Genomic DNA, 57,671 nt, shown 5'->3' with positions numbered 1-57,671 from the left:
GTCCAGCAGGCTCAGGTAGCTGATGGCGCCCAGCTTGAATTGCTGCGTACTCAGCGCCAGCGATTCGCTGGCCAGCGCCTCCACCTCGGCTTGCTGCTGCAAGGCGGCGGCATCGGCCTCGAGGGCGCGCAAGCTGTCCGCCACATTCTGGAAGGCGGCCAGCACGGTGGCGCGGTAATCGGCCGCCGCGCCCTCGTAGGCGGCGATGGCGGCACGCCGCTGGGCGCGCAATGCGCCCCCATTGAAAATAGGCTGTGCCAGCCCGGCCGCCACGCCCCACACGGCAGAACTGGCGTGCAGCAGCGCGGGAACGCTGGTGGCCAGCACGCCGGCATTGCCCGTCAGGGTGAACTGGGGATACATGGCTGCCGTGGCGACGCCGATCTGCGCGCTGGCTTGCTGCAGCAGCGCTTCGCTGGCGCGGATGTCGGGACGCTGACGCACCAGGGCCGACGGCAGGGAGACGGGCAAGTCCTGCGGCAGGCGCAGCGACGCCAGATCGAATTCAGGCATGCCGGGCTCGCTGGGCAAGCGGCCCGCATACACGGACAGCTGGTGGCGCGTCAGGGCCAGCGCCTTTTCCAGCGGCGGCACGCTGGCCCGCGTCTGCGCCACCGTGTTGCGCTGGACCAGCACCGTAGCGCGGCCGATGGCGCCGAAGCGCAATTGCTGCTCGATCAGGTCCAGCTGCTTTTGCTGCGCGTCGAGTATTTCGCCGGTGGCCTGCAGCTGGGCGCGCAACGACGCTTCGCGGATGGCCGCCGTCACCAGGTTGGCCGTCAGGGCCAGGTACACGGCTTCGAGCTGATACTGCCGATAGTCGACCAGCGCTTGCAAGCCCTCCAGCTGGCGCTTGTTGCCGCCAAATACATCCAGCGCATACGACACATTCACCGAGGCATTGTACAAATTGAGGACGCCGCCCGCCCCTTCCAGGCTGCTGTTTTTTTCGCGGCTGACGCCCAGCCGGGCGCCCACTTCGGGATACAGCAGGCGGCCGGACAGGGTGCGGTAGTTTTCATCGGCCTGGCGCAGGGCCGCCTGGGCCGACGCCAGGCCCGGACTGCGCGCGAGGGCGCCGCGCACGAGCTGGTCCAGCGCCGGCGACTGGAACAGCGACCACCATTGCGCGGGAATATCCTGGCCCGGCACGAAGCGCTGCGCCTGGCCGGCGGGACCAGGGGCGGCCACGGTGTGCGCCGGCAACGGTGCCGGCGTGTAGCGGTCGCCGCCGGGGGCGGCGGGAGGCCGGAAGTCCGGCCCGACGGCGCAAGCGGCCAGCAGGCATGCCATGAGGATGCCGAGTATGGGCTGCCGGATGCTGAAGAACATGGTGCTGGTCCGTTACGTTGCCGTGCCACATTGCCGTTGAAAAATATCGCAAAAGTATCGCGATACCAGGCTGGCGATACTGCCCACCCGTCCTACGATTGTAGAGCACCGGACGTAAAAAGAGCCTTCCGAAGAAGGCTCTTTGACCTGGCACAAGGATTGCGCAGCCGAGGCTGCCTGACTTACTTTTGCAGGCTGACCGACGCCGCTTTCGGCGCGCGGCGTCCCATCAGGAACAGCACGGCCTTCTTCAGCATGCGGTAGACGAAGCGCACCATCAGCAGGGTCAGCACGCATTCGATCAGCGTCAATATCATGGCCACGACCACGGGCATGCGCGCGGCGCGGCGGTGGAACTTGGCCACGGCGCCATCGCGGGCGATTTCGATGCTGTCATAGAAGGTCGGCACGACCAGCAGGGTCAGAATCGTCGAAGTGATGGTGCCGCCGATGATGGCGATCGCCAATGGACGGTAGAACTCGCCACCCTCGCCCAGGCCCAGCGCGACGGGGAACATGCCGGCGATCAGCGCGAACGTCGTCATCAGGATGGGGCGCAGACGCATGCGGCCCGCATACATCAGCGCATCTTCGCGGCCATGGCCTTCTTCCTCGCGCTTGCGCGCCGCGTCGAGCAGCAGGATGGCGTTCTTGGCGACCAGGCCCATCAGCATGATGATGCCGATAAAGCTCATCAGGTTGAGGGTGTTGTTCGTGATCACCAGCGCCACCACCACGCCGATCAGACTGAGCGGCAAGGACATCATCACGGCCACCGGCGCCGTGAAGGAACCAAACTGCATCACCAGGATCAAATACATCAGGCCGATACCCATCACCAGCGCGATCAGCATTTCCGTGAACAGCTCTTGCTGGTCCTGGCCGGCGCCGCCCAGCGCCAGGCCGTAGCCGGGCGGGAAGTCGATGGAGTTGGCCAGCTTCATGGCGTCGCTCGTCACTTCGCCATTCGAACGGCCCTGCGCATTGGCCGATACGGTGATCGTGCGCTTGCCATTCTTGTGCTCGATACCGGACGGACCCTTGCCCATGGTAATGGTGGCGATCTGGTCGAGCGGCACCATTTGCGAGGTGCCCGTCACGCTGATCGGCAGGCGCTCGATGTTTTCCGATGCCACGCGGTCGTCGGGATGCAGGCGCACGGCCACGTCGCGCGTTTCGCCCGTCGGATCGACCCAGTCGCCCACTTCCACGCCGGCAAAGGCCACGCGCAACGATTGCGCCGCGTCGTTGACGGAAATGCCCATCGAATTGGCCAGGCCGCGGTTGAGCTCGATCTGCAGCTCGTTCTTCGGGTCCTGCTCCGACAAGCCCACGTCGACGGCGCCGGGAATGGCGCGCAGCTTGTCCATGTAGGCGTTGGTAATTTCCATGAGTTTACGCGAATCGGGCCCCGTGAACTCCACCTGGATCGGCTTTTGCGAACCGTTGCTCAAGTCATCCTGCACCACGTATTCGGCGCCCACCAGGCGCGACATCTTCTCGCGCAGCTCGACGGCGATTTCCTTGGCCGAACGCTTGCGGGTGTTGCGCTTGCCGATGTCGACATACACGCGGCCGCCGCCCGCATTGATGGAGCTGTTGGTATCCTTGGTTTCAGGCAAGGTGCGCGCCAGAACCGCCGCCGCCTCCAGTTTCAAACGCGAATACTCGATGCTGCTCGACGATGGCGTGCGCACATTGATCATCAGATTGCCCGAATCGGATGCCGGCAGGAAACTCGTGCCGCCATGCGTAGCGTGCAGAACAATGGCGCCCACCAGGCTGCCGAAGGCGATCACGGCCATCCAGCGGCGGTGATGCAGGGCCCAGGCGATCACGCGGCCATAGCGGTCGGCCTGATGGTCGAACCAGTGGTTGAATTTATCGAGCACACGGCCGATGCCTTTTTTCGGCGCCGAGTGTTCCTCGACGGGGTCGCCCCAGTAGGCCGACAGCATCGGGTCGAGCGTAAACGAAATGCCCAGGCTGACCAGCACCGAGCACGTCACCGTCAAGGCAAACGGACGGAACCATTCGCCCGAGATCCCCGGCATGAAGGCCACGGGAATGAAGACGGCAATGATCGAGAAGGTCGTGGCGGCCACTGCCATGCCGATCTCGGCCGTACCTTCCAGCGCGGCCGTGCGGCGGTCCTTGCCCATCTGCATGTGGCGCACGATGTTTTCGCGCACGACGATGGCATCATCGATCAGCACGCCGATGGCCAGCGACAGGCCCAGCAGGGTCATGAAGTTCAGGGTAAAGCCGCACAGCCACACGGCGATGAAGGCGGCAATCACGGACGTCGGCAGGCTCAGCGCCGTGATCAGGGTCGAACGCCACGAGTTCAGGAAGGCGTAGACGACGAAAATCGTCAGCACGGCGCCCAGCACCAGCGATTCGATCACATTGTTCAAGCTATGCTGGGCGTTTTCGCCGCCATCGCGCGTCACTTGCAGGATCGTGCCTTTTGGCAAGGTCTTGTTGATGTCCGCCACCATGTCGCGGATCTTGTTGGCCACGCTGACGGTGGAAGCGTCGCGCACGCGGGTGATCGAAATGCCCACGTTGGGCTTGCCGCTGCGCATGCTCAGGCTGTTGACTTCGGCAAAGCCGTCCTCGATGGTGGCCACTTGGGCCAGGCGCACGATTTCCTCGCCGCGGCGCTTGATCACTACTTTCTCGAAGTCGCTTGGCGACTCGATGCGGCCCACGAGACGGATGCTTTTCTCGTCCAGGGTGCCGCGCACCTTGCCGACGGGGGCATTCGTGTTCTGGTTGCGCAGGGCGGTGACGACGTCGCTGACGGACACATTGTATTCACGCAATTTTTCCGCCCGCAACAGCACGGACAGTTCGCGCTTGAGCGAGCCTCCCACGTTGACCAGCGCCACGCCATCGACGGTGCGGAAGCGGTCCGACAGCACGTCCTCGGCCAGGCGCGAAATTTCCGCATGGCTTTGCGAGTTCGACGACAGCGCCAGCTGCATGATCGGCTCGGCAGCCGGGTCGATGCGCTGCAGGATAGGCTCGCGCATTTCCGTCGGCAACTTGTAGCGCACGGCGGCAATCGCATTGCGGATATTGTCGGACGCTTCGATCAAATTGGTATTGAAGGAAAACTTCAGGAAGATGCTGGCCGCACCTTCATTTGAATCGCTGTTGACTTCGGTCACGCCGGAAATGCTTTGCAGCGACTTTTCCAGGCGGTTCACTACTTCTCGCTCGACCGTGTCGGGCGATGCGCCAGGGTAAGGAATGCTGACGACGATGAACGGCACTTCGACGTCCGGATTCTGGTTGACGCGCAGTTTCTTGAGCGCCAGCAAGCCGACGCACATCATCGCCAGGATCAGGACAATGGTGGCGGTGGGCCGCTTGATACTGAAATCGGAAAGGAACATGGCTTAGTTTCCTTTACCGGCAACGGCGGCGCTGCTGCTGGCCATGGCGGCTGCCGGTACGGCCTTGGCTGCCGTCAATTCCACTTTCTGCCCATCCTTGAAGGTCGAACCGGGCGTACGCAGCACGGTGTCGCCGCTGGCCAGGCCGCTTTGCACTTCCCACTGGCCCGTGCGCACGTCGCGCGCGCCGATGCGCAGTGTGACTTTATGCAAGGCCTTGTCCTTGACTTTCCACGTGTACGTGACGTCGCCGGCCTTCACCAGAGCCGAATCGGGGATCATCAGCGCGCTGACGGTTTCCGTCTCGATGCGCCCTTCCGCGTACAGGCCGGCCACGCGCGGCTGTTGCTTGTCATTGAAATCGACGAGCACGGCCACCTGGCGCGTGACGGCGTTGGCGGCAGGATCGACGCGGCGCACCTTGCCCGCGAAATCCTGGCCGGGATAGCCATTGATGCGGAACAGCACGGGCTGGCCCACCTTGACGACGCCGATCTTGTCGGCCGATACCAGGCCCTCGAGGCGCATGCTGGTCGGATCGATGACCTTGATCAATTCCTTGCCGATTTGCGCCGTATCGCCATTCGATACCTTGCGCTCGCTCACGATGCCGTCGAACGGCGCGCGCACGAGGGTGCGCTGCAGCTGCTGGCGCGCCTGGGCGGCGCGGCTCTTCGCGGCGGACAAATCGCTTTGCGCATTGTTGCGGCGGATTTCCGCGTCTTCCAGCGCCTGCGTCGACGTCATGCCCGAGGCGCGCAGGGTTTTCATGCGCTGGAACATGCGTTCGGACTGCTCCAGCACCTGGCTCGAGGCGCGGCTGGCTTCCTCGGCCGAATTGAGGCTGTCGCGGATGGCCGTTTCGTCCAGGCGCACCAGCACGTCGCCCCGTTTGACGATTTCGCCGTTTTCCTTCATCACCTGGATCACCACGGCCGACACTTCGGCGCGCAAGTCCGCGTTGCGCTCGGGCTGCACGGAGCCGGTGATGACGGGGCCCGATGCCAGCGCATTGCTCTGGATGGTCAGCAAGTCTTCCGGGGACACCAGCAGATTGACGCTAGCGCCCGCCTGTTCCTTGCCATCCTTGCCGCCCTTGCCGGGATCTTTGGACTCTTTGCCACAGGCGGCCAAGGCAGAAGCAATTGCCAGAACAAACAGGGTTTTGCGCAACATGGGTAATTCTCCGGATAGATAGCGCCACGGCCGTCCCGGCGGCCCGGATAGGGCTGCAGGCGATGGCAGGCATATATTTTTATTAAAACCACAAGCGCCAAAGTATCCATGAGCGCATCCGGGCATGTCAATCGGCCGTTTCCTGTAATGCTTTAATCAGTGGATGAAACGTAGTTTTTGCGCCCTGAAACGCAAAACCCCGCCTTGAAGCGGGGTTTTGACTAGAGGAAACGAGTGCTTAGCGGGCAAACACGTAGTTGATCAGGAAACCGATGGCCACGCCCGTGCACAGGCCGCCGGCGATTTCCACCAGGGTATGGCCCATGCGCTCGCGCAAGGTCTTGTGCGCGGGGCTGGCCGCTTCCCCCGCCAGGCGGTTGATGGCGGCCGCCTGCTTGCCCACGTGCTGGCGCAGGCTGTTGGCGTCGATGATGACGATGAAAGCCAGGGTCACGGCCACGCCGAAGGCGGGATGGCCTATGCCTTCGCGCAAGGCGATCAGGGTGGCCATGCTGGACACGACGGCGCTATGGTTGCTGGGAAAGCCGCCATTGCCGACCAGGCCGAACGCCCATTGCCGCGTGCGGACACTGTTGATCAGGAATTTGATCGGTCCGACCAGGATCCAGGTGATCAGGGGCGTGACGAGGTAAGCGATATCCACGGGGTATTCCTTCTTCTATATATGTCGAGAGTGTGCAAGAGACTGCGGCAGCCGGATGGGCGCGCCGCAATTATCGCAGATCGTCCGCGCCAGCAGAACTGTCTGTCGCCGGTCTATAAAACGCCGCCCCGGGCGGCAACTAATATAAAATCATGGCATATACAACAATTGACGTATATCAACACTGAGCGCGGCGCGCACAGCGGCGCGGATAATCAAACGTCTTTCATACTTGCAACGGGGTACTCATGCGGCATTTCAGAATTTCCTTTTTAGTCACTTTTGTCCTGATGGCGGTGTCGGGCTGGTGGGGTTACAGCCATGGCGGCATGCCCGGCCTGATCAATGCGCTGTGGATCACGGGCGTGCTGGGCGTCATGGAAGTGTCGCTGTCGTTCGACAATGCCGTGGTGAATGCCTCCGTCTTGCGCCACTGGAATGAATTCTGGCAAAAACTGTTCCTCACGGTCGGTATTCTCGTGGCCGTTTTCGGCATGCGGCTGCTGTTCCCGCTCGTCATCGTTTCCGTCGCTACGGGCCTGGGCCTGGTCGACGTGTGGACCATGGCCACCACCACGCCGGACGTGTATGCCAAGCACCTGACGGACAACCATGCGCAAGTGGCTGCCTTCGGCGGCGCTTTCTTGCTGCTGGTGTTCCTGAACTTCCTGTTCGACGACGAGAAGGAATTGCACTGGCTGGGCTGGGCCGAGGAAAAAGTCAACGCGCTGGGCACGGAAAGCCTGGCCGTCCTGATCACCATGGGCGCCGTGGCCGCCTGCGTGGCGATGGGTCCCGCGCAAGCCAAATACAGCGTGCTCGCCTCGGGCATCGTCGGCATCGCCGTCTACATCGGCGTGAACTGGATCAGCGGCTTGCTGGAAGAAGGCGAGCCGGACTTGCAGGATGACGCAGAAGAAAGCGCCGCGCCAGCCAAAAGCGGCAATGGCGACCTGGTAAAAACGGTGGCGCGCGGCAGCATCGGCGGCTTCCTGTACCTGGAAGTGCTGGACGCCTCGTTCAGCTTTGACGGCGTGATCGGCGCGTTCGCCATCACCAACGACGTGGTCATCATCATGCTGGGCCTGGCCATCGGCGCCATGTTCGTGCGCTCGATGACGGTGTACCTGGTGCACAAGGGCACCCTGGACGAATTCGTCTACCTCGAGCACGGCGCCCACTATGCGATCGGCATCCTCGCCTTGATCATGCTGGCGTCCGTCAAGTACCATATTCCGGAGTGGTTCACGGGCCTGTCGGGCGTGGCCTTCATCCTGGTCTCGCTGTGGTCGTCCTTGCGTTACCGCAAACGGCACGCGGCACAAGCTTGAAATCGGGGGTTCCGCCCCCAATTGAGAGAGTGATGGCACGAGCGCCTTGCGCTCATCCCATGAAGGCATGATCAAGTTTAATTATTTAAGGAGCACCACATGGCAATCAGTTTGCAAAAAGGCGGCAACGTCAACCTGAGCAAGGAAGCACCGAACCTGAAGAAGATCATCGTCGGCCTCGGCTGGGATCCTCGTTCGACGGACGGCGCCACCTTCGACCTTGACGGCAGTGCTTTCCTCCTGAAAAACGACGGTAAAGTCCGTGGCGACTCTGACTTCATCTTCTACAACAACCTGAAGTCGACCGACGGTTCCGTCGTGCACACGGGCGACAACACGACCGGTGAAGGCGAAGGCGACGATGAGCGCATCGAAATCGACCTGACCCGCGTACCTGCCGACATCGACCGCATCAGCATCACCGTCACCATTCACGACGCCGACGCGCGCCGCCAGAACTTCGGCATGGTGTCGAAAGCCTTCATCCGCTGCCTGAACGCGGAAGGCGAAAAAGAAATCGCCCGCTACGACCTGTCCGAAGACAGCTCGACGGAAACGGCGATGATCTTTGGCGAAATCTACCGCTACAACGGCGAATGGAAGTTCAAGGCCATCGGCCAGGGCTTCAATGGCGGCCTGGGCCCTCTGGCCCGCTCGTTCGGCGTCAACGCTTAAATTTACGCTCGTTAAACCTGCTGCGCCGCGCATCGAGCGTGCGCGCGACGGTTTTCCGGGGTGAATTGCACTTTTGTCATATCATTACTGCCGCCTGCACAGATCAGGCGGCTTTTTTTTGGAGATTTATCATGCCAGTATTTAGTGTCACGGGCGACGTCGATCCCTTCCTGCACGTCAGCATGAAGCAGGGCGAAACCATCTATTGCGAATCGGATGCGATGGTGATGATGGAAACGGCGCTCGATTTAAAGGGCAAGATGACGGGTGGCCTGGGCAGCGCCATCATGCGCCGCTTCGCCAACGGCGAATCGTTCTTCCAGCAGCACATCGAAGCGGTGCGCGGCAGCGGCGACTGTTTGCTCTCGCCCACCCTGCCGGGCGCCATCGAAGTGGTCGACGTGGGCGCGCGCCAGTACCTGCTCAACGACGGCGCCTTTGTTGCCGCCACCTCGGGCACGGAAATGAAAGTGCGCACGCAAAGCATCGGCAACGCACTGTTCGCGCAGTCGGGCGGCTTCTTCGTCATGGAGACGGCCGGCACGGGACAAGTGGTGGTGTCGGGCTTCGGCTCCATGTTCCAGCTCGACGTCGAGCCGGGCAAGGACGTCGTGATCGACAATTCCCACGTCGTGTGCTGGGACAACAGCCTGAAATACGAAATTTCCGTGACCACGGGCGGCGGCTCGGGCGGCGGCGGCATCGGCGGCTTCCTCGGCAATATCGTCAACAGCGTGACCAGCGGTGAAGGCATCGTGCTGCGCTTTTCCGGCTCGGGCAAGGTGTTCATCTGCTCGCGCAACCGCGACGCCTTCCTCAAGTGGACAGCGAGCGGCAAGGCCGGCTGATTCCCAAACGCCCGCCAAAACCGTCGCGAGCGGATGGGGACGTGGCCGAGAAGCGCAACTGTGCGGAGGCACAGTGAGCATCGCAGGCCGCGTCCACGACGCGCAGCAGGTTTGGGCTGGCGTTTTTCTAAGGCCATGTTAAGTTTTTCTAGCTACACTGCCCGCGCGCGCACCTGCGCGCGGCTTCTCCTATTTCCACCCGGTCCCCGTACATGCAAAGAGTCTGGTTCAACAAAACATTTTCCTCGGTCGGCACGGCGATGCGCCTGATCCGCGAAGCCGATATGGCCGCCACCAGTGGCGCGCCCCGCTATCACATCGTATGCAGCAATACGAACGCCCATGCGGCCGCCTTTTTGTCGGCGCACGAATACGCGGTCGAACCGTCGGGCCTGACGGGCCACAACTATGTCGAGTGGTGCCTGGAATTTTGCCGCGACCGGGGCATCACGATTTTCTGGCCCGGCAAGGAAGCGGGCCTGATCGGCAGCGCCAGCGCGCGCTTCGCCGCCATCGGCACGCGCGTGCTCAGCGTGGCCAGCGAAGACACCCTGACCCTGATGCATGACAAGGCGCGCTTCTGCGAGGGCCTCGACCTGCCCATGGCGCGCCCGGCCGACTACCGCGCCGTCACCACCATTGAAGAATACGACGCCGCCTACGCCGAACTGCGCCCCCGCTACCCTAAGCTGTGCATCAAACCGTCCGAATCCGTGTATGCCCTGGGCTTTGCCATACTCGATGAAGAACGCACCAGCGCCCAGCTGCTGCTGGCCGGCGCCGCCTACCAGATCAATGCGCAGGAGCTGCGCGCCGGCCTGGCGCAGATGGGTACATTTAAAACCCTGCTGCTGATGGAATACCTCGACGGCCACGAATACAGCGCCGACTGCGTCGCCGACCAGGGCACGCTCATTTGCGCCGTGCCGCGCAAGAAGCTGCATGGGGGCGGCAGCGGCCAGCTGATCGAACTGCGCGCCGACCTGCTGGCGGCCTGCGACAAACTGGCGCGCGACTACCGGCTCAATGGCGTGTTCAACATCCAGTTCCGCGAAGGGGCGAACGGCCTGGCGCTGCTGGAGATCAATCCGCGCATGTCGGGCGGCATCGGCATGGCGTGCGCGGCCGGCCCCAACCTGCCCTACCTGGCGCTGGCCGGCTTCGACCAGGGCTTCGACAAGCTCACCGTGCCCGCCATCCGCGATGGCATGCGCGTGGGTGAAGCCGCCTATGCCGTGGAGCTGCCATGAACCTCGTCAAGCAGCAAATGCCCACGGGCGAGCTGACCCTGAAAGTGGACGAGGCGCGCTTTCCGCTGGACTGGCTGATCGGCTTTGCCGCGCGCGCCAACGCCAAGCGGGGCTTTTTGTTCCTCTCGAAGGTGCTGGGCAAGCACTGGCCCGTCACGCCGCGCGCCATGCAAGCCATCCACGACGACCTGGCCGCGCAGATTCCCCCCAGCCTGCCCGGTCCCGTCGTCTTCATCGCCATGGCGGAAACGGCCGTCGGCCTGGGCCAGGGCGTGTTCGAGGCCTGGCTGCGCGCCAACCCGAATGGAAAAGCGCTGTTTTTGCACAGCTCGCGCTACCGCGTCGGCACGGTGCCCTTCTTCGAATTCGAGGAATCGCACAGCCACGCGCCGCGCCAGTTTTTGCATTTGTCGGACGCGGCCAGCGCCCTGTTTTCCAAGGCCCGCAGCCTGGTGCTGATCGACGATGAAGCGTCGACCGGCAACACCTTCGCCAACCTGGTGCAAGTGTGCCGCGCGCGCTATCCGCAGCTGGAAAAGCTGCACCTGGGCGTGATCACCAATTTCATGGGCCAGGCCGCCAACGCGGGCTTGAGTGAGCGTTTCGGCCTGCCCACGACCATCGGCGCGGCGCTCTCCGGCCACTACGCCTTCCAGGCCGGCGCCGCGCCCGCTCCCGTGGCGGCCAGCGCGCAGCGCTTCGAGGCGAACGAAGAACGGGGCGCCAGCCCCGCCTTTGGCCGCATCGGCGTGGGACGCGCCCTGGCGCCGCCGCAAGGCCTGGCCGTGCAGCTGGCGCAGGAAATCGGCGCCGGCGACTCCGTGCTGGTGCTGGGCACGGGCGAATTCATGCACCCGTCGTTTTTGCTGGCGCGCGAATTGGAAAGCCTGGGCAAGAACGTCGTGGTGCAGTCGACCACGCGCTCGCCCATTTTGTCGTGGGGCTCCGTCAGCCATATCGTCCGCTGCGACGACAATTACGGCGAAGGCATCGCCAATTACCTGTACAACGTGGCGCCGGGCCAGTACCAGCACGTATTCATCTGCCATGAAACCCCGGCCAGCCCCGCCCTCATGCAACTCGCCGGCCAGTTGAACGGCCGGCTGTTCCACTTTCAGTCAGAGACCAAAATTGAAGAAATTCCTGTTTGTTGATCTGGACGACACACTGTTCCAGACCCCGAAAAAATGCCCTGGCGAGACCGATTTGCAAGCGGCCGCCTATCTGAAAAATGGCGACGCCTGCTCGTTTACGACGGCGCGCCAGCGCGCCTTCTTTGAATTCGCGCAAAGCGGCATGACATTGATCCCCGCCACGGCGAGAAATGGCGATGCATTCCGCCGCGTCGACCTGCCGTTTACCAGCTACAGCGTGCTCGATTACGGCGGCATCGTGCTGCAGCCGGGCGGCGCGCTCGACGCTGGCTGGCTGTCCCTGATGCAGAACGACATGCAGACGGCCTTGCCAGGCCTGCGGGACGCCATGCGCATCATCGACGATTTCCAGGCCAGGACGGGCATGCCTTCGCGCGCGCGCCTGATCGAAGACTACAACACGCCGTTCTACATCGTCGTCAAGGACCATGAAGCGCGCGGCGAGCGCCTGGCCGACATCGAAGAGCAGGTGCTGCAGCAGTGGATCGCAACCGAAGGTTCGGACTACTTCATCCACCGCAACGGCAACAACCTGGCCGTGCTGCCGAAGACCTTGAACAAGGCGCGCGCCGTGGCTTACCTGCGCGCGGAACTCGAAGCCGAACACGGCCCCATCGTCAGCTTCGGCATGGGCGACAGCCGTTCGGACGCCCGCTTCATGGCCGCCTGCGACTACGCCATCATTCCCAACGGCACCCAGCTGGCGGCACTCACGGTGGCGGCGCTATGAGCGACAGCACGCAGCATTTCAGCGGCAGCTACCGCCAGGAAGATGTGGAGTTTCTGTTGACGCCGATGGCGCTCGAACCCATCCTCGACCTGGCCGAAAAAGAGCGCTTGATCCAGTCGGGCCAGCGCCACTACAGCGAGATGCTGTCGCCGGAGTCCCTGCCCTCGCCCGCCTACCTGGCCCTGTTCCAGAACGCGTTCGCGGCCAACCGCCTGCAGATGGCACGCGACTGCCTGCGCCTGGCCGCCCTGATCGCGGCGCGCCGCACTGGCCCCATCACGCTCGTGTCGCTGGCGCGCGCCGGCACGCCCGTGGGCGTCATCCTCGGGCACTTGCTGCGCCAGGTCTTCCAGCGCGAGTGCAGCCATTATTCCGTCTCCATCATCCGCGACCGCGGCATCGACGCGAACGCCCTGCAGCACATCCTGGCTCAGGGCCATGGCGACGCTTCCCTCGTCTTCGTCGACGGCTGGACGGGCAAGGGCGTGATTTCGCGCGAGCTGCGCCAGACGGTCCACGATTTCAACGCGGCCAATGGCACGGCGATCGATGGCGGCCTGTTCGTGTTGTCCGACCTGGCCGGCACGGCCGCCTGCGCCGCCTCGGCCAGCGACTATTTGATCCCGTCGAGCATCTTGAACGCCACCGTTTCGGGCCTGGTCAGCCGCTCCGTGCTCAATGAAGCCATCGGTCCGGACGACTTCCACGGCTGCGTGTACTACGCGCAGTTCGAGCAGCACGACCAGTCGCGCGCTTTCGCCGACGGTCTGGTGGCCGATGCCATGGCGATTGCCGCCAGCAGCGGCATCCCGCTGGCCGAAGCGAGCGATGCGCCAGCCATGGCGGCCCGCTCGCAAGCCTACATGGCGGCAGCGCAGCAGGAATACGGCATCAGCGACATCAACCTGATCAAGCCAGGCATCGGCGAAGCGACGCGCGTGCTGCTGCGCCGCGTGCCCGAGCGCCTGATCGTGCGCGACACGAATGCGCCGGACGTGGCACATTTGCTGCTTCTGGCGCAGGAAAAAGCCATACCCGTCATAGTAGAACCGGCGCTGCCTTACCAGGCGGTCGCCCTTATCAGGAGCGCAGTCGATGGATAACAACTCCCTACACCCGCAAAGCGAACATAAAGCGGCGCTGGGCGCCTCCATGTACGTGCCGACCACGCACAAGGACTTGCTGGCGATCGCCAATGGCGACAAATTCAGCCATTTGCGCTCGGTCATCCTTTGCACCGAAGACGCCATCGCCGAACGCGACCTCAGTTACGCGCTGTTCAACCTGTCGCTGGCGCTGCAAAACATGGCCGACGAATCGGACACCTTGCGCTTCGTGCGCGTGCGCAATCTCGAGGTGCTGACGCGCGTGCTGGCCATGCCGGGCGCCGACAAATTGAGCGGCTTCGTGCTGCCGAAATCTACGCGCCACAATTTCGCCACGTATTTCGACCTCGTGCGCCACACGCATCATTTGCTGATGCCGACCCTGGAAACGGCGGAAGTGTTCGACGACGAGGAAATGAAGCAGTTCCGCCTCATCCTGTCGGCGCCGGAAGTGCGGCGCCGCATCCTGGCCCTGCGCATCGGCGGCAACGATTTATTGGCCCTGCTGGGCCTGCGCCGCCCCACCAGCGGCACCATCTACCAGACGCCGCTGGGCCAGGTCATCGGCCGCCTGGTCACCATCTTCAAGCCGCACGGCTTCCAGCTGACGGCGCCCGTCTTCGAGCACCTGTCGCAGGGCAGCTGGCTCGATGCCGAAGTGGCGCAGGACATGGCGCACGGCATGATCGCCAAGACGGCCATCCACCCGGACCAGGTGCCGCAGATCGAGCGCCACTACCAGGTGGCGCAGTCGGACATCGAACTGGCGCTGCGCATCATCGACCCGGACAGCCCGGCCGTGTTCCGCATGCAGGAATCGATGTGCGAAGTGGCCACGCACAGCAGCTGGGCCCTGCGCATCATCGAGCAGGCGCGCCTGTTCGGCATCCGCCATGCGGCCGACAACGCCGCCGCGCACCTGCCGACTATCTCATTGACTCAACTCTCAAGCGACGAAGGGATTGCACGACCATGACCAATTTCACACGCGGACAAAAAGGCAAACTGGCTGACCTGGGCTTGAATGGCCCGTTTGCCGTCACGCTCGATATCGTTTCGGGCTCGATGGAAGTGGACGTCAGCTGCTTCGGCGTCGATGCGGCCGGCAAGCTGTCGGACGACCGCTACATGGTGTTCTACAACCAGAAAAGCGCGCCGGACAACGCCGTCACGGTGGAGCTGAACGGTCCCCGCTCCACCTTCCAGGTCGACCTTTCCCGCCTGCCCGCCTCGATCGACAAGCTGGTCTTCACGGCCGCGACGGAACAGGGCAGCATGCGCGCGCTGGGCAACTCCAGCATGGCACTGGGCCAGGCCGCCACGTTTGCCTTCACGGGCAATGACTTCCAGGATGAGAAAGCCGTCATTATCGGCGAACTGTATCGCCGCGACGGCAGCTGGCGCTTCGGCGCCGTGGGCCAGGGTTTCGCGGGCGGCCTGGCGGCGCTGCTGAAGCACTTCGGCGGCAGCGAAGCGGCGCAATCCTCTCCGGCCCCGGCTCCCGTGCCTGCGCCGGCGGCCCCGCCAGCGGCGAATAAAATCTCGCTCTCAAAAATTCGCCTGGAAAAGCGCGGCGACAAGATTTCGCTCGACAAGCGCGACAGCGGCGGCTATGGCCGCATCCGGGTCAATCTGAACTGGAACCAGAACGCGTCGCAAGGCCAGGCGCCCGCCTCAAAACTGGATACGGGCTTCCTCGGCAAGCTGTTCAACAAGCCGGCCGCCCGTTCGGGCGGCATCGACCTCGATATCGGCTGCCTGTTCGAGATGAGCAATGGCAGCAAGAGCGCCGTGCAGGCGCTGGGCAACAGCTGGGGCGCGTATGACAGGCCACCGTACATCCACCTGGAAGGCGACGACCGCACGGGCAGCGTCAGCAGCGGTGAAAACATCTTCATCAACGGCACCCATTTCGACCAGATCAAGCGCGTGCTCGTGTACGCCTTCATCTACGAAGGCGTGCCGAACTGGGCCGCAACGGATGGCGTCGTGACGATCGAGATTCCCGGCCAGCCGACCGTGGAAGTGCGCCTCGACACAGACAGCCCGCACGCCATGTGCGCCATCGCCATGCTGGAAAACCACGGCGGCAACCTGCAGGTGACAAAATTGGTGGAATACTTCGGCGGCCAAGGTAAAATCACGGCGCACCAGGCCATGGACGAGCGATACAATTTTGGCCTCAACTGGAAAGCCGGCCGCAAAGACTGAGGAAACGCTTAAAAAAGTCCATGGCGGCGTTGCATTGCCTTGCCGTACTAGTCGTACTGTCTTCGGCAATGCGCCTTGCCCTGAACATTTTTAAGCATCCCCATTTTTTACCTAGATAACCCTACCATGACCCCTACGACCAAAAAAGTCACCTTCGCCTTCGCCATCTTCCTCGTAGCCGGCTTCCTGCTGCTGGCGGCCTACACGTGGATGGCCCTCAGCTTCTCGTACTCGGAAGGCGAACGGGCGGGTTACCTGCAAAAGTTTTCCAAGCGGGGCTGGATTTGCAAGACCTGGGAGGGTGAATTGCTGCTGACGGCGCTGCCGGGCACCATCCCGGAAAAATTCCAGTTCAGCGTGCGCGACGAGGAAGTGGCGAAGCAGCTGTCGGCCGCCGCCGGCAAGCGCATCCTCGTCACCTACAGCCAGCACAAGGGCGTGCCCACGCAATGCTTCGGCGAGACGGAATATTTTGCCGATAAAGTCGTCCTGAGTCAGTAATACCGACAGCAATACCACCGCAAGTCCAGCAACTTCAGCAGCATCGCGCCGGCCAGCCATACTCGCGCCGGCGCCCCTCCCCGCTCTCCAGCCGCATGGCGCGCCTCACACATTCTCACTTTCTTATACACTCGCAATTAGTTCTGACTGGAACTGTTCATTGCTGTAGTAAAAACACACAATGCTTGCGCTAGCGCAACACGTCCAGCCAGCCCACCATTAGCGTGTATCACCACTATCGGAAATACCATGCGCATATGCCCCGCCGCCCTGGCCTTGCTGGCCGCCTCGCTCGCCCCGTCCGCCCAGGCACAGGATATCTCCGGCATGGCCGGCGCCCTGAAAGTGAACTCGACCAACGAGCATACCTTTGTCGCAGCCATCAGCTACATCCAGCCGGTGGGCGACTACAGCGCCGTCAGCCTGTCGTACATCAATGAAGGCCACCCGCAAGACCATCACCGCGACGGCATGGCGGGCCAGGTCTGGCTGCGCACGAAAAAAGTGGAGCAGGGCCTGATGCTGGGCGCCGGCGCGGGCCGCTACTTTTTCTTCGACACGGCCAAGACCGACGACGGCCTACACAACTTCGACAATGACCACGGCTGGGGCTCCATCGTCAGCCTGCAGGCGCGCTGGCAGTTCGACAACCGCTGGTATGCGCAAGCGCAGCTCAACCGCATCCGGCCCAGCGGCAAGGACAACACCACGCACCTGCTGATCGGCGCCGGCTACCGCTATGACGGCGTGCCGGGTGCCAAGCTGCACTTGCAGAACTGGGCGCACGACGACACCTTGACCTTATCGACCGGCCACACCATCGTCAACAGCTTGCGCTCGGAGTCCTCGCGCCCGTTCGCCCTCGAATACCGGCGCGCGGCAGGAAAATACTTGGACTGGACGGTCACCGCCCTCGACGAAGGCAACACCGACCTGGCGCACCGGCGCGGTATCGCCGCCCAGCTGTGGCTGATCCGCTCACTGAATGAAAAGGTGGAATTCGGCATGGGCGGCGGGCCCTACGTGGCGTGGGACGGCCGCGACACCCAGGGCCACAGCACGCGCCTGACGGGCTTGCTGTCGGCCGTGGCCCGCTACCACGTCGACCGCCGCTGGGTGACGCACGTGGCGTGGAACCGGGTCATCTCCGATTATCACCGCGATGCGGATGTCATTTTGGTGGGAGTAGGACGGAAGTTCTGATGGAAAAACAGATGCAACCCAAACCCGGGACTGGGGTCGGACCCTGAGGGTCCGACCCCGGCTGTTATCGGGTTTTCAGGCTCTCAGCGCGAACGCCAGACGGCGCCAGCGTCGTTAGGCTGCGTCAGCCGCTCGATCACTTCGCGCGTCAGACTGGCCGAGCTCACCTGTTCGGCTTTCGCGCGGGCGGCGGTCAATGAACTGGAAAACGCGCTTTGCGGCTGCTCCAGGCTGGCGCGCAGGGCCGCCAGTTCGCGCTCCTGCTGCTGCGCGCGCTCCGTATCCCGTTCCAGCAACTGCTGCTTGGCCTCGGCCATCGCGCGCGTCGTCTCGGCCGCCTTGCGCTGCAGGGCGGCATGGGCCTGGGCGCTGGCCAGCAAGGCTTGCTGCGCGTCGAGTTTCTCGCTGGCGGCCTGCTGCGCCGCCAGTTCCAGCTGCTCGCGCTGGCGCACGGCTTCCAGCGTTTGCTGTTCCATGGCGGCGCGCGCTTCGGCTGCCGCCGTCGCCTGTTTTTCCGCTTCCAGGCGGCCGGCGATCGCTTGCGAGGCACGCTCTTCGGCGCTGCTGGTCTGGCGCTGCTGCACCAGTTTTTGCGCGATCAGCGCCAGCGACTCGCGTTCGGCCGCGACGAAATCGCGCTCGGACGCCAGCAGCGCTTCGGCAGCTTGCGCCTTGTCTTCCTCCACGCGGGCGCGCTCGCTATGCACTTGTCCCAGTTCCACGGCCAGGCGCGCCTGCGCCTGCACGGCTTGCGCGGCAGCGGCCTTTTTTTCGCCCTCGACCAGCGCCTGGTCCATCAAAATGCGGATGGCATCGGCTTCCTTTTGCGCCGCCTCCCGCAAAGCCTGTTCGGCCGCCTGCTGGCCGCGCAGCAGTTCCGCTTGTGCGCCTTCGGCGACGATGCGCTCCTGCGCCGCGTGGCACGCCAGCGCTTCCGCTTCCAGTTTTTCTTTCAAGGCGGCGATGGCGGCCTGTTCGGCGGCCAGGCGCTCCTGCTCCGCCTGCAGCAGCTGCGCTGCCTGGCGCGCTTTTTCCTGCACCAGCTGCGCTGCCTGCTCCTGCGCGGCCAGTGTCGCCTTGCCGGCATCGACTTCGGCCTGCTCGGCGTCGTTCTGGCTGGCGGCCAGTTCCGCCGCCTGGCGCGCCAGTTCGGCGCGTTCCTGCGCCAGACTGGCGGCGCGCTGCTGCTCTTCCAGTTCGCGGGCCGCTGCCGCAGCGGCAGCCTGCTCGGCCGCTTCGCGGGCCTTGGTTTCTTCGAGGGCCGCCGTTTCCGCTTCCAGCTTGGCGTGGCCGGCGATTTCCGCATCCTGTTCGGCGGTCACGCGGGCCAGGGCCACGGCGCGCAGCTGGCGGTCCACCTCGATGCGCGCCTCGGTGGCGGCCAGGATGCGCACGTCGGCATCGCGGCGCGCCTGCGCGCTGGCCACGGCGACCATTTCCAGGCGCTCGCGGTGGATGGCCGCGTCGCGCAATTCCTTTTCCGTCTGCAGGCGCAAACGCAGCGACTGCGCCGCATGGCGTTCCGATTCGGCCTGCGCCAGCGCGATGGCTTCGCGTTCCTGCTCCAGGTGCGCCAGCGCGCGCGCTTCTTCCAGGGCGCGCACTTCGGCGGCGGCGCGGTTGAAGGCCGATTCCAGCGCGATCTGGTCGGCGCGCTCGCGCTGCACCGTCAGATCCAGCGCTTCGCTTTCCGCTTCGGCCAGCATCTGCGCCGTCTGGCGCGCGCCGTGCGCATGGCGCTCGCGTTCGCGGGCCAGCACGGCGACACGGGCGTCGGCCGAGGCGATGCCCACCATTTCCTCCTTGGCCGCGTGCACGGCGGCCACGCGCTCGACGGCCTGCAAGCGCGCCTGCTCCGTCTGCACCTGCAATTCCTCGGCGGCGCGGGCTGCCTGCTCTGCCAGTTCCGACTGCACCGCCACCTGTTCGCTGGCACGCAAGCGGCTTTCCTGCTCGGCGCGGGCGCGCTGTTCCGCGGCCAGGCGGATTTCATTGTCGGACTCCACGCGGGCGCGCAGTTCGGCCGTCTCCTGCTTGACGGCTTCCAGGCGGGCCACGCTGGCTTGCGCGGCAGCGCGCATGGTTTCCAGGCGTTCGCGGTTGGCGGCGATCGCTTCCTCGGCTGCCTGCGCATTTTGCTGCGCGGCGGCGGCGGCGGCCGCGTCGATGGCGGCGCGGTCCTCGGCCAGTGAGCGCACGCGCGCCTCGGCCAGGGCCCGGCTTTCGGCGGCGCAGGTGGCCTTCGCTTCCGCTTCCACGCGGGCAATCGCCTCGTGGATGGCCTTCAGTTCCATTTTCTGGCGTTCGGCGGCGGGCGCCTTGGTATCGGTTTCCGCTGCCGGCTCGGCTTGCGGCTCGGGCATAGGAGTGGCAGGAGCGGCTGGAACCGGCGCTGGCGCTTCCGCCTTGCGCTCCAGGTCCTTGAAATCATGCAGCGAAACGATGCTGTCCTGGTCGAACTCGTCGTCGGCGGAATACGCGACGGTGAGGGAGGCGGCCTGGCGCTGATTTTGCTGTGCTTGCATGATTTCTCGCTTATTCGGGTGAATTCCGTTGCTTATGGGAATTTATTACCACCATTATCGAACAGGCATGCACAAATCAGCGCGGCAAGAAGAGCCGCTTTTACCTTTCTTTTCGCTATTTAACTCAAATGGGCCACAAAGGCGCCTCGTCCATCAGCGCCACCTGCTCCCTGAGTTCAAGGATGCGGTCCTGCCAGTAGCGCTGCGTGTTGAACCACGGGAAGGCGACGGGGAAGGCGGGATCGTCCCAGCGGCGCGCCAGCCAGGCCGAATAATGGATCAGGCGCAGGGTGCGCAGCGCTTCGACCAGGTACAGCTGGCGCGGGTCGAAATCGCAGAAATCTTCGTAGCCGGCCAGGATGTCGCTCATCTGGCGCACCTGGTCGCCGCGCTCGCCCGACAGCATCATCCACAGGTCCTGGATGGCCGGACCCATGCGGCTGTCGTCGAAATCGACGAAATGGGGGCCGGCGTCCGTCCACAGCACGTTGCCGCCATGGCAATCGCCATGCGTGCGCAGCACGGCCACGTCGCCCGCGCGGTCATAGCAGCGCTTGACGCCGTCGAGCGCCTGCTGCGCCACGCTGGAATACGCGGCCAGCAGCTCGGGCGGCAGGAAGTTACCCTCCAGCAAGAACTCGCGCGGTTCGACGCCAAACGTCTGGTGATCGAGCGCCGGGCGTTCCTTGTACGTGGACAGCGCGCCGACGGCGTGGATGCGGCCAATGAAGCGCCCTATCCATTCCAGGGTCGCCGGGTCGTCCAGCTCGGGCGCGCGGCCGCCGTGGCGGGGAAAGACGGCAAAGCGGAAGCCCTGGTACTGGTGCAGGGTGCTGCCGTTGATCGCCAGCGCCGGCACCACCTGGATTTCGCGCTCGACCAGCTCGGACACGAACGCGTGTTCTTCCAGGATGGCTGCATCGCTCCAGCGCTCAGGGCGGTAAAACTTGGCCACCAGGGGCGCGCTGTCTTCGATGCCCACCTGGTAGACGCGGTTTTCATAGCTGTTCAGCGCCAGCAGGCGGCCATCGCCGCGCAAGCCCACGCTGTCGAGGGCGTCGAGCACGCAATCGGGGCTCAGGGCGGAAAAGGGATGGACGGGCCGGTCGTCCTCGTGCGGCTGGTTTTCATTGTGCATGAGCGACATTGTAAGGCGCGCGCGGGCCGCCGGTGCAAACACTTCGGTGATGAAGCGCCGCAAGGCGTATACTGGCGCCTTACATTTCATCAAAGAGCAAGCCATGTCACTCGAACAGCCATTATCAGAAAAAGAATTTGACGAATTAGACCAATTCCTGTTGTCGGACCGGTGCTCCGAAGACGCCATGACCATGGATATGCTGCACGGCTATCTGACGGCCGTCGCCATCGGTCCGGAACCGATCATGCCGGCCGAGTGGTTGCCGCGCGTGTGGGGCGAAGATGCCGAGGATGCGCCGAAATTCAAGAACAGCAAGGAAGAAGAGCGCATCGTCAACCTGATCATGCGCTTCATGAACGAAGTGCTGGTGACGTTTGAAGTGGCACCCAAGGAATTCGAAGCCCTGTTCGTCGAACACGACTACGAAGGCCAGACCCTGATCGACGCCGAAGCGTGGTGCTGGGGCTTCTGGGACGGCATGGAACTGCGTCCAGGCTCGTGGAACGAAATCTGGGATTCCGAAGTGGCCGCGCTGATGCAGCCGATCTACCTGCTGGGCGCCGACGAAATCAAGGAAGAAGAGCTGAAACTGGTGGAAGACCCGGTCAAGGCGCACAAGCTGGCGCAGGAACTGGAAGCGAACCTGCCGGCCATCCACCGTTTCTGGGTGCCGCGCCGCAAGGCACCGGTGCAAACCCTGAAGCGCGAAGAGCCGAAAGTGGGCCGCAACGACGACTGCCCTTGCGGCAGCGGCAAGAAGTACAAGAAATGCTGCGGCGCCGAGCCGGCAGCCGAGTAATACCGCAATAGCATCCCCTCTGCGCCGGCGTCCTGCCGGCGCAGCGCTGGCGCTGGCCCCCGGGCTATAATCGCCGCATGAAACTCCCAGACCTGAATCTGCTAGTCGCCCTCGACATCCTGCTCGAGGAAGGCAGCGCCGTGGCCGCCGCGCGGCGCATGAATCTGAGCGCGCCGGCCATGAGCCGCACCCTGGCGCGCATCCGCGACGCCATCGGCGACCCCGTCTTCGTGCGCTCCGGGCGCGGCCTGGCGCCCACCCCGCGCGCGCTGGAATTGCGCGAGCAGGTGCGCGGCGTGGTGGAGCAGGCGCACGCCGTCTTCACGTCCGGCCGTGAAATCGACCTGCGCACCCTGGAACGCACCTTCAGCCTGTGCGCCAACGACGTGTTCGTCGGCGCCTACGGCGGCAAGCTGCGCGACCTGCTGGCCAGCCATGCGCCGAACACGGTGCTGCGCTTCGTGCCCGAAGGCGATGGCGCCACGGAAAACGACGCCCTGCACGCGGGCCGCATCGACCTGTACATCAGCGCGCGACGCGCCTTTGCGCCCGACATCAAGCTGCAGCAGCTGTTTAGCAGCGGCTTTGTCGGCATCGCCCGCAGCGACCATCCGATCTTCGACGGCCCCATGAACCTGGACAGCTTCACCGAGTACGAACATATCAGCGTGTCGCGACGCGGCCTGGCGCGCGGCCCGTTCGACACGGCCCTGGCCGAGCGGGGCTACATGCGCCGCGTTTCGCTGATCACGCCCAATTTTCAGTCCGCCATCTTCGCCGTGGCCGATTCGCGCCTGCTGCTGCCGCTGATGCCCACGCCCCTGCTGCCCATCGTCGAGCGCCTGGGATTGAAGCTGCGCACCTTCGCGCTGCCCATTCCCGTCGACAACGTCGACGTGTTCCAGGCCTGGCATCCGCGCCTCGACCACGACCACGCACACCGCTGGCTGCGCGCGACGATCAAGTCGCTGTGCGGCAGCGCGCCGGGCGCGTAGGCGCTGAACCCAATATCATTGCGCCAGACGCAATCGAGACTTCATCAATTATCAATTTTCACAAGATTAACGGCTACCTATACTGCGTGGACTGATTCTCATCCACGGAGTTCCCTGTGTCCGCTGTATTACTTCCTGGCGCCATCCCGACGATGGCGCCGCCTCCCCCTTCACCGCCGGCGCCACCCGTCTTTGGTCCGCGCCTGGCCACCGGCCTGGCCGGCGTGCTGCTGGCCGTGCTGGTATCGGGCCTGAATGAAAACATCACCAAGGTCGCGCTGGCCGACATCCGCGGCGCCATGGGCATCGCGCGCGACGACGCCAGCTGGCTCGTGGCCCTGTATGCGGCCGCCTCGGTGTCGGCCATGGCGTTCGCGCCGTGGTGCTCCGTCACCTTCTCGCTGCGCCGCCTGACGGCCGCCGCCATCGTCGTCTGCATGGCCGCCGGCGTGCTTTGCCCGTTCGCGCCGAACCTGTCCGTGCTGATGTTCCTGCGCGTGGTGCAGGGCGCGGCCGGCGGCGCCTTGCCGCCCATGCTGATGACGGTGGCGCTGCGCTTCCTGCCGCCGAACATCAAGCTGTATGGCCTGGGCGGCTACGCGCTGAGCGCCACCTTCGGTCCCAGCCTGGGCACGCCGCTGGCCGCCTTCTGGACCGAGTACCTGGGCTGGCAATGGGCGTTCTGGCAAGTCATCCCGGGCAGCATCGTCGCCCTCTTGATGGTGTCGTGGGGCTTGCCGCAAGACCCGCTGCGCCTCGAGCGTTTCCGTCAATTCGACTGGCGCGGCCTGCTGCTGGGTCTGCCCGCCATCAGCATGCTGGTGGTGGGCTTGCTGCAGGGCGAGCGTCTGGCGTGGTTCGCCTCGCCGCTGATCTGCGTGCTGCTGGGTGGCGGTCTATTGCTGTTGGTGCTGTTCTTTGTCAATGAGTGGTCGCATCCGCTGCCGTTCTTCAAGCTGCAGCTGCTGTCGCGGCGTAACCTCAGCCACGCCCTGCTGACCCTGGGCGGCGTGCTGTTCGTGCTGCTGGCCGTGATCCTGATTCCCTCGTCCTACCTGGCGCAGGTGCACGCCTACCGTCCGCTGCAAACGGCGCCCGTGATGCTGATGGTGGCGCTGCCGCAGCTGGTCGCCCTGCCGCTGGTGGCCGCCCTGTGCAATATCCGCGCCGTCGACTGCCGCTGGGTGCTGGCCATCGGCCTGGCCCTGCTGGCCCTGTCCTGCGTGCTGGGTGCGCGCATGTCGCCGGACTGGATACGCACGCACTTCTACCTGCTGCAGGCGGTGCAGATCTTCGCGCAACCGATGGCCGTGATTCCCTTGCTGCTGCTGGCCACCACGGGCCTGGCGCCGCAGGATGGCCCCTTCGCCTCGGCCTGGTTCAACACCATCAAGGGCATGTCGGCCGTCGTCGCCACCGGCGTGCTCGACGCGCTGATCACGCGCCGCAACCATTTTCATTCGACGGTGCTCAGCGAGCGCCTGGGCAACCTGCCTGGCGTCGTGGACGTGCCGGGCCTGGCGCAGCGCATGCATGCGCAAGTCGTCACCCTGACCTCGTCCGATCTGTACCTGTGCGTGGCGGCCATCGCGCTGGCCATGATTGTGATCATTCCCATCCTGCCGACGCGCGTCTATCCGCCGCGCGCAGCCTGACTTTTATTTCAAGAAAGAGCATCCCCATGCAAACAACCATACTGCGCTCACGCGCATTTCTTCTCGGCCTGGTCCTGCTGGCCTGCGCCCTGGCCTTTTGCGCCTGGCAACTGCTGTTCGCCCGCGGCGACGAACAAGGCACCGACGACGCCTTCGTCAGCGCCGACTACACCGTGCTCTCCCCCAAGGTGGGCGGCATCGTGCGGGAAGTGCTGGTGGAAGACAACCAGACTGTCAAGGCGGGTCAGCTGCTGGCGCGCATCGACGACCGCGACTACCAGGCCGGCGCCGCCTCGGCCCGCGCCGAGGTCGCCGGCGCCGAAGCGCAGCTGGCCAATGCCCGCGCCACCTTGCAGCGCCAGCAATCGGTGATCGAGCAAGCCACGACCCTGGTCGACGCCAACCAGGCGGAAGACAAGCTGGCGCAACAGGAACTGGCCCGCTCAACGCACCTGGCAGGCCAGGGCGCGGGCAGCGTGCAGAACGCGCAGCAGGCGCAATCGCGCTTCGACGTGAGCCGGGCGCGCCTGGCGCAAAACCGCGCCGCCCTCGTCGCCACCCGCAAGCAGACGGACATTTTACAGGCGCAGCAAGGTGCGGCCGAAGCGGCCCTGCTGCGCGCCCGCGCCAGCCTGCAGCGGGCCGAACTTGATTTGTCGCATACGCAGCTGCGCGCCCCCATCGACGGCATCGTGGGACGCCGCGCCGTGCGCGTCGGCGCCCTGGTGGCGCCCGGCGCCAGCCTGATGGCCGTGGTGCCCCTGAACCGCAGCTTCGTCATCGCCAACCTGCAGGAAACCCAGCTCACGCACGTGCGCCAGGGCCAGCGCGCCAGCATCGCCGTCGACGCCTATCCGGGCATGCTCCTGCGCGGCACGGTGCACAGCATCGCGCCCGCCACGGGCGTGACGTTTGCCGCCATCGCACCGGAAAACGCCACCGGCAACTTCACCAAGGTGGTGCAGCGCATCCCCGTCAGGATCGCGCTCGATCCGGGCCAGGATGACGGCAGCCGCCTGCGCGTGGGCATGTCGGCCGAAGTGCGCATCGATACGGCCCCCCGCCGTCAACTGCTGCAACAGGTGAGCGCGCGATGAAAGCACTGATCATTTTCACGGCCCTGGGCCTGGCCGGCTGCGCCAGCGTGGGCAGCGACTTCCAGCCTCCGCACCACGAGCTGGGGCAGCAATGGCGCCAGGCGCAGGATGCCCGTTTCGCCGCCCAGCAGGACGCCGCCATCGAGCAACGCTGGTGGGACGGCTTCGGCGATGCCACCCTGTCTTCCCTGCTGCAGCGCGCCGCCGGCGCCAACCTCGACGTGCTGGCGGCTGGCAGCCGGCTGGAACAAAGCCGCGCCGCGCGCGGCGTGGCGGGCGCCGCGCAAGGCCCGTCCCTGGGCGCAAATGGCAGCTACGGCCGCGCGCGCAACAGCGAGCAGGGTTTGAGCGACCCGTCGCGCAACAACGGCCAGTCAGCCTACAACCTGTGGCAAGGCAACCTCGACGCCGCCTGGGAGCTGGACCTGTGGGGCCGCGTGCGCCGTGAAGTGGAAGCGGCTGACGCGCGCGTCGACGTGGCGCTGGAAACGCAGCGCGGCGTGCTGCTGGCCGTGCTGGCCGAGACGGCGCGCGACTACATCGAGCTGCGCGGCGCGCAGCAGACGCTGGCCATCACGCAACAGCTGCTCGATATCGCCCGCCATACCCTGGACCTGACCCGCATCCGCCTGCGCGAAGGCGTGGCGACGCAACTCGACGAAGCCGAGGCGGCGGCCCACGTGGCCGCCATCGAAGCACGCCTGCCGCCGCTGCAGCAGCGCGAAGCGCGCCTGGGCAACGCCCTCGCCCTCTTGCTGGCGCTGCCGCCGCAAGCCTTGCAGGCGGAACTGGCGGCGGGCAAGGACATTCCGGCCGTGGCCATGCAGGTGCAACTGGGCGTGCCGAGCGGCCTGGCCGAGCGGCGTCCCGACATCCGCCGTGCCGAAGCGCAGCTGCACGCGGCCACGGCCGCCATCGGCGTAGCGCAAGGCGATTTTTATCCGCGCATCACGCTGTCGGGCAGCATCGGCCTGCAAGCGATGCAGCTGTCCGACATCGGCTGGGACGCCAAACGCTTTGCCTTCGGCCCCGGTTTCAGCGTGCCCCTGTTCGATGGCGGTCGCCTGCGCGGCAAACTGCAATTGCGCGAGGCGCAGCAGCAGGAAGCGGCCATCGCCTACCGCCAGACGGTGCTGGCCGCCTGGCACGAAGTGGAAGACGCGCTCTCTGGCTACCAGGCCAACGCCCGCCGCCAGGCCAGCCTCGATGAAGCCGTCAGGCAGGGACGGCGGGCGCTGGGCAGCGCGGAACTGCGGTACCGCCAGGGCGGCACGGACTTGATCAACGTGCTGCACGTGCAAAACACCTTATTGAACAACGAAGCGGCGCTGGTCGACAGCCGCGCCACCGCCTCGCTGTCGCTGGTCCAGGTCTACAAGGCGCTGGGCGGCGGCTGGCAAGCATTTTCAACCACCTCGCAAGGAAGCACGCCATGAAACCGAATCCCGCCCATTTCTCCATCCACGACGTCAGCGACTTTCCCATCGTGCGCTTTCGCCCTGAAACGGCCGTCGACGGCTATGCCCCGCTGTGGGAAAACGACATGGACGCCCTGCTGCGCCATGGCGAGCCGTTCGTCCTGCTGTTTGAAGCGGAGCGCAGCGATGAAGCGCACATCGACCGCAAGCGGCGCGGCCTGTGGCTCAAGCATAACAAGGTGGCGCTGGCCGCCCTTTGCCGCGGCCTCGTATCGGTCGAGGCGGACGCGCAGCAGCGCGCGCGTCTGCAGGCGCTGGCGGCCGGCGCCATGAAAGCGTTCGGCATCGTGCAGGAGGTGACGGCCACGCGCGAACAGGCCGATGCCCTGATGGTCTGGCTGCTGGGCAGCGGCCAGATGGCGCGGCCGCGCGCGGCGGACGTCTGGTGAACGAGTAAATAAATGTGCCGGTCAGGCGGCCCTGCGTATGGCGCTTCTGGCGGGGATGACGCACACGTCGCCGTCGCTGCTGGTCGCCGTCGTCAGGGCGATGCCGTACAGCGCGGCCAGCGCGGGCACGGCGCCGGCATCGCTGGCGATATCCGCCACCAGCTGGCCCGAACGCACCAGCAGCAAGCGCTCGAAGCCCAGCAAGGCGTGGTTGATGTCGTGCAGGATGGCGACGACGGCGTGGCCGCGCGCGGCGCAAAACTGCCGCAGGCTGTCGAGCAAATCGAATTGCAGGCCGGGATCGAGCGCCGCCAGCGGTTCGTCGACGAGTATCAAGCCATCCTGCACATCCCACATCTGCGCGAAGATGCGCGCCAGCTGCACCCTGGCCTGCTCGCCGCCGGACAGGGTGTCGAGGCGCCGCCCCAGCAGATGCGCGGCGTGCGCCAGGGCGGCCGCGTCCTGCACGATCCGTCCCAGCTGCGGGTCGGCCAGGCGCGCCACCCGCCCCAGGCCGATCACCAGTTCGCACGGCAAGCCGAAAGCCACGGTCGAACCTTGCGGCAGGACGGCGCGGCGCAGCGCCAGTTCCGCCAGCGGCCACTGCGCCAGCGGCCGGCCGGCGAAGACCACCTGGCCCGACTGCGGATGCAGTTCACGCGCCATCAGTTTCAACAGGGTCGACTTGCCCGCGCCGCTGGGGCCGAGGAGGGCGACGCGCTCGCCGGGTGCCACCCGCACATTGAAGGGGCCGAAATACTGCTGACCCAGTTGTGTCGTGGCGAAGGCGAGTTCCAATAAAGGCATCATGCGCATCCTTTCAGGCGGTGCCGTGGCGGAAGCGCCGCAACAGCATCAGGAAAAATGGCCCGCCCAGCAAGGCCGTGAAAATGCCGACGGGGACTTCCGCGGGAATGGCGACCGTGCGCGCCAGGGTGTCGGCCAACAGCAGCAGCAAGGCGCCCATCAGCATCGCCAGCGGCAGCACCTTGCGCTGGTCGGCGCCCAGCCAGGTGCGCACCAGGTGCGGCGCGATCAGGCCAATGAAGCCGATGCCGCCGCACCAGGCGACGGCAAACCCGGTCAGCACGGCCACCAGCACGATCACCTGCGTGCGCAGGCGGCCCACGTCGACGCCCACGTGCAGCGCCTGCGCCTCGCCCAGCGCCAGCGCGTTCAGGGAACGCATCAGGAAGCGCGTGGCCCACAGCGCGCCCGCCAGCACCAGCAGCAGGGCAGCCACCTGGCGCCAGCTGCCGGCCGACAGCGAGCCTAACGTCCAGAAAGTCAGGGTGCGCAATTGATCGTCGCTGGCCAGGTAGATGCACAGGCCCATGACGGCCACCGTGATGGCGTTCAGCGCCACGCCCGTCAGCAGCAGGCCGACGATGGAACCGGGCGTGGCCCAGCGGGCGACCCGGTCGAGCAGCACGCAAATGAGCATGGCGCCGGCAAACGCGGCGGCCGGCAGCAGCCACACGCGCAGCTCGGGCGCCACGTGCAGGCTGGCCGTGAAAACGATGGTGGCCGCGCCCGCGCAGGCGGCGCCGCTGCTCACGCCCAGCAGGCCCGGATCGGCCAGCGGATTGCGGAACAGCCCTTGCGTCAGGCCGCCGGCCAGCGCCAGCGCGGCGCCGATCAGGATGGCGAACAGGGCGCGCGGCAAACGGATATGCCACAGCACGTACGCGCCGCCGGACAGCGCCTCGTCGCCCGCTTGAAACGGCGCCAGCCAGTCGGCCAGGGTCACGGGCACGGCGCCCGCCTGCACGGCGACGAGCAGGCCGCCAGCCAGTGCGGCGGCGAGCAGCCCGCCGGCGCCCCAGCGTGGCCAGCGCCAGGGCGCGGCGGAGACCAGGGAGGCCACGTTCATGCGGCCATGGCTTTGGCGAAAGCGGCGTCGAGTTCCGCCAGCGCCTGCGGCATGCGCGGGCCAAAGCCCAGCAGCAGCATGGCTTCCTGCGAGACGATGCGGTGCTTGCGCCCGGCCGGCGTCTGCGCCAGGCCTGGCAGTTTCAGGATGCCGTCCACGCCGCCCGAAGCTTTCAAGCCCTGGTCCGTGACGAGCACGATGTCGGGCCGCGCGGCGATCACGGCTTCAGGCGTGAGCGGTTTGTAGCTGGCGAATCCGCCCTGCCCGCCCATCACGTTGACGGCGCCCGCATACGCGAGCATGGCGTCAGCGCCCGTCTCGCGCCCGCCCACCATCACCTGGTTCGGCGCATGGGCGAGGATGAACAGCACGCGCACGGGCGCATGCTGGCGCTGCTGCACCTTGGCCAGGGCGCCGCTCCACTGCTGCTGCAGGCTTTGCGCCAGGCGCGCGGCGGGCTCGGGGCGGCCCGTAATCCGGCCCACCTGTTTTACCCGTTCGAGCAAGCCTTCGAATTGGTTGTTCGCGCTGAGCACCGCCACCGGCACGCCCGCCTCGCGCACCTGGCGCAGCACCGCTTGCGGCCCCGCTTCCTCGGTGGCGATCAGCTGCGTGGGCGCCAGCGACAGCACGCCTTCGGCCGACAAGCTGCGCGCATAGCCGACCTGCGGCAGCTGCTGCGCCACGGCCGGATACAGCGACGTCGTATCGACGCCCACCAGTTCGCCCTGCGCCTCGAGCGCGTAGACGATTTCCGTCAGCGCGCCGCCCACGCTGACGATGCGCCGCGCCTTGGCCAGCGGCTTGCCCGCGTCGGTCACTGCCGCCAGCACCTGCATCGGCGCGGCCAGGGCCAATGCTCCCGCCCCCATTTTTTTCAGCGCGATGCGGCGCGCCACGCTGGCGGCGATCATGCGGCGCATAGTTCGCCCTCCCGCGCCACCCTGTCGACGATATGGCGCCATTCGCACAATTCATGCACGCCCGGCTTGCGTTCGCCGAAGAACATGACGATGGTGTCGCCCTTCGCATCGAACAGTTCCACGGACGTCACCAGGCCGTCGACGGTCGGCTTTTTCACCACCCAGGCGCTGGCGATATGGTCTTCGCGCAAATGCAGGTTGAAGCGCTGGTCGAGGACATTGATCCACGGCCCCATCACGGCGATTTTGTGCACGGGGCCCGAATGGATCTGGATCATGCCCGCATTGCCGACGAAGGCCATGATGGACACCTTTTCCAGCGCGGCATCGTTGAGCAGGTCGAGCACGCAGGATTTGTCGATCTGCTGCACGAAGCGCGCTTCGGCCAGGCGCAGGCCCTGCAGGCGCGAGACCGCATATTTTTTCAGCACGGTGAAAAATTCATGCGTGTCGCGCAAGTCGGCCCAGGCGGCGCGAAAGCCGGCCACGTCGATCTGCGCATCGGGCAGTTCCGCCGGCGCCGGCGGCGGCGCCGTCACGGCGATGCCGGCCGCCTGGTCCGCATCGGCAAAGCGCGTCACCAGCGCGTCGTAGGCGGCCAGGTCGCTTTGCGGCTTGAGGAAAATCTTGTGCACGGCGTGGCCGGCCGCATCGAAAAATTGCAGGCTGCGCTGCACCTCGTGCTCGCCCAGCTCGCGAACGGCAAAGCCATGCGCCCACTGGCGGTAAAACACGCGCAGGTCGATGTCGCCACCGAGCACCAGGCCCACATGGTTGTTGTGACTGGCTTTTCGGTAGACGCCCGTCTTTTCATGCACGCACGAGGCGTTGCGCGTCAGCGCCATGACTTCGCCCAGCGGCTCCAGCGCGGCGATGATGGCGGGCCAGTCGGCCTGCAGGCGCTCGGCGCCCAGCAAGGCGCCATCGGCCAGCGACAGGCCCGCATGCGCAGCGATCAGCTCGCCTTCGGCTATGCCCAGTTCCTCGGCGATGTCGCGGTGGCGGGCCTTCTTTTCGCGGCGCAGGCGGGCAAATTCACTGGTGACCAGCTCGATATTGCAAATGGGGAACGTGCTCGACACGGTGTCTCCTTTCAAGGCGAACACTGGCTGGCATGGGCTGGCTGGTGGTGGGGAAATTGACGTTAATTATAAATGAGAATCATTCGCAATCAAGTCTTATTTATGTGCGCATAAAAAAAGCGCCGCGACAGGAAACCCGTCGCGGCGCCAAAGGAGACCGATCGAGACAACCGATCAGTTCGGGAAAAACAGGATCAGGCGCTGGCCTGCACGCCCGGCATGGCCGCTGCCTTGGGCGCGGGCCGCTGCGCCAGCAAGACCACGGCGGCCAGCACCATGGCGCCGCCCAGCAACTGCGTGCCGCTGACGGATTCCTTCAGCAAGGTCACGCCGAACGCCATCGTGATGACGGGTTCAAACGTCGAAATGATGGACGCCTTGGCCGCGCCGATCTGCGCCACGCCGGCAAAGAAGGCGGCGATCGCGATGGCCGTCGAGAACAGGGCGATGGCGCTGACGGCCAGCCAGCCCGTCGCCGTGCCCGGCAAGGACACACCTTGCCACAAGGCAATCGCACTGTTCGACAGGCCCGCCGTGCCCAGAATCACGACGCAAGCGGCCAATGGGTGAATATTCTCGCGGCTTTTCGACAGGCTGTTGCCAAACAGGATGTACACGGCGTACACGCCGGCCGCCATCAAGGCCAGGGCGATGCCGATGGGCTGGCCCTGCAGCTTGCCGCCCAGGGTGATGGCCATGCCGGCAATGGCCAGCGCCATCAGCACCAGCATGCGCCGGTCCAGCTTTTCCCAGCCCAGGGCCAGAGCGAGGATGGTGACCAGAACGGGATACACGTACAGCAGCATGCCGCACAGGCCGCTGCTGGCATACATGAGGGCATTGAAATAGCCTTGCGACTGGGCCGTGTACATCAGGCCCATCAGCATGTAGCCGGCCAGCAGGCGGCCGCGCGGCAAGCGCCAGCCACCGAGCCACACGAGCGGCAGCAACAACATGGCGGCGATGACGAAACGCAAGGCCAGCATGGTCGACGGGTTGACCCCGGACGCATAGGCCGCCTTGGCAAACACTGCGGAACTGCCGAAACCGGCGGCCGACAGCAACACCAGCGCAACGGCGCGGCGATCAGACATGACTAACCTCTTTGAGTACACCTGGGCAAACCTGCTGCGTATCGCGGCGGTTTCCCCAGGCGTTGTAAATATAAATGCCAAGCAAGGCTGGGGATGATTCATGCGTGAATCCTATTGCGGGTCAATTCACGCAGTGACGGCATCATATTCGCTTGCGCAAAATGAAACAAACCAATATTCTTCACGGATAGGCCGAATATTACTGAGGCTCAATTCTATTAAGAACGCCATGTCACGTCCCTTGCCACCGCTCGCCGCCCTGCACGCCTTCGAGGCGGCCGCCCGCCATGAAGGTTTCCAGCGCGCGGGCGAAGAATTGCACGTCTCGGCCGGCGCCATCGGCCACCACGTCAAACAGCTGGAAGCGTGGCTCGGCATCGTGCTGTTCCAGCGTCTGCCGCGCGGCGTGGTGCTCACCAGCGCCGGCCAGCGCTATGCGGCTTCGCTGGGGCCGATACTCAACCAGCTGGCCGACGTCTCCGAACAGGCGCGGCGCCAGGGCGACGACAAGGTCGTCACGGTGACGGCCACCAGCTCGCTCGTCTCGCGCTGGCTGATGCCGCGCCTGGGCCGGCTGCGCGACCGCTACCCGCAGATCGAACTGCGCGTGCTGGCGTCCATGCACCCGGTCGACCTGGCGCGCGATGGCGTGGACGTGGCCATCCGCCTGGGACCAGGCCGCTATCCGGGCCTCAAAGTGGATCTATTGATGGAAGAATGGTTTTCCGCCGTCTGCAGCCCCGGTTTCCGCGCCAACGCGGCCAGCCTGCGCCAGCCGGCCGACCTGCTGCGCTATCCGCTGCTGCACGACGAGCCGGAAGTGCACCTGCCCGGCGAAATCGACTGGACGCGCTGGCTGCACAGCTGCGGCGTGCATTACAGCGGCAATAGCGGCAACAGCGGCGCGCGCTTTTCACACACGTATTTATGCCTGGACGCAGCCGCCAGCGGCCAGGGCGTGGCCATTGCCGCCAGTCCCCTGATCGGCGACGACCTGCGCTCGGGCCGCCTGGTGCGCGTGTTCGAACACGCCGTGCGCGGCCCCCACTGCTATTATCTGCTGCGTTCGCCCCAGGCGGAAACGCGGCCCCTCGTGCACGCGTTTTGCGAATGGCTGATCGCCGAAGCGCGCGCCGACCAGGAAACCGTCTGGCCCACCGTGGAGACAGCATGACGACACACGAACTGGCGCGCAGCGCCGACTATATTGTCCAGCACGAATACGAACATGCCAGGGTGACGGCCGCCGATGGGCGTCACGCCAGCCTGGGCGAATTCTATGGCGACCCGGCCGTGGCCTTGATCGATGACCATGAGCAATGGTGCGCCGTGGCGGGCGAAGGATTGGTGATTTGCCGGCTGGAACAGGGGTTCGGCCAGTGCGCGGAATACTACCGCCAGCCTGGCGAAGTGCGCTGGATTACGGACTTGCGGCAAACGGGAGCGTTTGCGCTGGAGTGGCGGGGTGAGGATGGGGTTTGGCACAGCCTTGCCTTTGAGGCGGCTGTGTCGGCTTACGCGCCAAGGCGCTAACCCGACCTACGCCAGAGGTTGCAATGCCCCGTAGGTCGGCTTAGCGCACAGCGCGTAAGCCGACAACACCCGGAAAGCAACCGGAGAAACCGATCAGAGCAGGTAGGTCGGCTTAGCGCGCAGCGCCTAAGCCGACAACCCCATTACAATTTAATGAAATGCTCGCGGTAGTACTTCAATTCTTCGATCGACTCGAGGATATCGGCCAGCGCCGTGTGCTTCTGGTGTTTCTTGAAACCGGTGGCGATTTCCGGCTTCCAGCGCTTGCACAGCTCTTTCAATGTCGATACGTCAACATTGCGATAGTGGAAGAATGCTTCCAGCTTCGGCATGCCGCGCACCATGAAGCGGCGGTCCTGGCCGATGGTGTTGCCGCACATGGGCGACTTGCCAGCAGGCACGTATTTCTTCAGGAACGCGATCAGCTCCGCTTCCGCCTGCGCTTCCGTCACGGTCGACGCCTTGACCTTGTCGATCAGGCCCGAGCGGCCGTGCGTGCCCTTGTTCCAGGCGTCCATCTTGTTCAGGGTTTCATCCGACTGGTGAATCACGAACACGGGGCCTTCGGCCAGCAGGTTCAAGTGCATGTCCGTCACCACCACCGCCACCTCGATGATGCGGTCGGTATCAGGCTCCAGGCCCGTCATTTCCATGTCGACCCAGACCAGGTTCATCTCGTTGGGACGTGCTGGCACGGCGGGTGCGGGGGTGGATGCGGTTAAGTCGGTCGCTTGTGACATAATTCTCTCTTGGCCTAATCAAACTAAATAATCAGCCATTTTCTCACAGGCACAGAATGTATTCACTCGCGTTTTCGATTTTGTTTGTATCCATCCTCGTTTTGACCCTGGCCGTGCGCTTCTGGCTCGCTTCGCGGCAGATCCGCCACGTGCTGGCGCACCGCGCGGCAGTCCCGCCCGAATTCGCGGAAAAAATCCCCTTGGCGGCGCACCAGAAGGCGGCCGACTACACGGTGGCGAAGACCAAGTTCGGCCTGCTGACCCTGCTGGTCAACTATGCCGTGCTGATTGGTTTTACCCTGCTGGGCGGCTTGCAATGGCTGGCGCTGCACCTGAATGACTGGATGGGCGCGGGTTCACCCATGCTGTACCAGATCGGCCTGATCGCCGCCTTTGCCATCATTTCCGGCCTGATCGACCTGCCCTTCGACTATTACCGCCAGTTTGTGCTGGAACAACGTTTCGGCTTCAATACCATGGCGCGCAAGCTGTTCTTCACGGACATGCTCAAGGGCGTGGGCCTGGGCGCTGCCATCGGCCTGCCGCTGATCTGGGTCGTGCTGACCCTGATGGCCAAGTCGGGCGGCCTGTGGTGGCTGTACGCGTGGTTCGTCTGGAGCGGCTTCCAGCTGCTGATGATGGTGCTGTTTCCCACCGTCATCGCGCCCCTGTTCAACAAATTCACGCCGCTGGCCGACGAAGCGCTGAAAAGCCGCATCGAAGGCTTGATGCAGCGCGTGGGTTTCGCTTCGAAAGGCTTGTTCGTCATGGATGGCTCGAAGCGCAGCGCCCACGGCAATGCGTATTTCTCGGGCTTTGGCGCCAACAAGCGCATCGTCTTCTTCGACACACTGCTGTCGCGCCTGGCGCCGCAGGAGATCGAAGCCGTGCTGGCGCATGAACTGGGCCACTTCAAGCTCAAGCACATCGTCAAGCGCATCGCCATGATGTTCGTCATCTCGCTGGGCTTTCTGGCGCTGCTGGGCTTCCTGAAAACGCAGCCATGGTTCTATGCGGGCCTGGGCGTCGACCCTGTCGCGCTGGCCTTGACGGGCCAGCCGACGGACGCGCTAGCCCTGCTGTTGTTCATGCTGGCCTTGCCCGTCTTTACCTTCCTGCTGGGACCGTTGACCTCGCTCAGCTCGCGCAAGCACGAATTCGAAGCCGACGCCTTTGCCGCCACGCACACGCAGGCGGACGACCTGGTCTCGGCCCTCGTGAAAATGTATGAAGACAATGCGTCGACCCTGACGCCTGACCCGCTGCACTCGGCCTTTTACGATAGCCACCCGCCGGCCAGCGTGCGCATCCGCCACCTGAAAGGGGCTACGACATGAATACGCCATCCACACTGCAAGAGCTGGCCCAACTGTCCTGCGCGCCGCGCCAGCACGCGCTGGGCGACACCGGCGTCGCCACCCTGCACGCGCTGCTGCCGCAATGGACAGTACAAAATGGCAAGCTGTGCCGCGACTTCGGCTTCAAGAATTACTACCAGACCCTGGCGTTCGTGAACGCCCTGGCCTATATGACCCATACGCAAGACCACCATCCGGAGCTCATCATTACTTACAAAACCTGCGCCGTGCGCTACGACACGCACTCGGTCAACCAGGGCGCCGGCGGCCTGTCCGAAAACGACTTCATCTGCGCCGCCAAGGCCGACCTCATTTACCAGAGCAGCCAGGTGGCCCCATGAGCGAAGGCAAGTTGACGGGCGTCATCATCGCCGCCCACGGCCGCCATTACCTGGCCGACGTGGACGGCGCCAAGCTGCAATGCGTAACGCGCGGCAAGAAAACCAATGTGGCCGTGGGCGACATCGTGCACCTGACGCGCACCTCGAACGACCAGGCCGTCATCGACCGCATCGAGGAACGCAAGACCCTGCTGTACCGCTCGGATCAGTACAAATCGAAGCTGCTGGCCGCCAATTTGACGCAGCTGTTCATCGTCGTGGCGACGGAACCGGGCTTTGCCGACGACCTGATCTCGCGCTCGCTGGTGGCGGCCGACGCGGCCGGCATCGAGGCGCGCATCATCCTGAACAAAACGGACGTGACCGCTTCGCTGGAACGCGCCCGCGAGCGCCTGCTGCCGTATTCCTCGATGGGCTATCCCGTCGATGAAGTGTCGGCACGCGCCGAACCTGAGCACGCCGTGGCCACCCTGGCGCCGCTGCTGGCGGGCCAGTCGTCGATCCTGATCGGCCAGTCGGGCATGGGCAAGTCATCCTTGATCAACCTGCTGGTGCCGGACGCCGACATCGCCGTGCGCGAAATCTCGGCCGCGCTCGACACGGGCAAACACACGACGACCTTTACGCGGCTGTACAAGCTCGATGAACTGGGCGCCAACAGTTCCATCATCGACTCGCCCGGCTTCCAGGAATTCGGTCTGTATCACCTGTCCGAAGGCATGCTCGAGCGCGCCTTCCGCGAATTCCAGCCCTACCTGGGCGGCTGCAAGTTCTATAACTGCCGCCACCTGATCGAGCCGCAATGCGCCATCCTGCAAGCCTTGTCGGAAGGCAAGATCGCCAAGATGCGCCATACCCTGTATGGCCAGCTGCTGCACGAATCGGCGCAGACGCTGTATTAACCACATGCCGCAGCACAAATAAAGCCACAACAAAACCTCGGTCGGCAAAATTTAATTTTGCGGCCGAGCTTGCTTTTCGACTTTAATCCCAAAACCGTTCATCCGCCGTTTTAGGCATTTCAGCGCGTCAAACCTGCCGCCCGTCGCCTGCCGCTGGCGATGGCCAGGCGCGTTTGCTAACTTGACACCAGTCGCTGCCGGAAACCCGCCAGCGACCACACGATCTAACTACTCTCCATCCTGCCATCCTGATCGAAGGTGAATGTCATGCTGACCAAACGCTTACTCCCCCTCCTCGTCGCTATCTTTGCCCTTGCCGGCGGCACGGCCCAGGCCCAAACCGCGATGACGCCGCAAGCCGCAGACAGCGTGCGCGTCACCTCTGGCACCTACTATCACGTCACGGCACAGGAAGCCTTAGACATCGAGCAGCAATACCGCCTGTCGAATGGACAACGGCTGGAAGTCCAGCAGCAGGACACCCATTTCTTTGGCCGCCTGATCGACGACAGGGAATTGCATGCAAAGCCCAGCGTGGAAATCTATCCCACCGGGCCGGGCCAGTTTGTCAGCAAAAAGGGCTCGACCTTCGTTTTCAGCAATACGGGCGAGCGCGTGGTGATCGACGACGCCCAGTTCCTGCCCGGCTTGCGCATGCCTGCCGACATGCGCAGCGCCAGCACCATGGACGGCAGCGCCCGCATCCGCCTCGTGTCACGCTAGACGCCTGCGGCCGGCCGTAGCACGGCCGGAGAAACGCCCTGTCGTGGCGGCCGGGCGGGACGCACAATTCTGCCCTGCGGACTGAACAATTCCCCTGAATGCAGCTTACAATGCGATGACGCATGGCCTGTGCGGTCGCAGGCTGGCGCCACTGTTTGCGGGGAGAATGCTTGAATGGAAATGTTCGCGCTCGAACATGACGTAGCGCAGTGGGAAAGCGCATTGCTGCCGTTGCGCGGCACCGGGCGCGTACCGCTGCTGCTGTTGCTGGCATGGCATTTGCGCCAGCGCAACTGCGCACAGGCTCTGCACCATGCAGCCGAAGCGGCAGCCTTGTTGCCCCACGTCCAACTGTCGCCACCCGCCTTGGCCCGCGCCCAAGCGCGTCTGCAACTGGTGCAGGCGGAAGTGGCATGGCTGCAAGGCGCACTCGATGCGGCCGAAAGCCTGGCCCTGGCGGCGCGCGCCACCTGCGAAGTACACGGCGACGGCGCCGGCTGCGCCGACGCCCACTGGCTGCTGTCCTCGATCGCCGTCGACCGGGGCGACCATGCCCGCTGCGACGCCGAACTGCTGGCCGCGGCGCAGCAAGCGCGTAGCGCCGGCGATGCGATGCGCGCCGGCCTGGCCGACGCGGCCACGGCGCGCTGGGCCGTCTTGCACGACGCGCCGGCCGCCCAGGTCCGATGGGGCGGCCACTTCCAGGCCGACGGCGCCAGCGGCAAGCTGCCCGCGCCGCTGGCCGCCTGGGTGCACGACTTTCGCGGCTTGCTGGCGCACACGTCGCGCGACCTGGGCACGGCCGCCGGCCACTACATGCAAAGCTATGAGGCGGCCCTGGAAAGCGGCCAGCTGCGCGGCGCGATCACGGCCGCCATCAATATCGGCGACTGTTTCTCCAGCCTCAACGACAACGAATCGGCCCTCGAATGGATGCAGTGCGCGCTGGACCTGGCGCGTCCCACCGGCTGGCCGCGCAGCATCGGCGCCTGCCAGACGCATACGGCCGAAACCATGCGCAAGCTGGGGCGCCTGGCCGACGCCGAAACACTGCTGCGCGAAGCGCTGCACATCCTGGCCCCCGTGGCGGGCGCGCGCACCTATGCCAATGCCCTGTTCCACTTGGGCGAACTGAGCCTGGACAAGGGCGACTACGACACGGCGCTCGACGCCTTCAGCCGGCTGGCGCAGCGCGCCGAAGCGCTGGGCCAGGCCGATTTCCGCAGCATGGCGCAGCGCGGCAGCGCCCACGCGCTGTCCTACCTGGACCGTCCGGACGAGGCGCTGCAGGCGGCCGAACGGGCTTGCCAGCTGGCCACGGCGCAAGGCGACGCCATGCACCAGGTGGCGGCGCTGCGCGTTTTGTCCATGCTGCATGCGCGCCACGACTTGCCGCCGCCCGCAGGCATGCAGGAACGCAATCCCGCCCTGCATTTCCTGCACCAGGCACTGCAGGTGGCCGACTCCATCGAAGGCTATGTACCGCCGGGCGAACTGCTCGATGCGCTGGCGCGCGAGTACGCGCATGCGGGCGACTATGCGCGCGCCTACGATATCGCCCTCGCGGCGGGCGTGGCGCGCGAAAAAAGCCACACCCAGCAGGCGAGCAACCGCGCCACCGCCATGCAGGTTTACCACCAGACGGAACATGCGCGCTCGGAAGGCTATCACCACCGCGAACTGGCCGCCTCCGAAGCGCGCCGCGCCGAAGTATTGCAGCAGACCAGCGAGACCCTGGAGCGGCTGTCGGCCATCGGCCAGGAAATCACCACGCACCTCGACGCCAGCGCCGTGTTCCAGGTACTGGACCGCCACGTGCATGCCTTGCTGCCAGTCAACACCTTCGCCGTCTACATGCTCGATGCGGCGGGCACGGCGCTGCGCCGCGCGCACGGCGTGGAAGCCGGCCGGCCCCTGTCCGACAACGCCATTCCACTGAGTAACCCGCGCGCCTATTCCGTGCGCTGCCTGCTGGGCCGGCGCGAAGTGTATATCGACCAGGTGCCGCCCAAGCGCCACGCCTACACCGTGCCCGGCACCCTGCATAACCAGAGCGTGCTGTACGTGCCCTTGACGGTGGGCGAACGCGTGCTGGGCGTGATGACGGTGCAGGCTTGCCATGCACATGCCTACGGCGAACGCGAACGCCTGATCTTCCGCACCCTGTGCGCGTATGGCGCCATCGCGCTCGACAATGCCAGCGCCTACCGGCAACTGCAAGACGCCCAGGCGCAACTGGTATCGCAGGAAAAACTGGCCGCCCTCGGTTCGCTGATGGCGGGCGTGGCGCATGAACTCAACACCCCGATCGGCAACAGCCTGCTGATCGCCAGCACCATGCTGCAAAAGACGGAAGACGTGGAACGCCTGATGAACGGTCCCGGCCTGCGACGCTCGGACCTGGCCGCCTACATCGACGATGCGGGCAAGGCATCGGCGCTGGTGATGCGCGGCCTGCACAGCGCGGCCGACCTGGTCAACAGCTTCAAGCAGGTGGCCGTCGACCGCACCACCGAACAACGGCGCCAGTTCGACCTGCAGCAGGTGAGCAATGAAATCATCGCCACCGTCATGAACCGCATCCGCAGCTCGGGCCACCGCATCGAGACGGATATCGCGTTCGGCATCTCGCTGGACAGCTATCCGGGCCCGTTCGGCCAGGTGATCACCAATCTGATCAACAACGCCCTGCTGCACGCCTTCGCTCCCGCGCCCAATGACGGCGCCGCCGGCAAGGGCTGCATGCGTTTGTCCGCCACGCCCGATGGCGCGCGCGTGCGGATCGTCTTCGCCGACAATGGCGGCGGCATCGCCCAACAGCATTTGTCGCGCATCTTCGACCCGTTCTTTACCACCAAGCTGGGCCAGGGCGGCAGCGGCCTCGGTTTGTCGATCAGCTACAACATCGTCACGGCCCTGCTGGGCGGCACCATCCAGGTGGCCAGCAGCCCCGCCGGCACGCATTTCACGCTGGACTTGCCCCTGGTGGCGCCGCAGATCGATGCGGCCAGCCCGGCCAGCATCTATTGATGCCGGCAAGACCATGGCTGGACGCGGATACTTGTCTACACAAGTACCCGTCCGGCCAGTCTTTCCAATCTAAAAGCAAAACCCTTATAATTGAATGGCTGAAGTCCCTGCCATTGCATGATTTACAACTTGGCAAACCGCATCGACCCGCGCGACAAACAGGCGCGGGCACCGATCAACACAGCAGCGCGCCGGGCGAGGCAGTCATCAGACGAGATGTTGTACGCTGATGCAACCCGGCGGGAAAGGCACGCCGCCGGCGGCCTGCGCATCTTCAAGTGGTCATTATGTCGACAAAAAAACCGATCAAGCACTACCTCCAGTTCTCCGATTTCACGTTGGAAGAGTATGAATATGTGATCGAACGCGCCCATCTGATCAAGCGCAAGTTCAAGAATTACGAAATCTACCATCCACTGATCGACCGCACCCTGGTGATGGTCTTTGAAAAGAACTCCACCCGCACGCGATTGTCGTTCGAAGCCGGCATGCACCAGCTGGGCGGCGCCGCCATCTACCTGAACACGCGCGACTCCCAGCTGGGCCGCGGCGAGCCGGTGGAAGACGCGGGCCAGGTCATGTCGCGCATGTGCGACATCATCATGGTGCGTACCTTCGGCCAGGAAATCATCGAGCGTTTCGCCGCCAATTCGCGCGTGCCGGTGATCAATGGCCTGACCAATGAACACCACCCGTGCCAGGTCTTTGCCGATATCTTCACCTACATCGAACACCGCGGTTCGATCGCCGGCAAGGTCGTCGCCTGGATCGGCGACGCCAACAACATGCTGTACTCGTGGCTGCAGGCAGCCGAAGTGTTCGGCTTCCACGTCAACGTATCGACGCCGAAGGGCTACGACATCGACCTGTCGCAAGTCAAGACGGAGCGCTACACCTTCTTCGCCAACCCGTCCGACGCCTGCGAAGGCGCGCACCTGGTCAACACGGACGTGTGGACCAGCATGGGTTACGAGGCGGAAAACGCGGCCCGTATCGCCGCCTTCGACGGCTGGATCGTCGATGGCGCGAAGATGGCCCGCGCCGCGCCCGACGCGCTGTTCATGCACTGCCTGCCCGCCCACCGCGGCGAGGAAGTGGCCGCCGAAGTGATCGACGGCCCCCAATCGGTCGTGTGGGACGAGGCGGAAAACCGCTTGCACGTGCAAAAAGCGCTGATCGAATACCTGTTACTCGGTAAAATCCAATAATTCGCCCGGCACTGCATAAAAAAAAACCTGGCAGCATCGCAATACATACATCGACAACGACAACTGGAAGCAATATGAGCGACATTAAAAAAGTAGTCCTGGCCTATTCCGGCGGACTCGACACCTCCGTCATCCTGAAATGGCTGCAAGATAACTACCAGTGCGAAATCGTCACCTTCACGGCCGACCTGGGCCAGGGCGAAGAACTGGAACCGGCGCGCGCCAAGGCCATCAAATTCGGCATCAAGCCGGAAAACATCCATATCGAAGACGTGCGCGAAGAATTCGTGCGCGATTTCGTCTTCCCGATGTTCCGCGCCAACACCGTGTATGAAGGCGAATACCTGCTGGGCACCTCGATCGCCCGTCCGCTGATCGCCAAGCGCCTGATCGAAATCGCCAACGCCACGGGCGCCGACGCCATCTCGCACGGCGCGACCGGCAAGGGCAACGACCAGGTGCGTTTCGAACTGGGCGCCTACGCCCTGAAGCCAGGCGTGAAGATCATCGCCCCATGGCGCGAGTGGGATCTGCTGTCGCGCGAAAAACTGCTGAAGTACGCGGAAGACGCCGGCATCGAAATCGACATGAAGCACAAGAACGGCGGCGCGCCGTACTCGATGGATGCCAACTTGCTGCACATCAGCTTTGAAGGCCGCCACCTGGAAAACCCGAGCGCCGAAGCGGAAGAAACCATGTGGCGCTGGACCGTCAGCCCTGAAAAGGCGCCGGACGAAGCGGAATACCTGGACATCGAATACGAAAAAGGCGACATCGTCGCCATCAACGGCGTGCGCATGTCGCCGGCGACCGTGCTGGCCGAACTGAACAAGGTTGGCGGCAAGCATGGCGTTGGACGCCTGGACCTGGTGGAAAACCGCTACGTCGGCATGAAGTCGCGCGGCTGCTATGAAACCCCGGGCGGCACCATCATGCTCAAGGCCCACCGCGCCATCGAATCGATCACCCTGGACCGCGAAGTGGCCCACCTGAAAGATGACCTGATGCCGCGCTACGCATCGATGATCTACAACGGCTACTGGTGGGCGCCCGAGCGCGTTGCCCTGCAAACCCTGATCGACCACACGCAGGAAACCGTGAACGGCTGGGTACGCATCAAGCTGTACAAGGGAAATGTCATCGTTGTGTCCCGCGATTCGAAGACCGATTCGCTGTTCGACATGAACATCGCCACCTTCGACGAAGACGGCGGCGCCTACAACCAGGCCGACGCCGGCGGCTTCATCAAGCTGAACGCCTTGCGCATGCGCATCGCCGCCATCGCCCGCGAAAAACGGGGCCAGAAGTAATTAGTTAGCCAGGGGGCACCTGCTCCCGCGCCAGCTCAAGCCGCCCACGGGCGGCTTTTTTACGTTTGAAACGCACTCGGCCGCGATTTACGGCCCTGCGCGCGCCCGGATCACCCCCATTTTGCTGTCCGCATGGCAAAATGCTACAGTGCAATTTAGAGCACCTAACATAACCTACTGCGCGGCGCGATTTGCGGCCTGCGATGCTCACTGTGCATGCGCACAGTTGCGCTTCTCAGCCGCAACTCGCTGCCGCTCGCTACGGTTCTGTTAGGCGCTCTTAGTCGAAAACTTCCCGCTTCCGGAGCCACCATGTTCAAAGACCTGAGTATCAAGAATAAACTGTACCTGGGCTTCGGCTCCATCGTGGCCATCATCCTGATCCTGCTGGGCGTGGCCTACAACAGCTTTTCGCGGCTGTCCGAGGCTAATGCATGGGACCGCCATACGATGGAAGTGCTGGTCGAGATCGACAAGATCCACAATTCCATCCTGCAAATCCAGGTGGAAGCGCGCGGTTTCATCCTGACCGGCAACGAAGCCTCGCTGACGCCGGAAACCGATGAAACGGCAATGCTGAGCCAACACACGCAAAAAGCCATCGCCATGACGGTCGACAACAAGCTGCAGTCGGAACGCTTCCGCAAGATCGACCAGCTGACCACCACCTGGGTCAAGGAATGGATCACTCCCCTGATCGAGAAGCGCCGCGCGCTGGGCAATGCCCCGGGCGCCACGGAAGCGGTGGCGCGCTCCATGCCGCCAAGCGGCTACCCGGCTGTCGCGCAAGCGAACAAGCTGCTCGACGAAGTGGCCGCCGAGGAAACCCGCTTGCTGGCCGAACGCACGGCCACCACGGCAAAATTGCAGGAAACCATGATGTTGACCCTGGCCTTGGGCGGCCTGCTGTGCGTGGTGCTGGCGCTGGGCATTTCCTATCTGCTGGGCCGTGCCATCCTCGGCCCGCTGAACAGCCTGACGGACGCCGTCGGGCGCATCGCCGGCGGCGAGCAAAGCGCGCGCGCCGCCATCCTCTCGCGCGACGAACTGGGCAAGGTAACGGAAGAGTTCAACCGCATGGCGCAAACCATCCAGGACAACCAGGCCAACGAATTGGCCGCCACCAACACCTTGCGGGCCAAGGTCGATTCCTTGCTGGATGTGGTATCCAAGGCGGCCTCGGGCGACCTGACGGGCAAGGTCAGCATCACGGGCAGCGATGCCATCGGGCAACTAGGCAATGGCCTGGCGAAGATGTTCGAAAACCTGCGCAGCCTGCTCAACAATGTACAAAAGGCCGGCATCCAGGTGACGACGTCCGCCACGGAAATTGCCGCCTCGGCGCGCCAGCAGGAAGCCACGGGCATTGAGCAAGCGCAAACGAGCGTGGAAATTCTCAGCACCACCAAGGAAATCTCGGCCAACACGAGCCAGTTGCTCAAAACCATGGAAGACGCCACCGCCGTGGCCGACTACACGACGAATGCCACGGCCGAAGCGCAGAATAACCTCAAGCGCATGGATTCGACCATGCAGCATATGGTTTCGGCCACCGATTCCATCAACGCCAAGCTGGCCGCCTTGTCGGAAAAGGCCAGCAATATCAATAGCGTGCTGATCACCATCACGAAGGTGGCGGACCAGACCAACATCCTGTCGCTGAACGCCGCCATCGAGGCGGAAAAAGCGGGCGAGGCGGGCCGCGGCTTTTCCGTGGTGGCGACGGAAATCCGCCGCCTGGCCGACCAGACCTCCGTTTCCACCTGGGATATCGAGCAAATGCTCAAGGAAATGCAGTCGGCCGTGTCCGCCAGCGTGATGGGCATGGATAAATTCTCAGAGGAAATTCGCCGCAGCGTGGGCGAAGTGCGCCAGGTGGCCGAGCAGCTGTCGTCCGTGATGGACCAGGTCCAAAAGCTCACGCCGCAGTTCGACGCCGTGCTGCAAGGCATGCAGTCGCAGGCGATCGGCGCCTCGCAAATCTCCGACACCATGATGCAGCTCAACGACGCCACGCAGCAAACGGTGGAGTCATTGAAAGCCACCAGCGAGGCGGTGCACCAGCTGCAATATGCGGCGGGCGACCTGCAGTCGAGCGTATCGACCTTCGCCGTCACCATCTGATCCCATGAAAGTGCTGCTCTTTCACATCGGACGCGACCGCTATGGCCTGCCCCTGGCCGGCATCGTGCGCGTGCTGCCGCTGCTGGAGCTGAAGCAGTTGCCGCTCACGCCAGACTACGTGGCCGGCCTGATGGACTTGCACGGCACGCCCGTGCCCGTGATCGACCTGTCGCGCCTGGCCGGGCTGCCGCCCGCCGCCGCGCAGTTCGACACGCGCATCGTCATCGTCGACTACCGCGCACCGGACGGCGGGACGACGCACGCGCTGGGCTTGCTGGCCTCGCAGGTGCGCGGCATCGCCGACATCGCCCCGCAAGGGCTTGAGGACAGCGGCGTGGCGACGGCGCCCTTCCTGGGCCAGGTGGCCAGCGACGCCGACGGCATCGTGCAGCTGGTCGAGCTGGAACACCTGCTGCCGCCGGACGTGCGCGCGCTGCTGTTTCAGGAAGCGAGCGCGGCATGACGGCGCAAGCCCTGCTGCGCCGCGCGACCGGCCTGTCGGTGTCCAAATCCGTGGCCGAGCGGGCCGTCAATCAGCGCATGGAGCGGACGGGCTTTGCCGATAGCCAGGCTTACCTGCAGGCGCTCACGCCGGCCGAAATGACGCAATTGATCGAACTGGTGGTGGTGCCCGAATCGTGGCTGTTCCGCGACCCGCAGGCGTTCTACGCCACCGTCGAACTGGTGCAGGAACGCTGGGCGCGCGGGCGCGCCACGCGCATCCTGTCGATCCCGTGCGCGGGCGGCGAGGAACCGTATTCGATGGCCATGGCGCTGCGCGACGGCGGCGTGCCGAAACAGGCGTTCAGCATCGACGCGTATGACCTGAGCCCCGGCTGCATCGAGCGGGCGCAGGCCGGCGTGTATGGCCGCAACGCCTTCCGCGCGCAGGACGTGGCCTTCCGCGAACGCTATTTCACGCACGTGGCCGACGACGCCTACCGCATCATCGACTCCCTGCGCGACCAGGTGACCTTCAGGCAGGGCAATCTGCTGCAGTTCGATACCGCCAGCTGCAACAAACATTACGACGTCATCTTCTGTCGCAACCTGCTGATTTACTTCGACAAACCGACCACGCGCGCCGCCATCGCCAACCTGTCCGCCCTGCTGGCCGACGACGGCATGCTGCTGGCCGGTTATGCGGAAGTGCCGTCGTTCTGCCAGAACGGCTTTGCGCCGCTGCAGTTCCGCCAGGCTTTCGCCCTGAAGAAGGAAACAGCGGCGCCGGCCAGCCCCGTGCTAGTGGCGCCGCTGCCTGTCGCGCGTCCCCTGCGCAGCGTGCCGCCCGCGCCAGGGCGCGCTGCAGTAGCAGCCCCCTCTTCCGCCGCGTCGGCGGTGCCGCGCACGCGCCCCGTGTCCGTGCCATCGCCCGCGCCGGCAGCGCAAGCCGATTTGCTGGCAGAGGCGCGCCTGCTGGCCGACCGCGGCCAGTTGCGCGAGGCCGGCGACAAATGCCACGCGCACCTGGCGAAAGTGCCCGAGGCGGCGGAAGCGTATTTCATGCTGGGCATCATCAATGAACTGGCCGGCAAGATGGACCTGGCCGACGACTACTGGCGCCGCTGCATCTACCTGCAGCCCGACCATTACGAGGCGCTGTGCCATCTGGCCCTGCTGGCCGAACGCAATGGCAACCAAACGGCCGCCGCCACCCTGAAGGCGCGCGCGGCACGCATTTACGAGCGCCGCCAGGCGTCCAACTAAGGGGCAAGCATGACAAATCTCATCGCCACCGAGTCCCCCGCTGCTATTGACGACTGCTGGAACCATATCGGCGTGGTCGGCGACCAGAGCTGCCCCAAGCTGCCAGCCAACGTGCATTGCCGCAACTGCGACGTGTACGCGGGCGCCGCCCGGCGCAACCTGCAACGCCCCGTGGACGAACACTACCAGCGCGACTGGGCCAGCCACTTCCGCCAGATCGATGCGGGCGGCGAAGTGCGCGACAGCTCGGCGCTGGTATTTCGCATCGGCCGCGAATGGCTGGCGCTGCCCACGCGCGTGTTCGACGCCGTGGCGCCGCAAGCCAAGCCGCATGTGCTGCCGCACCGCAGCGGGCGCGGCCTGTCCGGCATCGTCAATATCGGCGGCAAGCTGTATCCATGCATGTCGCTGGCACACCTGCTTGGCATCGACGAACAGGGCGCGCCGCCGGCCCGCGGCCGCCACACCTTTGCGCGCCTGCTGCTGCTGCGCTGGGAAGAACAAGCTTACGCCCTGCCCGTGGCCGACCTGCACGGCATCGTGCGCTACGCCTCGGCCAAGGTGCAGGCGCCGGCGGCGACCATCAACAAGGGCCTGTCGCGCTTCCTGTCCGGCGTCATCACCGAGGGCGACATGCGCATCGGCTGCCTCGACACGGCGCTGATCGGCTTTCAACTTGCGAGACTATTACGATGAGCCAGGACCAGCACGGCGACCTGAGCGCCTTTTCCATGCTGGACCTGTTCCGCATGGAGGCGGACAGCCAGACCCAGATTCTCACCGACGGCTTGCTGGCCATGGAGCGCCATGCGGGCGACGCGGCGGCCGTCGAGGCGATGATGCGCGCGGCGCACTCGATCAAGGGTGCCGCCGCCATCGTCGGCCTGCAGGTAGTGGTGCAGCTGGCGCACGGCATGGAAGACAGCTTTGTCGCCGCCCAGCACGGCCGCTTGAAGCTGACGCCGGAACGGGTCGACGTACTGCTGTCGGGCGTCGACCTGATCGTGCAGCTGTCGCGCCTGGACGATGCGGGCGCCGAAGCGTGGCTGGCCGCCAATGCGGCGCAGATCGACCAGACCCTGAACGCCATCGCCGGCATCGCCGACCTGCCCGAATTGCCGGCCCTGCCCTCGTTGCCTGCCTCCGCTCCCGCCCCCTTGCCGCAGGAAACGCCCAACCCGACCGAACTGCAGGCTCCCGTGGCCAGCGGCCTGGCAGGCGAAGAGCCTGAGTCGGCGGCCGCGCCTGCCCCGCGTGCGGGTGCCGCACCGGCCAAGGCTGTGGCGCAAAACTTCGACAAGCTGCTGTCGCTGGCCAGCGAATCGCGCATCAATGCGCACCAGATGCACCCGTTCGTCGGTGCCCTGCAGCGTTTCAAGCGCAACCAGAGCAGCCTGTTTTCCGCCATCGAGCACCTGCACGAAGCCATTGCCCGCTTGGCCGACCCGGGCCTGATGGAAAAGTCCCTGCTGGCGCTGCAAAAGACGCAACCGCTGAAGCAGTTCATGCTCGAGCACATCGCCGACATCGAAACCTATGAGCGGCGCCTGCTGGCCGTCTCGCAAGGCATGGTCGACGAAGTGCTGGCCCTGCGCATGCGCCCTTTCCGCGACGGCATCCATGCGTTTCCGCGCATGGTGCGCGACCTGGCGCGCAGCCTGGGCAAGGAAGTGCAGCTGGAGATCGAAGGCGAAGACACCCTGGTCGACCGCGACATCCTGGCGAAGATCGAAAGCCCGCTGAACCACATGCTCAGGAATGCCATCGACCATGGCATGGAAGGCCCGTACGAACGCATCGACGCGGGCAAGGAAGCGATGGGCACGATACGCATGGAGGCGCGCCACCGCGCCGGCATGCTGAGCATCGAGATCAGCGACGACGGGCGCGGCGTCGACCTGGAAAAAATCCGCCAGTCCGTCATCGAGCGCAAGATGGCCAGTCCCGCCATGGCCGCCGCGCTGTCGCCGGGCGAGCTGCTGGAGTTTTTGTTCCTCCCCGCCTTCAGCCTGAAGGCGACGGCCAATCAATTGTCCGGGCGCGGCGTGGGCCTCGACATCGTGCACGAGACGATACGCCAGCAAAACGGCACGGTGCGCCTGGAATCGGAGCCGGGCCGCGGCTTCCGCGCCCTGATCACCCTGCCGCTGACGCAATCGATCGTGCGCGCGCTGGTGGTCGACGTGCACGGCGAAGCCTATGCCATCCCCATCGTCAAGGTGGAAAGCGTGGTGCGCGTGCCGCAAGCGGCCATCCATACCCTGGAAAACAAGCAGTTCTTCGAACTCAAGGGCGAACATCTGGGCCTTGTGTCGGCCGCGCAGGTGCTGGAACTGGGCGAAGCGGCCAGCCAGACCGACGATTTGCCGGTGGTGGTGATCGGGCGCGGCAAGCAAAGCTATGCGCTGGTGGTCGACGCCATCCGCGGCGAGCAAAGCCTGGCGGTGCAGGCCATCGATCCGATCTTCGGCAAGATGCGCGACATTTCCGCCGCCGCCCTGCTCGACGACGGCGAGCCGGTGCTGATCCTCGACGTGCCCGATTTGCTGCTGTCGATCGACAAGCTGCTGCACGAAGGCGGCCTGCACCAGCTGGCGCAGGCGGGCCACGCGCAGCAGCGCCGCGCCAAGCGCATCCTCGTCGTCGACGATTCGCTGACGGTGCGCGAGATGGAGCGCAAGCTGCTGCTGGCGCGCGGTTTCGAGGTCGACGTGGCCATCGACGGCATCGACGGCTGGAACGTGGTGCGCAGCGGCGAGTACGACCTGGTGATCACCGACGTCGACATGCCGCGCATGGATGGCATCGAACTGGTCTCGCTGATCAAGAAGGACCTGCACCTGCACAAGCTGCCGGTGATGATCGTCTCGTACAAGGACCGCCCGGAAGACCGCGCGCGCGGCCTGTCCGCCGGCGCCGATTATTATCTGACCAAAGGCAGCTTCCACGACGAGACCTTGCTCGACGCGGTGGCCGACCTGATAGGAGATGCCCGCTTATGAGCCGTCATTCATGAAAATTGCCATTGCCAACGATGTCGCCATGGCCGCCGAGGCCCTGCGCCGGGTGGTCGCCAGTACGCAGGAACACCAGGTGCTGTGGATCGCCCGCACGGGGCTCGAGGCCGTGCGCATGTGCGAGGGCAACCGCCCCGACCTGATCCTGATGGACCTGAACATGCCGGAGATGGATGGCGTGGAAGCGACGCGCCTGATCATGGAGCAAAGCCCGTGCGCCATCCTCGTCGTCACGGGCCGCCCGCAGGACAATGTCAACCAGGTCTTCCGCGCGCTGGGCGCGGGCGCGCTCGACGTCACGGCCACGCCGGTGCTGCAGGGGGAAGTGGGCGGCGACAGCGAACTGCTGGCCAAGATCAAGACCATCGGCAAGCTGATACGCCACAGCGCCGAAGCACCGCCGCCGCGCCCGGCGAACGGCAATAACGGCGAACGGGGCGACGGCCAGGTATCGACCCTGGTGGCCATCGGCGCCTCGACGGGTGGCCCCTCGGCCGTGGCCAAGGTGCTGGCCGGCTGGACGGCGCCGCCCGGCTGCGCCATCGTGGTGGTGCAGCACATCGATGAAACCTTCGCCTCGCACTTCGCCAAATGGCTCGATGACCAGCTCAGCATGCCCGTGCGCGTGATCGCCGAAGGCGATGAACTGGTGTCCGGCACGGTACTGATCGCCAAGACCAATGACCACTTGCTGCTAGATCAAAATTATCGTTTGGGTTACGATGCAGCACCGCGCGACTATGTTTACCGCCCGTCCGTCGATGTCTTCTTCAACTGCGTGGCGCAGCACTGGCGCGGCGACGCCATCGGCGTATTGCTCACAGGCATGGGGCGCGATGGCGGCGACGGCTTGCTGGCCATGCGCCGCGCAGGCAAGACGACGATCGCGCAAGACCAGGCCAGCAGCGCCGTGTATGGCATGCCGCGTGCGGCGGCTGAACTCGATGCGGCGCAGCAAATCCTGCCATTGGATAGAATAGGCGCCAGCCTGCGCGGCCGCCTGGGCGCCAAACTCAACAATGGGTGGGAGCCCTCCCCTAACATCTGAAAAGAATGCAATGCCAGAATTCTCCTCCAGCTTCACCCAGCATGAACCCGCATTGACCGAATTCAAGGTCAGCGTGCTGCTGGTGGACGACCAGTTGATCATTGCCGAGGCAGTCCGCCGCATGCTCAGCGACCAGCAGGATATCGAATTTCATTATGTGACCGACGCCACGCAGGCGCTGGACACGGCGCAGCGTTTGCAACCGACCGTCATCCTGCAAGACCTGGTGATGCCGGGCATCGACGGCTTCGCCTTGATCCAGCAGTACCGCGAAAACGAGGCGCTCGCGCACGTGCCGGTGATCGTGATGTCGGCCAAGGACGACCCGAAACTGAAGGCCCACAGCTTTGCCGTCGGCGCCAACGATTATGTGGTGAAACTGCCGGACCGCCTGGAGCTGCTGGCGCGCATACGCTACCATTCCAACGCGCACATCAGCCGCCTGCAGCGCGACCAGGCTTTTCGTTTCCTGCGCGAAAGCCAAAAGAACCTGGCGGACGCGAACATTGAATTGCAGAAACTGGCCGCCCTCGATGGCTTGACGGGCATCGCCAACCGCCGCCGTTTCGATGAAACCCTGCATTTCGAATGGCAGCGGGGCCAGCGCGACAAGGCGCCGCTGAGCCTGCTGTTCTGCGATATCGACCATTTCAAGAGCTATAACGACCATTTCGGCCATCTGGCGGGCGACCTGTGCCTGAAAAAAGTTGCCGCCGTGCTCACGGAACATTTGAAACGCCCGGCCGACCTGGCCGCCCGCTACGGGGGTGAGGAATTCGCCCTGATCCTGCCGGAAACGGAAGCGGCCGGCGCGCTGCTGATCGCCCAAGCATGCCGGCGCCATCTGGAAGGCTTGCAGATCGAAAACCCGGCGGCAGGCACGGGCATCGTCACCATCTCGATCGGCGTGGCCACCGTCGTACCTTCGCCCGACTCGACGGTCGAGCAACTGATCAACCGCGCCGACCAGGCCCTGTACGCGGCCAAGCGCGGCGGACGCAACAGCGTGCTGAGCGCCGATGACGTCCAGGACTGATTTTTAACAGCAAGGAAAGTGAAGCATGAGCACACAACTGGACAATGTCAGCGTCGTCAAGAAGTCGAATATCTACTTTGACGGCAAATGCGTCTCGCACAACGTCATCCTCGCCGATGGCACGAAGAAAAGCGTGGGCGTGATTTTCGCGTCATCGCTGCGCTTCAACACGGGCGCGCCGGAAACGATGGAAATCGTCGGCGGCCTGTGCAAGGTGCGCCTGGCCGACGCGACGGAGTGGAACAGCTATGGCGCGGGCACGGAATTCAAAATCCCGGGCAATAGCTATTTTGACATCGAAACAACGGAAACCGTGGATTACGTCTGCCACTTCGCTTGATTAAACAAACACAGGCTCGGGCGACAGGCGCACGCCATATTTCGCCTCTACATCATCCTGTATCGCTTCCGCCAGCCGGGTAATGTCCGCGCCACGAGCGCCGCCATTATTCACAAGAACCAGCGCCTGCTTGGGATACACTCCCGCGGGCCCCAGGTTTTTCCCCTTCCAGCCACACTGATCGATCAGCCAGCCGGCCGCCAGCTTTTCCGTGCCATCGGGCTGCGCATGGTGCACCAAGGCGGGGAAACGTTCCAGCAAGGCAAGACATTGCTCGCGTGACACCACGGGATTCTTGAAGAAGCTGCCCGCATTGCCGATCACGGCCGGGTCCGGCAATTTTCTCCGGCGGATCGCCATCACCGTGTCGGCCACCTGTTGCGGCGTCGGTTCGGCAAGATTGCGCTCGGCCACGGCCTGCGCCAGTTCCGCGTAGCGCAAGTTCGGCTGCCACTCGGCGGGCAAGGCAAACGTCACTTCCAGCACGATCAGCTCGCGCCCGTCGGCCTGCTTGAAGATGCTGTCGCGATAGGCGAAACGGCAGGCGTCGCGGTCCATGTCGAAGACGATGCCGCTGGCGCTGTGCATGACGCTCACCTTATGCAGATAATCCTTGATTTCCACGCCATACGCGCCGATATTCTGGATAGGCGCCGCACCCACCGTGCCGGGGATCAAGGACAGGTTTTCCAGTCCGCCCACGCCTTGTGCCAGGGTCCACTGCACGAAGTCGTGCCAGTTTTCGCCGGCCGCGGCCGTGACGAGTATCGTCTCGAAGTCCGCCTGCGCCAGGCGCATGCCGCGCGTGGCCATGTGCAGCACGGCGCCGGGAAAATCGCCCGTCAGCACGATGTTGCTGCCGCCGCCCAATATCAGGCGCGGCATGGCGGACAGGGCGGGATCTTGCAGCGCGGCCTGCAGCTGGGCCTGCGAAGTAATGCGTACGTAGGCGGCCGCATGGGCCGCGATGCCGAAGGTATTCAGGCGCTGGAGGTTGTAATTGTGTTCGATGGTGAGCTCTGGATGCATGGGATAGGGAAATTTTGCTCGATTATAGAGCGAAAGCGACAAAAAACCACCTCAGGACAAGGGCGACTTGCCCGTTGTCCGTTAAAATGTCGCATCTTTAACAGGGCCGTCCCATGGCGCAGAATCAGCCGCCAAGGCCCAGCGCGCCGAGCGCGCGCTCGCTTTAACAAGAAAAGGAACAGACCATGCCGTCATTTGATGTAGTCTCCGAAGCCGATATGATCGAAGTCAAGAATGCCGTCGAGCAATCCAACAAGGAAATCACGACCCGCTTCGACTTCAAGGGCAGCGATGCCCGCGTCGAACACAAGGAAAACGAATTGACCGCATTCGCGGATTCGGAATTTCAGCTCAGCCAGGTGCGCGACGTGCTGACCAATAAATTGACCAAACGCAAGGTCGATGTGCGCTTCCTCGACGAAGGCGACATCAAGAAGATCGGCGGCGACAAGGTCAAGCAGATCATCAAGATCAAGAATGGCATCGAATCGGATGATGCCAAGAAAATCGTGCGCGTCATCAAGGACAGCAAGATGAAAGTGCAAGCGAGCATCCAGGGTGAAGCCGTGCGCGTCACGGGCGCCAAGCGCGACGACCTGCAAGCGGCCATGGCCATGCTGCGCAAGGACGTGCCCGACATGCCGCTGGAATTTAACAATTTCCGCGATTAATTTCGATGATGCGCACGCTCCGGCCTGCGCTTGCACCGGCATGGCGGCAAGCTGCCTCGGAGCACCTGCCCGCTTGGGGTAGAATTGAAGCTGCGCACAGCTACATGCGCCCGCGCGCCTGAGACCGGCAGCGGGCTTGACCGTACATCTGGCTCAGTGATAACCACGGTAGTCTAAGGATAGCAATGAAACGTGTTGATGATTTCCGCCTGCGATTTGGCAAAAAAGAATATGTGCCCATCATGATAGGCGGAATGGGTGTGGATATTTCCACGTCGGAGCTGGCCCTGGAAGCGGCACGGCTGAACGGTATCGGGCATATCTCCGATGCCATGGTGGAAGACGTGTCGGATCGCCGTTTCGACACCACCTTCGTCAAAGACAAGACGAAACTGTACAAATTCAACATCAATAACAGCGACAAGGCCGTGGTGCAGTTCGACCTGGGCCGCCTGGCGGAAGCGCAGCGTCTGCACATCGGCCGTACCATGGAAGCGAAAAAAGGCGATGGCTTGATCTTCGTCAATTGCATGGAAAAGCTGACCATGAACGGCCCCCGCGAAACCTTGCGCGTGCGTCTGAATGCGGCGCTGGACGCCGGCATCGACGGCATCACCCTGTCCGCCGGTCTGCACTTCGGTTCGTTCGCCTTGATGGCCGACCATCCGCGTTTCCGTGACGCCAAGCTGGGCATCATCGTCTCGTCCGTGCGCGCCTTGCAGATTTTCCTGCGCAAGAACGCCAAGCTGGACCGTTTGCCCGACTTCATCATCGTCGAAGGACCCTTGGCCGGCGGCCACCTGGGTTTCGGCATGGACTGGGCCAATTACGACCTGCACACGATCACGGCTGAACTGCTGGCCTACCTGAAAGCCGAACAGCTGGACATCCCGCTGATCGCCGCCGGCGGCATCTTCACGGGCAGCGACGCAGTTTCCTTCCTGGAAGCGGGCGCAGCCGGCGTGCAAGTGGCGACGCGCTTTACCGTCACCAAGGAATGCGGCTTGCCGAACAAGGTCAAGCAGGAATACTACAAGGCCTCGGAAGAAGACATCATCGTCAACGGCGTCTCTCCGACCGGTTACCCGATGCGCATGCTGAAGAACACGCCCGCCATCGGCGCCGGTATCCGCCCAGGCTGCGAATCGTATGGCTACCTGCTCGACGCGACGGGCAACTGCGCATACATCAACTCGTACAACCGCGAAGTGGCGGCCCATCCGGAACAAAAAACCGTCGTCGTGATGGACAAGACTTGCCTGTGCACGCACATGCGCAACTTCAACTGCTGGACCTGCGGCCATTACACGTATCGCCTGAAGGACACCACGCACAAGCTCGACAACGGCGAATACCAGATCCTGACGGCCGAACACGTCTTCAAGGATTACCAGTTCAGCGTCGACAACCAGATCGCCCTGCCGGAAAAAGAAATCCTGGTAGCGGGCTGAATATTGTCAGCCTGACATGAAAATGGCGCAGCCTGCGAAGGCTGCGCCATTTTTTTATGCGGGGAGCATCTGCCGCAATGCCCGTTCGATCACGTCGAACTTGGGCCGTCGCAATACTTCTTCCTGCAGGCAAGCATCCATCATGGCCTGCAGACTGGGCATGGACGCCGCGCAATGCGCGATCAACTCGCCCAGCAGCACGCCAAAGGCGCGCGCCTCTATGCCCTGCAACACCTCCCCTTGCGCTGAGCCGGGCGCAAACATCGACGCCGCGCCAAAATCACCGAGCAGGCAGGCGCCACCGTCCGCATGCAGGATATTGTGTGCATACAAGTCGCCATGCACGATCCCGTGCGCATGCAGCTGGCACACGGCCGAGGCGATGCCTTGGGCAATGGCCAGGGCTTGCGGTGCCTCAAAGCGCACGCCCTCGGCATACACATCACGCGTGCATGATGACAGGCTGGGCGGCCCGGCGAGGTTGCGGTAGGCAACATCGATCAGCGGCATGACCAGTCCCAGCGCCCCTTGCGGATGCGCATCGAGCGTCCCGAGGATGGGGATCAGGCCCGGATGGGCGCCGGCGCCGACACAGGCAGCCATTTCGCTGCGCGGCAAGCCGTCGCTGGTTATCGCCCCCTTGAACACTTTGACGGCAACATCCTCGATACCATCGAGGCGGGCGCGGTAAATCACGCCCGATGCCCCCTCGCCCAGCTGCTGCGCCAGTTGCAGGCGCGGCCAGGCCAGGCCCGCCGTCCCGGCGCCGCTCAGGGCCGCCAGTTCACGCGCTTCCGTAAAGGGATTGCCCGCATACGCGAGCCAGCTCAGGCATGGCAAGGCCAGCAGGCAATCGGGGAGCGCCGTGAAGCGGTTGGCGGCGATGCGCACCAGTTCCAGCTTGCGGCAGTTCACCAGCGATGCCGGCAAACTGCTCAGGCAATTTCCCGCCAGCATGAGTTTCTGCAATTGCCGGCACTTGCCGAGTTCATCAGGCAAGACTTCGATGGCATTGTCGGTCAGCGTCAGCCAGCGCAGTGCGGCGGGCAAGGCTGCGGCCGGCACGTGGCGTATGCGGTTCGCCTTGAAGCCGATCATTTCCAGCCCAGGACAGGAACCGAGCACGGCCGGCAAGGTAGTGAACAGATTATCCGAGCAAAATATGATGCGCAGCTTGTGCAGGCGCGGCAGATCGTCGGGCAGCGAGGATAGCGCATTGCCGGACAGGTCGAGGATTTCCAGGCTGTCGGCCAGGTCGAAGATCTCGCGTGGGAAGTCCGTCAAGCCGCAGGACAGCTTCAGGCGGCGCAGGCCGGCCAGTTGGCCGGCGCGTAATTGCTCCAGTGTATGCAAGGCAGACAAGATATTCCTTTCAAGGTGGCACCCGGTCGATGCCATGCATCAAATCATTGGACGTAAAAAAACCCCAACCGGATCACCGGAAGGGGTTTTTTCGAATAACAAGCC

General features: G+C 64.4%; 50 protein-coding genes (1 of these 50 running past the window's edge). 36 read left to right on the top strand and 14 right to left on the bottom strand.

Annotation, left to right across the window (positions count from 1 at the left end):
• The 4 genes from JAB8_RS16695 to JAB8_RS16680 all read right to left on the bottom strand — a co-directional run.
• Positions 1–1,332: the 5' portion of an efflux transporter outer membrane subunit gene (locus tag JAB8_RS16695; RefSeq protein WP_070290660.1), read on the bottom strand. 147 nt of this gene lie to the left of the window's left edge; only the first 1,332 of its 1,479 coding nucleotides appear in the window; it begins with the start codon at positions 1,330–1,332; its stop codon lies beyond the left edge, outside the window.
• Between the two features lie 182 nt (positions 1,333–1,514).
• Positions 1,515–4,736, bottom strand: coding sequence for an efflux RND transporter permease subunit (locus JAB8_RS16690; RefSeq protein ID WP_070290659.1), 3,222 nt, complete (start codon positions 4,734–4,736; stop codon positions 1,515–1,517).
• Between the two features lie 3 nt (positions 4,737–4,739).
• The gene (locus JAB8_RS16685; protein WP_070224701.1) at positions 4,740–5,912 is read right to left on the bottom strand and encodes an efflux RND transporter periplasmic adaptor subunit; all 1,173 of its coding nucleotides are present in this window, start codon (positions 5,910–5,912) and stop codon (positions 4,740–4,742) included.
• A gap of 238 nt (positions 5,913–6,150) precedes the next feature.
• Complete coding sequence (locus JAB8_RS16680) at positions 6,151–6,576, bottom strand: divergent PAP2 family protein (RefSeq protein WP_070224702.1); 426 nt, start codon at positions 6,574–6,576, stop codon at positions 6,151–6,153.
• Positions 6,577–6,824: 248 nt separating this feature from the next.
• On the opposite strand from JAB8_RS16680, the gene JAB8_RS16675 reads away from it, so the two are divergent.
• The 11 genes from JAB8_RS16675 to JAB8_RS16625 all read left to right on the top strand — a co-directional run bounded on the left by JAB8_RS16675 (position 6,825) and on the right by JAB8_RS16625 (position 17,585).
• Complete coding sequence (locus tag JAB8_RS16675; protein ID WP_070290658.1) at positions 6,825–7,907, top strand: DUF475 domain-containing protein; 1,083 nt, start codon at positions 6,825–6,827, stop codon at positions 7,905–7,907.
• 99 nt (positions 7,908–8,006) lie between these two features.
• The gene (locus JAB8_RS16670; RefSeq protein ID WP_070290657.1) at positions 8,007–8,582 is read left to right on the top strand and encodes a TerD family protein; all 576 of its coding nucleotides are present in this window, start codon (positions 8,007–8,009) and stop codon (positions 8,580–8,582) included.
• A gap of 131 nt (positions 8,583–8,713) precedes the next feature.
• Positions 8,714–9,430, top strand: a complete 717-nt coding sequence (locus JAB8_RS16665) for a TIGR00266 family protein (protein WP_070224704.1) — start codon at positions 8,714–8,716, stop codon at positions 9,428–9,430.
• Between the two features lie 212 nt (positions 9,431–9,642).
• Complete coding sequence (locus JAB8_RS16660) at positions 9,643–10,680, top strand: ATP-grasp domain-containing protein (RefSeq protein ID WP_070290656.1); 1,038 nt, start codon at positions 9,643–9,645, stop codon at positions 10,678–10,680.
• Positions 10,677–11,834, top strand: coding sequence for a phosphoribosyltransferase domain-containing protein (locus JAB8_RS16655; protein ID WP_070290655.1), 1,158 nt, complete (start codon positions 10,677–10,679; stop codon positions 11,832–11,834). The genes JAB8_RS16660 and JAB8_RS16655 overlap by 4 nt, the downstream gene beginning before the upstream one ends.
• Positions 11,812–12,564, top strand: a complete 753-nt coding sequence (locus JAB8_RS16650) for an HAD family hydrolase (protein ID WP_070290654.1) — start codon at positions 11,812–11,814, stop codon at positions 12,562–12,564. Before JAB8_RS16655 ends, JAB8_RS16650 begins: the two co-directional genes overlap by 23 nt.
• On the top strand, positions 12,561–13,667 hold the full coding sequence (locus JAB8_RS16645) for a cysteine protease StiP family protein (RefSeq protein WP_070290653.1): 1,107 nt from the start codon (positions 12,561–12,563) through the stop codon (positions 13,665–13,667). The genes JAB8_RS16650 and JAB8_RS16645 overlap by 4 nt, the downstream gene beginning before the upstream one ends.
• Positions 13,660–14,646, top strand: coding sequence for an HpcH/HpaI aldolase/citrate lyase family protein (locus JAB8_RS16640; protein ID WP_070290652.1), 987 nt, complete (start codon positions 13,660–13,662; stop codon positions 14,644–14,646). The genes JAB8_RS16645 and JAB8_RS16640 overlap by 8 nt, the downstream gene beginning before the upstream one ends.
• Positions 14,643–15,881, top strand: coding sequence for a TerD family protein (locus JAB8_RS16635; protein ID WP_070290651.1), 1,239 nt, complete (start codon positions 14,643–14,645; stop codon positions 15,879–15,881). Before JAB8_RS16640 ends, JAB8_RS16635 begins: the two co-directional genes overlap by 4 nt.
• 126 nt (positions 15,882–16,007) lie before the next feature.
• The gene (locus JAB8_RS16630; protein ID WP_070224711.1) at positions 16,008–16,382 is read left to right on the top strand and encodes a hypothetical protein; all 375 of its coding nucleotides are present in this window, start codon (positions 16,008–16,010) and stop codon (positions 16,380–16,382) included.
• A 249-nt stretch (positions 16,383–16,631) separates the two neighbouring features.
• Complete coding sequence (locus JAB8_RS16625) at positions 16,632–17,585, top strand: hypothetical protein (protein WP_070290650.1); 954 nt, start codon at positions 16,632–16,634, stop codon at positions 17,583–17,585.
• A gap of 83 nt (positions 17,586–17,668) precedes the next feature.
• Here JAB8_RS16625 and JAB8_RS16620 read toward each other — a convergent pair whose 3' ends face one another.
• Positions 17,669–20,110, bottom strand: coding sequence for a hypothetical protein (locus tag JAB8_RS16620; RefSeq protein WP_070290649.1), 2,442 nt, complete (start codon positions 20,108–20,110; stop codon positions 17,669–17,671).
• A gap of 124 nt (positions 20,111–20,234) precedes the next feature.
• Positions 20,235–21,248, bottom strand: a complete 1,014-nt coding sequence (locus JAB8_RS16615; protein ID WP_139143072.1) for a serine/threonine protein kinase — start codon at positions 21,246–21,248, stop codon at positions 20,235–20,237.
• Between the two features lie 103 nt (positions 21,249–21,351).
• Between JAB8_RS16615 and JAB8_RS16610 the strand changes: the two genes are divergently transcribed.
• The 6 genes from JAB8_RS16610 (at position 21,352) to JAB8_RS16585 (ending at position 27,664) form a co-directional block, all read left to right on the top strand.
• The gene (locus JAB8_RS16610; protein WP_070220116.1) at positions 21,352–22,050 is read left to right on the top strand and encodes a UPF0149 family protein; all 699 of its coding nucleotides are present in this window, start codon (positions 21,352–21,354) and stop codon (positions 22,048–22,050) included.
• 77 nt (positions 22,051–22,127) lie between these two features.
• A complete protein-coding gene (locus JAB8_RS16605) occupies positions 22,128–23,045 on the top strand; it encodes a LysR family transcriptional regulator (protein ID WP_070290648.1) in 918 nt (305 codons plus the stop codon).
• Between the two features lie 116 nt (positions 23,046–23,161).
• The gene (locus tag JAB8_RS16600; RefSeq protein ID WP_254679529.1) at positions 23,162–24,700 is read left to right on the top strand and encodes an MFS transporter; all 1,539 of its coding nucleotides are present in this window, start codon (positions 23,162–23,164) and stop codon (positions 24,698–24,700) included.
• Positions 24,701–24,726: 26 nt separating this feature from the next.
• A complete protein-coding gene (locus JAB8_RS16595; protein ID WP_070290646.1) occupies positions 24,727–25,797 on the top strand; it encodes an HlyD family secretion protein in 1,071 nt (356 codons plus the stop codon).
• Positions 25,794–27,233, top strand: coding sequence for an efflux transporter outer membrane subunit (locus JAB8_RS16590; RefSeq protein ID WP_070290645.1), 1,440 nt, complete (start codon positions 25,794–25,796; stop codon positions 27,231–27,233). Before JAB8_RS16595 ends, JAB8_RS16590 begins: the two co-directional genes overlap by 4 nt.
• Positions 27,230–27,664 (top strand): hypothetical protein, encoded by a 435-nt coding sequence (locus JAB8_RS16585; protein ID WP_070290644.1) that lies wholly within the window; start codon positions 27,230–27,232, stop codon positions 27,662–27,664. Before JAB8_RS16590 ends, JAB8_RS16585 begins: the two co-directional genes overlap by 4 nt.
• Before the next feature lie 21 nt (positions 27,665–27,685).
• Here JAB8_RS16585 and JAB8_RS16580 read toward each other — a convergent pair whose 3' ends face one another.
• The 5 genes from JAB8_RS16580 to JAB8_RS16560 form a co-directional block, all read right to left on the bottom strand.
• A complete protein-coding gene (locus JAB8_RS16580) occupies positions 27,686–28,474 on the bottom strand; it encodes an ATP-binding cassette domain-containing protein (RefSeq protein WP_083287768.1) in 789 nt (262 codons plus the stop codon).
• A 10-nt stretch (positions 28,475–28,484) separates the two neighbouring features.
• On the bottom strand, positions 28,485–29,537 hold the full coding sequence (locus tag JAB8_RS16575; RefSeq protein ID WP_070290642.1) for an iron ABC transporter permease: 1,053 nt from the start codon (positions 29,535–29,537) through the stop codon (positions 28,485–28,487).
• Complete coding sequence (locus JAB8_RS16570) at positions 29,534–30,460, bottom strand: helical backbone metal receptor (protein ID WP_070290641.1); 927 nt, start codon at positions 30,458–30,460, stop codon at positions 29,534–29,536. The genes JAB8_RS16575 and JAB8_RS16570 overlap by 4 nt, the downstream gene beginning before the upstream one ends.
• Positions 30,448–31,542: a ChuX/HutX family heme-like substrate-binding protein gene (locus JAB8_RS16565; RefSeq protein WP_254679528.1), complete on the bottom strand. Its 1,095-nt coding sequence runs from the start codon at positions 31,540–31,542 to the stop codon at positions 30,448–30,450. The genes JAB8_RS16570 and JAB8_RS16565 overlap by 13 nt, the downstream gene beginning before the upstream one ends.
• A gap of 194 nt (positions 31,543–31,736) precedes the next feature.
• Positions 31,737–32,636, bottom strand: coding sequence for a DMT family transporter (locus JAB8_RS16560; protein ID WP_070290640.1), 900 nt, complete (start codon positions 32,634–32,636; stop codon positions 31,737–31,739).
• Positions 32,637–32,865: 229 nt separating this feature from the next.
• On the opposite strand from JAB8_RS16560, the gene gcvA reads away from it, so the two are divergent.
• Entirely contained in the window at positions 32,866–33,810 is a 945-nt protein-coding gene (gene gcvA / locus JAB8_RS16555) for a transcriptional regulator GcvA (RefSeq protein ID WP_070220093.1), read from the top strand.
• A complete protein-coding gene (locus tag JAB8_RS16550; protein ID WP_070290639.1) occupies positions 33,807–34,169 on the top strand; it encodes a hypothetical protein in 363 nt (120 codons plus the stop codon). The genes gcvA and JAB8_RS16550 overlap by 4 nt, the downstream gene beginning before the upstream one ends.
• 143 nt (positions 34,170–34,312) lie before the next feature.
• On the opposite strand, the gene orn is transcribed toward JAB8_RS16550, so the two are convergent.
• On the bottom strand, positions 34,313–34,909 hold the full coding sequence (orn, locus tag JAB8_RS16545; RefSeq protein WP_170846480.1) for an oligoribonuclease: 597 nt from the start codon (positions 34,907–34,909) through the stop codon (positions 34,313–34,315).
• A 56-nt stretch (positions 34,910–34,965) separates the two neighbouring features.
• On the opposite strand from orn, the gene JAB8_RS16540 reads away from it, so the two are divergent.
• From JAB8_RS16540 to JAB8_RS16470, 15 genes are all read left to right on the top strand, one after another.
• Positions 34,966–36,246, top strand: a complete 1,281-nt coding sequence (locus tag JAB8_RS16540; RefSeq protein ID WP_070290638.1) for a M48 family metallopeptidase — start codon at positions 34,966–34,968, stop codon at positions 36,244–36,246.
• On the top strand, positions 36,243–36,608 hold the full coding sequence (locus JAB8_RS16535; protein ID WP_070220087.1) for a 4a-hydroxytetrahydrobiopterin dehydratase: 366 nt from the start codon (positions 36,243–36,245) through the stop codon (positions 36,606–36,608). Before JAB8_RS16540 ends, JAB8_RS16535 begins: the two co-directional genes overlap by 4 nt.
• A complete protein-coding gene (rsgA, locus tag JAB8_RS16530) occupies positions 36,605–37,510 on the top strand; it encodes a ribosome small subunit-dependent GTPase A (RefSeq protein ID WP_034785059.1) in 906 nt (301 codons plus the stop codon). The genes JAB8_RS16535 and rsgA overlap by 4 nt, the downstream gene beginning before the upstream one ends.
• 267 nt (positions 37,511–37,777) lie before the next feature.
• Complete coding sequence (locus JAB8_RS16525; RefSeq protein WP_070220085.1) at positions 37,778–38,233, top strand: hypothetical protein; 456 nt, start codon at positions 37,778–37,780, stop codon at positions 38,231–38,233.
• Between the two features lie 180 nt (positions 38,234–38,413).
• A complete protein-coding gene (locus tag JAB8_RS16520) occupies positions 38,414–41,263 on the top strand; it encodes an ATP-binding protein (RefSeq protein WP_254679527.1) in 2,850 nt (949 codons plus the stop codon).
• A 287-nt stretch (positions 41,264–41,550) separates the two neighbouring features.
• On the top strand, positions 41,551–42,471 hold the full coding sequence (argF, locus tag JAB8_RS16515) for an ornithine carbamoyltransferase (protein ID WP_070290636.1): 921 nt from the start codon (positions 41,551–41,553) through the stop codon (positions 42,469–42,471).
• A gap of 74 nt (positions 42,472–42,545) precedes the next feature.
• Positions 42,546–43,781 (top strand): argininosuccinate synthase, encoded by a 1,236-nt coding sequence (locus tag JAB8_RS16510; protein WP_034759383.1) that lies wholly within the window; start codon positions 42,546–42,548, stop codon positions 43,779–43,781.
• 312 nt (positions 43,782–44,093) lie between these two features.
• Positions 44,094–45,905 carry a methyl-accepting chemotaxis protein gene (locus JAB8_RS16505; RefSeq protein WP_070290635.1) on the top strand — a complete coding sequence of 604 codons (1,812 nt, stop codon included), beginning with the start codon at positions 44,094–44,096 and terminating at the stop codon, positions 45,903–45,905.
• Positions 45,906–45,909: 4 nt separating this feature from the next.
• Positions 45,910–46,368 carry a chemotaxis protein CheW gene (locus JAB8_RS16500; RefSeq protein ID WP_070290634.1) on the top strand — a complete coding sequence of 153 codons (459 nt, stop codon included), beginning with the start codon at positions 45,910–45,912 and terminating at the stop codon, positions 46,366–46,368.
• Complete coding sequence (locus tag JAB8_RS16495; RefSeq protein ID WP_070290633.1) at positions 46,365–47,612, top strand: protein-glutamate O-methyltransferase CheR; 1,248 nt, start codon at positions 46,365–46,367, stop codon at positions 47,610–47,612. Before JAB8_RS16500 ends, JAB8_RS16495 begins: the two co-directional genes overlap by 4 nt.
• A gap of 9 nt (positions 47,613–47,621) precedes the next feature.
• Positions 47,622–48,308, top strand: a complete 687-nt coding sequence (locus tag JAB8_RS16490; protein WP_070290632.1) for a chemotaxis protein CheW — start codon at positions 47,622–47,624, stop codon at positions 48,306–48,308.
• Positions 48,305–50,614 carry a hybrid sensor histidine kinase/response regulator gene (locus JAB8_RS16485; RefSeq protein WP_070290631.1) on the top strand — a complete coding sequence of 770 codons (2,310 nt, stop codon included), beginning with the start codon at positions 48,305–48,307 and terminating at the stop codon, positions 50,612–50,614. The genes JAB8_RS16490 and JAB8_RS16485 overlap by 4 nt, the downstream gene beginning before the upstream one ends.
• A 10-nt stretch (positions 50,615–50,624) precedes the next feature.
• Positions 50,625–51,677, top strand: coding sequence for a chemotaxis-specific protein-glutamate methyltransferase CheB (gene cheB, locus JAB8_RS16480; RefSeq protein WP_070220069.1), 1,053 nt, complete (start codon positions 50,625–50,627; stop codon positions 51,675–51,677).
• Between the two features lie 10 nt (positions 51,678–51,687).
• Positions 51,688–52,713, top strand: coding sequence for a diguanylate cyclase (locus JAB8_RS16475; RefSeq protein WP_070290630.1), 1,026 nt, complete (start codon positions 51,688–51,690; stop codon positions 52,711–52,713).
• Positions 52,714–52,738: 25 nt separating this feature from the next.
• Positions 52,739–53,053, top strand: coding sequence for a pyrimidine/purine nucleoside phosphorylase (locus tag JAB8_RS16470; protein ID WP_070290629.1), 315 nt, complete (start codon positions 52,739–52,741; stop codon positions 53,051–53,053).
• Here the strand turns inward: JAB8_RS16470 and murB are convergent, their stop codons facing one another.
• Positions 53,054–54,082 carry a UDP-N-acetylmuramate dehydrogenase gene (gene murB / locus JAB8_RS16465; RefSeq protein ID WP_070290628.1) on the bottom strand — a complete coding sequence of 343 codons (1,029 nt, stop codon included), beginning with the start codon at positions 54,080–54,082 and terminating at the stop codon, positions 53,054–53,056.
• 185 nt (positions 54,083–54,267) lie between these two features.
• Between murB and JAB8_RS16460 the strand changes: the two genes are divergently transcribed.
• Positions 54,268–54,753 (top strand): YajQ family cyclic di-GMP-binding protein, encoded by a 486-nt coding sequence (locus tag JAB8_RS16460; protein ID WP_034759416.1) that lies wholly within the window; start codon positions 54,268–54,270, stop codon positions 54,751–54,753.
• Positions 54,754–54,938: 185 nt separating this feature from the next.
• Positions 54,939–56,204, top strand: coding sequence for a nitronate monooxygenase (locus JAB8_RS16455; RefSeq protein ID WP_070290627.1), 1,266 nt, complete (start codon positions 54,939–54,941; stop codon positions 56,202–56,204).
• Positions 56,205–56,258: 54 nt separating this feature from the next.
• On the opposite strand, the gene JAB8_RS16450 is transcribed toward JAB8_RS16455, so the two are convergent.
• Positions 56,259–57,557 (bottom strand): leucine-rich repeat-containing protein kinase family protein, encoded by a 1,299-nt coding sequence (locus tag JAB8_RS16450; RefSeq protein WP_254679530.1) that lies wholly within the window; start codon positions 57,555–57,557, stop codon positions 56,259–56,261.
• Positions 57,558–57,671: the final 114 nt, after the last annotated feature.

The sequence above is a fragment of the Janthinobacterium sp. HH106 genome, assembly GCF_001758725.1.
Taxonomy (GTDB): Bacteria; Pseudomonadota; Gammaproteobacteria; order Burkholderiales; family Burkholderiaceae_D; genus Janthinobacterium.
Note: the sequence above shows the minus strand (reverse complement) of the source record. Positions and strands in the feature narration are given on the sequence as shown.

Excerpts from the sequence above, each read along its gene's own strand:
- JAB8_RS16575 (WP_070290642.1), bottom strand. The coding sequence starts at position 29,537 with ATGAACGTGGCCTCCCTGGTCTCCGCCGCGCCCTGGCGCTGGCCACGC.
- JAB8_RS16490 (WP_070290632.1), top strand. The coding sequence starts at position 47,622 with ATGACAAATCTCATCGCCACCGAGTCCCCCGCTGCTATTGACGACTGC.
- JAB8_RS16460 (WP_034759416.1), top strand. The coding sequence starts at position 54,268 with ATGCCGTCATTTGATGTAGTCTCCGAAGCCGATATGATCGAAGTCAAG.
- JAB8_RS16550 (WP_070290639.1), top strand. The coding sequence starts at position 33,807 with ATGACGACACACGAACTGGCGCGCAGCGCCGACTATATTGTCCAGCAC.
- JAB8_RS16485 (WP_070290631.1), top strand. The coding sequence starts at position 48,305 with ATGAGCCAGGACCAGCACGGCGACCTGAGCGCCTTTTCCATGCTGGAC.
- JAB8_RS16525 (WP_070220085.1), top strand. The coding sequence starts at position 37,778 with ATGCTGACCAAACGCTTACTCCCCCTCCTCGTCGCTATCTTTGCCCTT.
- JAB8_RS16585 (WP_070290644.1), top strand. The coding sequence starts at position 27,230 with ATGAAACCGAATCCCGCCCATTTCTCCATCCACGACGTCAGCGACTTT.
- JAB8_RS16670 (WP_070290657.1), top strand. The coding sequence starts at position 8,007 with ATGGCAATCAGTTTGCAAAAAGGCGGCAACGTCAACCTGAGCAAGGAA.
- JAB8_RS16660 (WP_070290656.1), top strand. The coding sequence starts at position 9,643 with ATGCAAAGAGTCTGGTTCAACAAAACATTTTCCTCGGTCGGCACGGCG.
- JAB8_RS16540 (WP_070290638.1), top strand. The coding sequence starts at position 34,966 with ATGTATTCACTCGCGTTTTCGATTTTGTTTGTATCCATCCTCGTTTTG.
- JAB8_RS16685 (WP_070224701.1), bottom strand. The coding sequence starts at position 5,912 with ATGTTGCGCAAAACCCTGTTTGTTCTGGCAATTGCTTCTGCCTTGGCC.
- JAB8_RS16520 (WP_254679527.1), top strand. The coding sequence starts at position 38,414 with ATGTTCGCGCTCGAACATGACGTAGCGCAGTGGGAAAGCGCATTGCTG.
- JAB8_RS16590 (WP_070290645.1), top strand. The coding sequence starts at position 25,794 with ATGAAAGCACTGATCATTTTCACGGCCCTGGGCCTGGCCGGCTGCGCC.
- JAB8_RS16580 (WP_083287768.1), bottom strand. The coding sequence starts at position 28,474 with ATGATGCCTTTATTGGAACTCGCCTTCGCCACGACACAACTGGGTCAG.
- JAB8_RS16475 (WP_070290630.1), top strand. The coding sequence starts at position 51,688 with ATGCCAGAATTCTCCTCCAGCTTCACCCAGCATGAACCCGCATTGACC.
- JAB8_RS16630 (WP_070224711.1), top strand. The coding sequence starts at position 16,008 with ATGACCCCTACGACCAAAAAAGTCACCTTCGCCTTCGCCATCTTCCTC.
- gcvA (WP_070220093.1), top strand. The coding sequence starts at position 32,866 with ATGTCACGTCCCTTGCCACCGCTCGCCGCCCTGCACGCCTTCGAGGCG.
- JAB8_RS16625 (WP_070290650.1), top strand. The coding sequence starts at position 16,632 with ATGCGCATATGCCCCGCCGCCCTGGCCTTGCTGGCCGCCTCGCTCGCC.
- murB (WP_070290628.1), bottom strand. The coding sequence starts at position 54,082 with ATGCATCCAGAGCTCACCATCGAACACAATTACAACCTCCAGCGCCTG.
- JAB8_RS16595 (WP_070290646.1), top strand. The coding sequence starts at position 24,727 with ATGCAAACAACCATACTGCGCTCACGCGCATTTCTTCTCGGCCTGGTC.
- JAB8_RS16690 (WP_070290659.1), bottom strand. The coding sequence starts at position 4,736 with ATGTTCCTTTCCGATTTCAGTATCAAGCGGCCCACCGCCACCATTGTC.
- JAB8_RS16635 (WP_070290651.1), top strand. The coding sequence starts at position 14,643 with ATGACCAATTTCACACGCGGACAAAAAGGCAAACTGGCTGACCTGGGC.
- JAB8_RS16665 (WP_070224704.1), top strand. The coding sequence starts at position 8,714 with ATGCCAGTATTTAGTGTCACGGGCGACGTCGATCCCTTCCTGCACGTC.
- JAB8_RS16500 (WP_070290634.1), top strand. The coding sequence starts at position 45,910 with ATGAAAGTGCTGCTCTTTCACATCGGACGCGACCGCTATGGCCTGCCC.
- JAB8_RS16535 (WP_070220087.1), top strand. The coding sequence starts at position 36,243 with ATGAATACGCCATCCACACTGCAAGAGCTGGCCCAACTGTCCTGCGCG.
- JAB8_RS16570 (WP_070290641.1), bottom strand. The coding sequence starts at position 30,460 with ATGCGCCGCATGATCGCCGCCAGCGTGGCGCGCCGCATCGCGCTGAAA.
- cheB (WP_070220069.1), top strand. The coding sequence starts at position 50,625 with ATGAAAATTGCCATTGCCAACGATGTCGCCATGGCCGCCGAGGCCCTG.
- JAB8_RS16610 (WP_070220116.1), top strand. The coding sequence starts at position 21,352 with ATGTCACTCGAACAGCCATTATCAGAAAAAGAATTTGACGAATTAGAC.
- orn (WP_170846480.1), bottom strand. The coding sequence starts at position 34,909 with ATGTCACAAGCGACCGACTTAACCGCATCCACCCCCGCACCCGCCGTG.
- argF (WP_070290636.1), top strand. The coding sequence starts at position 41,551 with ATGTCGACAAAAAAACCGATCAAGCACTACCTCCAGTTCTCCGATTTC.
- JAB8_RS16615 (WP_139143072.1), bottom strand. The coding sequence starts at position 21,248 with ATGCACAATGAAAACCAGCCGCACGAGGACGACCGGCCCGTCCATCCC.
- JAB8_RS16560 (WP_070290640.1), bottom strand. The coding sequence starts at position 32,636 with ATGTCTGATCGCCGCGCCGTTGCGCTGGTGTTGCTGTCGGCCGCCGGT.
- JAB8_RS16645 (WP_070290653.1), top strand. The coding sequence starts at position 12,561 with ATGAGCGACAGCACGCAGCATTTCAGCGGCAGCTACCGCCAGGAAGAT.
- JAB8_RS16470 (WP_070290629.1), top strand. The coding sequence starts at position 52,739 with ATGAGCACACAACTGGACAATGTCAGCGTCGTCAAGAAGTCGAATATC.
- rsgA (WP_034785059.1), top strand. The coding sequence starts at position 36,605 with ATGAGCGAAGGCAAGTTGACGGGCGTCATCATCGCCGCCCACGGCCGC.
- JAB8_RS16510 (WP_034759383.1), top strand. The coding sequence starts at position 42,546 with ATGAGCGACATTAAAAAAGTAGTCCTGGCCTATTCCGGCGGACTCGAC.
- JAB8_RS16495 (WP_070290633.1), top strand. The coding sequence starts at position 46,365 with ATGACGGCGCAAGCCCTGCTGCGCCGCGCGACCGGCCTGTCGGTGTCC.
- JAB8_RS16605 (WP_070290648.1), top strand. The coding sequence starts at position 22,128 with ATGAAACTCCCAGACCTGAATCTGCTAGTCGCCCTCGACATCCTGCTC.
- JAB8_RS16640 (WP_070290652.1), top strand. The coding sequence starts at position 13,660 with ATGGATAACAACTCCCTACACCCGCAAAGCGAACATAAAGCGGCGCTG.
- JAB8_RS16455 (WP_070290627.1), top strand. The coding sequence starts at position 54,939 with ATGAAACGTGTTGATGATTTCCGCCTGCGATTTGGCAAAAAAGAATAT.
- JAB8_RS16620 (WP_070290649.1), bottom strand. The coding sequence starts at position 20,110 with ATGCAAGCACAGCAAAATCAGCGCCAGGCCGCCTCCCTCACCGTCGCG.
- JAB8_RS16675 (WP_070290658.1), top strand. The coding sequence starts at position 6,825 with ATGCGGCATTTCAGAATTTCCTTTTTAGTCACTTTTGTCCTGATGGCG.
- JAB8_RS16655 (WP_070290655.1), top strand. The coding sequence starts at position 10,677 with ATGAACCTCGTCAAGCAGCAAATGCCCACGGGCGAGCTGACCCTGAAA.
- JAB8_RS16505 (WP_070290635.1), top strand. The coding sequence starts at position 44,094 with ATGTTCAAAGACCTGAGTATCAAGAATAAACTGTACCTGGGCTTCGGC.